This window comes from Kineosporia sp. NBRC 101677, assembly GCF_030269265.1.
Classification (GTDB): Bacteria; Actinomycetota; Actinomycetes; order Actinomycetales; family Kineosporiaceae; genus Kineosporia; species Kineosporia rhizophila.
In genome coordinates this window covers 1-57,671 of the sequence record NZ_BSTA01000005.1, presented here as the reverse complement: position 1 = coordinate 57,671, position 57,671 = coordinate 1, and the positions used below count along the sequence as shown (strand labels likewise).

The 57,671-nt window shown below is 67.8% G+C and carries 43 protein-coding genes, 1 tRNA gene and 3 pseudogenes (1 of these 47 running past the window's edge); 24 read left to right on the top strand and 23 right to left on the bottom strand.

What is annotated here, in order from left to right:
• The 4 genes and pseudogenes from QSK18_RS16575 to QSK18_RS16560 form a co-directional block, all read right to left on the bottom strand.
• Nucleotides 1–5,346, bottom strand: a pseudogene (locus tag QSK18_RS16575) (SDR family NAD(P)-dependent oxidoreductase) (its annotated part extends 13,056 nt beyond the left edge of the window); the annotation flags it as partial.
• A 23-nt stretch (nt 5,347–5,369) separates the two neighbouring features.
• Nucleotides 5,370–6,311, bottom strand: a complete 942-nt coding sequence (locus QSK18_RS16570; RefSeq protein ID WP_285620111.1) for a hypothetical protein — start codon at nt 6,309–6,311, stop codon at nt 5,370–5,372.
• On the bottom strand, nt 6,311–7,438 hold the full coding sequence (locus tag QSK18_RS16565) for a 50S ribosomal protein L11 methyltransferase (protein ID WP_285620109.1): 1,128 nt from the start codon (nt 7,436–7,438) through the stop codon (nt 6,311–6,313). Before QSK18_RS16565 ends, QSK18_RS16570 begins: the two co-directional genes overlap by 1 nt.
• 360 nt (nt 7,439–7,798) lie before the next feature.
• Nucleotides 7,799–8,695, bottom strand: coding sequence for an alpha/beta fold hydrolase (locus QSK18_RS16560; protein WP_285620108.1), 897 nt, complete (start codon nt 8,693–8,695; stop codon nt 7,799–7,801).
• A gap of 96 nt (nt 8,696–8,791) precedes the next feature.
• Between QSK18_RS16560 and QSK18_RS16555 the strand changes: the two genes are divergently transcribed.
• A complete protein-coding gene (locus QSK18_RS16555) occupies nt 8,792–9,724 on the top strand; it encodes a helix-turn-helix transcriptional regulator (protein WP_285620107.1) in 933 nt (310 codons plus the stop codon).
• Between the two features lie 228 nt (nt 9,725–9,952).
• On the opposite strand, the gene QSK18_RS16550 is transcribed toward QSK18_RS16555, so the two are convergent.
• Together QSK18_RS16550 and QSK18_RS16545 are read right to left on the bottom strand one after the other, a co-directional pair.
• Nucleotides 9,953–10,903: an NAD(P)H-quinone oxidoreductase gene (locus QSK18_RS16550; RefSeq protein WP_352396569.1), complete on the bottom strand. Its 951-nt coding sequence runs from the start codon at nt 10,901–10,903 to the stop codon at nt 9,953–9,955.
• 106 nt (nt 10,904–11,009) lie between these two features.
• Nucleotides 11,010–11,420, bottom strand: coding sequence for a hypothetical protein (locus QSK18_RS16545; protein WP_285620105.1), 411 nt, complete (start codon nt 11,418–11,420; stop codon nt 11,010–11,012).
• A 193-nt stretch (nt 11,421–11,613) separates the two neighbouring features.
• On the opposite strand from QSK18_RS16545, the gene QSK18_RS16540 reads away from it, so the two are divergent.
• Together QSK18_RS16540 and QSK18_RS16535 are read left to right on the top strand one after the other, a co-directional pair.
• Complete coding sequence (locus QSK18_RS16540) at nt 11,614–12,555, top strand: glycoside hydrolase family protein (protein WP_285620104.1); 942 nt, start codon at nt 11,614–11,616, stop codon at nt 12,553–12,555.
• 46 nt (nt 12,556–12,601) lie between these two features.
• Nucleotides 12,602–13,333, top strand: coding sequence for a sulfite exporter TauE/SafE family protein (locus QSK18_RS16535; RefSeq protein WP_232814893.1), 732 nt, complete (start codon nt 12,602–12,604; stop codon nt 13,331–13,333).
• A 34-nt stretch (nt 13,334–13,367) separates the two neighbouring features.
• Here the strand turns inward: QSK18_RS16535 and QSK18_RS16530 are convergent, their stop codons facing one another.
• On the bottom strand, nt 13,368–13,883 hold the full coding sequence (locus QSK18_RS16530) for a hypothetical protein (protein ID WP_285620103.1): 516 nt from the start codon (nt 13,881–13,883) through the stop codon (nt 13,368–13,370).
• 114 nt (nt 13,884–13,997) lie between these two features.
• Nucleotides 13,998–14,804, bottom strand: a complete 807-nt coding sequence (locus tag QSK18_RS16525; RefSeq protein WP_232814895.1) for a hypothetical protein — start codon at nt 14,802–14,804, stop codon at nt 13,998–14,000.
• Between the two features lie 280 nt (nt 14,805–15,084).
• Between QSK18_RS16525 and QSK18_RS16520 the strand changes: the two genes are divergently transcribed.
• On the top strand, nt 15,085–16,338 hold the full coding sequence (locus QSK18_RS16520) for an aggregation-promoting factor C-terminal-like domain-containing protein (protein WP_285620101.1): 1,254 nt from the start codon (nt 15,085–15,087) through the stop codon (nt 16,336–16,338).
• A 3-nt stretch (nt 16,339–16,341) separates the two neighbouring features.
• Here the strand turns inward: QSK18_RS16520 and QSK18_RS16515 are convergent, their stop codons facing one another.
• Nucleotides 16,342–17,463 (bottom strand): calcium:cation antiporter, encoded by a 1,122-nt coding sequence (locus QSK18_RS16515; protein ID WP_232814897.1) that lies wholly within the window; start codon nt 17,461–17,463, stop codon nt 16,342–16,344.
• Nucleotides 17,464–17,532: 69 nt separating this feature from the next.
• Complete coding sequence (locus QSK18_RS16510; protein WP_232814898.1) at nt 17,533–18,006, bottom strand: NUDIX hydrolase; 474 nt, start codon at nt 18,004–18,006, stop codon at nt 17,533–17,535.
• Between the two features lie 117 nt (nt 18,007–18,123).
• Between QSK18_RS16510 and QSK18_RS16505 the strand changes: the two genes are divergently transcribed.
• The 11 genes and pseudogenes from QSK18_RS16505 to QSK18_RS16455 all read left to right on the top strand — a co-directional run bounded on the left by QSK18_RS16505 (nt 18,124) and on the right by QSK18_RS16455 (nt 28,582).
• Nucleotides 18,124–18,209, top strand: a tRNA-Leu gene (locus QSK18_RS16505).
• A gap of 791 nt (nt 18,210–19,000) precedes the next feature.
• Entirely contained in the window at nt 19,001–19,375 is a 375-nt protein-coding gene (locus tag QSK18_RS16500; RefSeq protein ID WP_285620100.1) for a hypothetical protein, read from the top strand.
• 569 nt (nt 19,376–19,944) lie between these two features.
• On the top strand, nt 19,945–20,334 hold the full coding sequence (locus tag QSK18_RS16495; protein WP_232814900.1) for a DUF6082 family protein: 390 nt from the start codon (nt 19,945–19,947) through the stop codon (nt 20,332–20,334).
• Between the two features lie 1,010 nt (nt 20,335–21,344).
• Complete coding sequence (locus QSK18_RS16490; protein ID WP_285620098.1) at nt 21,345–22,061, top strand: hypothetical protein; 717 nt, start codon at nt 21,345–21,347, stop codon at nt 22,059–22,061.
• A gap of 74 nt (nt 22,062–22,135) precedes the next feature.
• Nucleotides 22,136–22,551 (top strand): annotated as a pseudogene (locus tag QSK18_RS16485) (integrase core domain-containing protein); the annotation flags it as partial.
• A 340-nt stretch (nt 22,552–22,891) separates the two neighbouring features.
• A complete protein-coding gene (locus tag QSK18_RS16480) occupies nt 22,892–23,632 on the top strand; it encodes a Crp/Fnr family transcriptional regulator (protein WP_352396568.1) in 741 nt (246 codons plus the stop codon).
• A 116-nt stretch (nt 23,633–23,748) separates the two neighbouring features.
• A complete protein-coding gene (locus QSK18_RS16475) occupies nt 23,749–24,603 on the top strand; it encodes a hypothetical protein (protein WP_285620096.1) in 855 nt (284 codons plus the stop codon).
• Nucleotides 24,600–26,582, top strand: coding sequence for a hypothetical protein (locus tag QSK18_RS16470; RefSeq protein ID WP_232814905.1), 1,983 nt, complete (start codon nt 24,600–24,602; stop codon nt 26,580–26,582). Before QSK18_RS16475 ends, QSK18_RS16470 begins: the two co-directional genes overlap by 4 nt.
• Nucleotides 26,579–27,334 (top strand): hypothetical protein, encoded by a 756-nt coding sequence (locus tag QSK18_RS16465; RefSeq protein ID WP_232814906.1) that lies wholly within the window; start codon nt 26,579–26,581, stop codon nt 27,332–27,334. Before QSK18_RS16470 ends, QSK18_RS16465 begins: the two co-directional genes overlap by 4 nt.
• Nucleotides 27,331–27,816 (top strand): Pycsar system effector family protein, encoded by a 486-nt coding sequence (locus tag QSK18_RS16460; RefSeq protein WP_232814907.1) that lies wholly within the window; start codon nt 27,331–27,333, stop codon nt 27,814–27,816. The genes QSK18_RS16465 and QSK18_RS16460 overlap by 4 nt, the downstream gene beginning before the upstream one ends.
• Nucleotides 27,817–27,916: 100 nt before the next feature.
• On the top strand, nt 27,917–28,582 hold the full coding sequence (locus QSK18_RS16455) for an alpha/beta hydrolase (protein ID WP_285620091.1): 666 nt from the start codon (nt 27,917–27,919) through the stop codon (nt 28,580–28,582).
• Nucleotides 28,583–28,596: 14 nt separating this feature from the next.
• Here the strand turns inward: QSK18_RS16455 and QSK18_RS16450 are convergent, their stop codons facing one another.
• The 5 genes from QSK18_RS16450 to QSK18_RS16430 all read right to left on the bottom strand — a co-directional run bounded on the left by QSK18_RS16450 (nt 28,597) and on the right by QSK18_RS16430 (nt 38,179).
• Complete coding sequence (locus QSK18_RS16450; protein ID WP_285620088.1) at nt 28,597–31,182, bottom strand: alpha-L-rhamnosidase; 2,586 nt, start codon at nt 31,180–31,182, stop codon at nt 28,597–28,599.
• Nucleotides 31,179–32,867: a sugar-binding protein gene (locus QSK18_RS16445; protein WP_285620795.1), complete on the bottom strand. Its 1,689-nt coding sequence runs from the start codon at nt 32,865–32,867 to the stop codon at nt 31,179–31,181. The genes QSK18_RS16450 and QSK18_RS16445 overlap by 4 nt, the downstream gene beginning before the upstream one ends.
• Before the next feature lie 1,958 nt (nt 32,868–34,825).
• The gene (locus tag QSK18_RS16440) at nt 34,826–35,761 is read right to left on the bottom strand and encodes a carbohydrate ABC transporter permease (protein WP_232814911.1); all 936 of its coding nucleotides are present in this window, start codon (nt 35,759–35,761) and stop codon (nt 34,826–34,828) included.
• Nucleotides 35,761–36,711, bottom strand: coding sequence for a carbohydrate ABC transporter permease (locus QSK18_RS16435; RefSeq protein ID WP_232814912.1), 951 nt, complete (start codon nt 36,709–36,711; stop codon nt 35,761–35,763). The genes QSK18_RS16440 and QSK18_RS16435 overlap by 1 nt, the downstream gene beginning before the upstream one ends.
• 76 nt (nt 36,712–36,787) lie before the next feature.
• Nucleotides 36,788–38,179, bottom strand: a complete 1,392-nt coding sequence (locus QSK18_RS16430) for an ABC transporter substrate-binding protein (RefSeq protein ID WP_285620085.1) — start codon at nt 38,177–38,179, stop codon at nt 36,788–36,790.
• A gap of 279 nt (nt 38,180–38,458) precedes the next feature.
• On the opposite strand from QSK18_RS16430, the gene QSK18_RS16425 reads away from it, so the two are divergent.
• From QSK18_RS16425 to QSK18_RS16410, 4 genes are all read left to right on the top strand, one after another.
• Nucleotides 38,459–39,556 (top strand): LacI family DNA-binding transcriptional regulator, encoded by a 1,098-nt coding sequence (locus tag QSK18_RS16425; RefSeq protein ID WP_232814914.1) that lies wholly within the window; start codon nt 38,459–38,461, stop codon nt 39,554–39,556.
• 66 nt (nt 39,557–39,622) lie between these two features.
• On the top strand, nt 39,623–41,671 hold the full coding sequence (locus tag QSK18_RS16420; protein WP_232814915.1) for a glycoside hydrolase family 36 protein: 2,049 nt from the start codon (nt 39,623–39,625) through the stop codon (nt 41,669–41,671).
• Between the two features lie 273 nt (nt 41,672–41,944).
• Entirely contained in the window at nt 41,945–42,310 is a 366-nt protein-coding gene (locus QSK18_RS16415) for a hypothetical protein (protein ID WP_232814916.1), read from the top strand.
• Nucleotides 42,268–42,867, top strand: a complete 600-nt coding sequence (locus QSK18_RS16410; RefSeq protein ID WP_232814917.1) for a hypothetical protein — start codon at nt 42,268–42,270, stop codon at nt 42,865–42,867. Before QSK18_RS16415 ends, QSK18_RS16410 begins: the two co-directional genes overlap by 43 nt.
• A 144-nt stretch (nt 42,868–43,011) precedes the next feature.
• Here the strand turns inward: QSK18_RS16410 and QSK18_RS16405 are convergent, their stop codons facing one another.
• From QSK18_RS16405 to QSK18_RS16395, 3 genes are all read right to left on the bottom strand, one after another.
• Complete coding sequence (locus QSK18_RS16405) at nt 43,012–43,620, bottom strand: hypothetical protein (RefSeq protein ID WP_232814918.1); 609 nt, start codon at nt 43,618–43,620, stop codon at nt 43,012–43,014.
• Nucleotides 43,621–44,559: 939 nt separating this feature from the next.
• Entirely contained in the window at nt 44,560–47,133 is a 2,574-nt protein-coding gene (locus QSK18_RS16400; protein ID WP_232814919.1) for a putative bifunctional diguanylate cyclase/phosphodiesterase, read from the bottom strand.
• Nucleotides 47,130–48,731 (bottom strand): S8 family serine peptidase, encoded by a 1,602-nt coding sequence (locus tag QSK18_RS16395; RefSeq protein ID WP_285620080.1) that lies wholly within the window; start codon nt 48,729–48,731, stop codon nt 47,130–47,132. The genes QSK18_RS16400 and QSK18_RS16395 overlap by 4 nt, the downstream gene beginning before the upstream one ends.
• Before the next feature lie 1,176 nt (nt 48,732–49,907).
• Between QSK18_RS16395 and QSK18_RS16390 the strand changes: the two genes are divergently transcribed.
• Both QSK18_RS16390 and QSK18_RS16385 read left to right on the top strand, forming a co-directional pair.
• The gene (locus QSK18_RS16390) at nt 49,908–51,176 is read left to right on the top strand and encodes an alpha/beta hydrolase (RefSeq protein ID WP_232814921.1); all 1,269 of its coding nucleotides are present in this window, start codon (nt 49,908–49,910) and stop codon (nt 51,174–51,176) included.
• 726 nt (nt 51,177–51,902) lie between these two features.
• Nucleotides 51,903–52,442, top strand: a complete 540-nt coding sequence (locus QSK18_RS16385) for a hypothetical protein (protein ID WP_232814922.1) — start codon at nt 51,903–51,905, stop codon at nt 52,440–52,442.
• A gap of 127 nt (nt 52,443–52,569) precedes the next feature.
• On the opposite strand, the gene QSK18_RS16380 is transcribed toward QSK18_RS16385, so the two are convergent.
• The gene (locus QSK18_RS16380; RefSeq protein WP_232814923.1) at nt 52,570–53,124 is read right to left on the bottom strand and encodes a TetR/AcrR family transcriptional regulator; all 555 of its coding nucleotides are present in this window, start codon (nt 53,122–53,124) and stop codon (nt 52,570–52,572) included.
• 91 nt (nt 53,125–53,215) lie between these two features.
• Between QSK18_RS16380 and QSK18_RS16375 the strand changes: the two genes are divergently transcribed.
• Nucleotides 53,216–53,938 (top strand): SDR family oxidoreductase, encoded by a 723-nt coding sequence (locus QSK18_RS16375; protein ID WP_232814924.1) that lies wholly within the window; start codon nt 53,216–53,218, stop codon nt 53,936–53,938.
• Nucleotides 53,939–54,089: 151 nt separating this feature from the next.
• Here QSK18_RS16375 and QSK18_RS16370 read toward each other — a convergent pair whose 3' ends face one another.
• Genes QSK18_RS16370 through cynS form a run of 3 tightly spaced genes read right to left on the bottom strand, consistent with a single transcriptional unit; the run spans nt 54,090 to nt 55,864 of the window.
• A complete protein-coding gene (locus QSK18_RS16370) occupies nt 54,090–54,530 on the bottom strand; it encodes a TIGR03618 family F420-dependent PPOX class oxidoreductase (RefSeq protein ID WP_232814925.1) in 441 nt (146 codons plus the stop codon).
• A 48-nt stretch (nt 54,531–54,578) separates the two neighbouring features.
• A complete protein-coding gene (locus QSK18_RS16365) occupies nt 54,579–55,406 on the bottom strand; it encodes a formate/nitrite transporter family protein (RefSeq protein ID WP_285620071.1) in 828 nt (275 codons plus the stop codon).
• Nucleotides 55,406–55,864, bottom strand: coding sequence for a cyanase (cynS, locus tag QSK18_RS16360; RefSeq protein WP_285620069.1), 459 nt, complete (start codon nt 55,862–55,864; stop codon nt 55,406–55,408). Before cynS ends, QSK18_RS16365 begins: the two co-directional genes overlap by 1 nt.
• Nucleotides 55,865–56,060: 196 nt before the next feature.
• Between cynS and QSK18_RS16355 the strand changes: the two genes are divergently transcribed.
• Nucleotides 56,061–56,831, top strand: a complete 771-nt coding sequence (locus tag QSK18_RS16355; RefSeq protein ID WP_285620067.1) for a helix-turn-helix transcriptional regulator — start codon at nt 56,061–56,063, stop codon at nt 56,829–56,831.
• A gap of 155 nt (nt 56,832–56,986) precedes the next feature.
• Nucleotides 56,987–57,556, top strand: coding sequence for a LysR family transcriptional regulator (locus QSK18_RS16350; protein WP_285620065.1), 570 nt, complete (start codon nt 56,987–56,989; stop codon nt 57,554–57,556).
• A gap of 18 nt (nt 57,557–57,574) precedes the next feature.
• On the opposite strand, the pseudogene QSK18_RS35965 reads toward QSK18_RS16350, so the two are convergent.
• Nucleotides 57,575–57,671 (bottom strand): annotated as a pseudogene (locus QSK18_RS35965) (integrase); the annotation flags it as partial.

Below are 57,671 nucleotides of genomic sequence, written 5' to 3'. Positions count from 1 at the left end.
CTCGGCGAAGGCAGTCCGGGTGTTCACCAGCGACCAGGCCACGTCGGCGGCGGTCGCGTCCGGGGCGGACCCGGCCAGGCGGCGGGCCTGCTCGCGCAGGGCCTGGGGTGTGCGCGCCGACAACACCCACGCAACCGGCGCTTCGAGCGGAACCGGAGCGGGGACGTCCTCAGGTTCGGGTGCTTCGAGGATGACGTGGGCGTTGGTGCCGGAGACCCCGAACGAGGAGACGCCCGCGCGGCGGGGCCGCTGCGACGAAGTCGGCCAGGCGGTGGCCTCGGTGAGCAGCTGCACCGTGCCGTCCGCCCAGTCCATCTGGGTGGAGGGACGCTCGACGTGCAGGGTGCGCGGGAGCACGCCGTGGCGCATCGACAGGATCATCTTGATCACGCCGGCGACCCCGGCGGTGGCCTGGGTGTGGCCGATGTTCGACTTCAGCGAGCCCAGGTACAGCGGTTCGGAACGGTCCTGGCCGTAGGTGGCGATCAGGGCCTGGGCCTCGATCGGGTCGCCGAGCACGGTGCCGGTGCCGTGGGCCTCCACCGCGTCCACGTCGGCGCCGCGGAGCCCGGCGCCGGCCAGCGCCTGCCGGATCACCTGCTGCTGGGCCGGGCCGTTGGGGGCGGTCAGGCCGTTGGAGGCCCCGTCCTGGTTGACGGCGCTGGAGCGCAGAACGGCCAGCACCGGACGGCCGTCCCGGCGGGCCTCGGAAAGGCGCTGCAGCACGATCATTCCCACGCCCTCGGACCAGCTGGTGCCGTCCGCGGCGTCGGAGAAGGCCTTGCACCGCCCGTCCGGGGCCAGCCCGCCCTGCTGGGAGAACCCGGCGAAGGGCTCGGTGGTGGCCATCACGCTGACCCCGCCGACCAGGGCGCTCGTGCACTCCCCCGAACGCAGTGACTGTGCAGCCCAGTGCATCGCGACCAGCGAGGAGGAGCAGGCGGTGTCGACCGTGACGGCCGGCCCCTGCAGCCCGAGGGAGTAGGAGACCCGGCCGGAGAGCACGCTCTGGGCGGCGCCGGTGACCAGTTGGCCGGCGAGGTCGGGGGCCGAGCGGGTGACCACCTCGCCGTAGCCGGAGGCGATGGCCCCGACGAACACGCCGACCGGCATCCCGGCCAGCGAGGTGGGATCGATCCCGGCGTCTTCCAGGGCCTCCCAGGACGTTTCCAGCACCAGGCGCTGCTGGGGGTCCATGGCCAGCGCCTCGCGCGGGGAGATGCCGAAGAAGGCGGCGTCGAAGTCGCCGGCTTCGGGCAGGAAACCGCCCTGGTCGGTGGAGGAGCCCAGGACGCCCTCGGGGTCCCAGCCCCGGTCGGTGGGGAAGGCGGTGATGCCGTCGCCACCGGCCAGGAGCAGGTCCCACAGCTGCTCGGGACGCTGCACACCGCCCGGCAGGCGGCAGGCCATGCCGACGACCACGATCGGGTCGTCGTCCGCGCCTGCGGGGGCGCCGGTCACGGCGCGCACCGACCGGTCCGGGCCCTGGCCCAGCAGCGCGGCCAGGTGCCCGGCCAGGGCCTGGACGGTGGGGTGGTCGAAGATCAGGGTGGTGGGCAGGTCCAGGCCGGTGGCCGCGCCCAGGCGGTTGCGCAGCTGCACTGCGGCCAGGGAGTCGAAGCCCAGGTCGCGGAATGCCTTGGCGGTGTCGATCTCGTCGGCCGAGCGGTGCCCCAGCACGGCGGCGACGTGCTGGCCGACCAGTTCCCGCAGATCAGCGGGCTCGGCCGCGTCGAATGGTTCGGCCGCGAGGACGGGCACCGGGACCGGGGCGGTGCGCGCCGATCCCGCGGGTCGGTCATCGATCCAGAAGTGGCGGTGCTCGAAGGGGTAGGTCGGCAGGTCGACCGGGCGGGCCGGGCTGCCGGCGAACACGCTCTCCCAGTCGACCTGGACTCCGTTGACGAACGCCTCGGCCAGGGCGGCGACGAAGCGGCTGGTGGAGCCGTCGCCGCGCCGCAGGGTGGCCAGAACCAGCCCGGCGTCGATGTTCTCGCTGTCATCGAGGGTTTCCTGGATGGCCTCGGTCAGGACCGGGTGCGGGCCGATCTCCAGGAACAGGGTGTGGCCCTGCGCGGCCAGGTAACGGGTGGCGTCCTCGAAGAGCACGCTCTGGCGCAGATTGCGGAACCAGTACCCGGCGTCGGCCGAGGCGGTGTCGATCGGCGCGCCGGTGACGGACGAGAACACCGGCACGCTCGAGGTCCGCGGTGCCAGCGGTGCCAGCTCTTGCAGCAGTTCCTCGCGCAGAGCGTCCACGGCCGGTGAGTGGGAGGCGTAGTCCACCGGGATGACCCGGGCCCGGGCGCCCCCGTCCTTGAACCGCTGGACGAGCCGGGTGACGGCCACGAGCTCACCGGAGACGACCACCGAGGCGGGCCCGTTCACCGCCGCGATCGACACACCCTCTTCGAGTGCCTCGGCCACCTGCCCGGCGGGCAGCGCCACCGCGCCCATGGCCCCACCGGCGCCCAGTGACCGGGCGATGGCCTGGCTGCGCCGCGCGACGACCCGCGCGCCGTCGTCGAGCGAGAGGCCCCCGGCCACGCACAGGGCTGCGATTTCGCCCTGCGAATGACCCACGACCGCAGCTGGTTCCACGCCGCACGAGCGCCACAGGGCGGCCAGGGAGACCATGACGGCCCAGAGCACCGGCTGGATGACGTCGACGCGTTCCAGGGCCTGCTCGTCGTCCAGGACGTCCCACAGACTCCAGTCCACGAACGGCTCCAGCGAGCGGGCACACTCGGCCATGGACCGGCCGAACACCGGGGAGGTCCGCAGAAGTTCGGTGGCCATGCCCGGCCACTGCCCGCCCTGGCCGGGGAAGACGAACACCGGCCGGGACTGCACCCCGGCAACCGACTCGATCACGTGCGGCGAGGGCTGACCGGCGGCGGCCGCACGCAGGTCAGTCACCTCGTCGCCGAGCACGGCGATCCGGTGTTCGAAAGTGCTGCGGGTACGGGCCAGCGACCAGGCGAGGTCAGCGGCCGACGGCGACTCGGCGCTTCGGGCATCGGCGAGCCGGGCGGCGGCTTCGCGGGCCGCCGTTGCGGTGCGACCGGACAACAGCAGGGGCCAGGCGAACCGGTCCCAGTCCACGGTGAGACCACGAACACCGGCGGCGCCCAGCAGCCGCACGACGTCCCGGGGTTGTCCGTCCAGGCTCAGAGCCAGAGCTTCACCACCCCAGCCGGAGGCCGCCGGCCCGAGGTCCAGGTCGTCCTCGGCCAGGAGGTGCGAGACCCAGAAGTCGGCCGATCCGAGTTCGGCGTCGCTCAGCGCCCGGCCGTACGCCCACACCGGAACCTGGGCGGGCGCGTAGGACAGCACCGATGCCGCCCAGCGCAGCTCGCCCGCGGCCTCGTCGGCCGTGACGAGACGGGCGGCCACGTCGGCCTTCAGCTGCTCGTGCACCGCCACCAGCGCGGCTGCGTCAGCCAGCGACAGCACTCCGGCCGCGTGCGCCGCGGCGACCAGACCCGTCCTTTGGCCCAAAAGCTTTTCAGGACGTCGGTCGTGGGCTTCCAGCAGCCGGAAAAGAGCGATCTGGTCGGCGAACGAGTAAACGACGGCCCCATGCACCCCCAGCTCGGCGGTGGCAGCCCGATGCGTCTCGCCCAGGGCACCGAACCGCTCCAGCAGGGCCGCAGTCAGTGTCCCGGCCGATGATTCGGTGAAGAGCACGGCGAAGTCGTCGCGCTCGGGCGGGACAACGGCGGCAGGCGGCGCTTCCTCGAGGATCAGGTGGGCGTTGGTCCCGCTGAAGCCGAAGGCCGAGACGCCCGCCCGGCGGGGCCTGCTGGGGACGGCGTTCCAGGGGCGGGCCGACTGCAGGAGCGAAACGGCGCCGCAGTCCCAGTCCACCCGGGTGGAGGGCTGGTCGGCGTGCAGCGTGCGCGGCATGACGCCGGCGCGCATCGCCATCACCATCTTGATCACCCCGGCCACCCCGGCCGCGGCCTGGGTGTGCCCGATGTTCGACTTCAGTGAGCCCAGGTGCACCGGCTCGGTGCGGTTCTGGCCGTAGGTGGCCAGCAGGGCCTGCGCCTCGATCAGGTCGCCCAGCGTGGTCCCGGTGCCGTGCGCCTCGACCACGTCCACCCCGGCGGCCGGCACCCCGGCCCCGGCCAGGGCCTGCCGGATCACCTGCTGCTGGGCGCGGCCACTGGGCGCGGTGAGGCCGTTGGTGGCACCGTCCGAGTTGACCGCCGACCCCTTGAGAACTGCCAGCACCGTGCGGCCGTGGCGACGAGCGTCCGAAAGCCTCTCGAGAACAACGATTCCGGCACCTTCGCCCCAGCCGGTACCGTCCGCGTCCTCCCCGAACGCCTTGCACCGACCATCGGCGGCCAGACCGCGCTGACGGCTGAACGCCAGGAACCCGCCGGTGGTCGCCATCACCGCGGCCCCGCCGGCCAGGGCCAGATCACACTCGCCCCGCGCCAGCGACTGGGCGGCCAGGTGCAGCGCGACCAGCGACCCCGAGCAGGCCGTGTCCACCGTCAGCGCGGGCCCGTTCAGGCCCAGGACGTAGGCGATCCGGCCCGATCCGACACTCGCGGCGTTGCCGGTGATCAGGTGGCTCTCGGCGCCGTCCCGGGCGTCCACCAGGCGCGGACCGTACTCGTGGTCCTCCAGGCCGACGAAGACGCCGGTGCGGGTGCCGGCCAGCGACCGGGGATCGATGCGCGCCCGCTCGACCGCCTCCCAGGAGACCTCCAGCAGCAGACGCTGCTGCGGGTCCATCGCCTCGGCCTCACGGGGTGAGACACCGAAGAATGCGGCGTCGAAACCGCCCGCATCCCGCAGGAAACCGCCACTGCGGACGTAGCTGGTGCCCGGCTCGTCGGGGTCCTCGGAGAACGACGGGGCCCAGCCGCGGTCGGAGGGGAACTCGCCGATGGCGTCGGTCTCGGCCAGGACGAGGCGCCACAGGTCTTCCGGCGAGCGCACGTCGCCGGGGAATCGGCAGCCCATGCCGACCAGCACGACCGGGTCGTCGCTCAGGGCCGGGGCGGCGAAGGTCGCCTCCGGCTCGTCCGGCTCGTTCGGGCTGCCGAGCAGCCGTTCGGCCAGGAAGCCGGCCAGGGCCTGCGGGGTGGGATGGTCGAACGCCATGGCCAACGGCAGGTCCAGGCCGGTGGTGGCGCTGAGCGTGCGGTGCAGTTCGACCGCGCCCAGCGACCCCAGGCCGAGGTCGGCGAACCTCTGTTCCGCCCGCAGGGGAGCCTCGGTCATCGGCCGGGCGGTGCGCAGCACCAGCTCCAGCAACTCCTGCCGGACCTGCTGCGGCGCGAGCGCTCCGAGCCGGTCGAGGAGGTTCTCGGTGCTCATTGGCAAGGCTCCCAGCTGCATGGCATCGATCAGGTCCGGCCGGCCAGGGCGGGGGTGGGCCGCAGGGCGGAGCGCGGGTCCACCCGGACCACCCGGAAGTGGCGCTTGGTGCTGTCCAGCCGGTGAAAGAGCGGGTCGGCCCCGGCCAGGTGCACGGTCCGCACCCCGTGGGCGGTCAGCGAGGCGACCACCGCGGGCCAGGAGAAGGGCCGGTCGAAGGTGTTCAGCAGCATCTCCCGTACCCCCTGCGCGGTGTCCGCCACCGTGCCGTCCTGGTCGGTGACCACGGGCAGGACGGGCTCGCGGAACGTCAGCGCGGGCAGCACTTCGGCGGCGACGGCCTCGCGCAGACCCCCGAAGAGCACCGAGTGCGCCGGCGGGCGCATCGTGTGCATGTTGTAGCCGCCGAGGGCACCGATCTCCCGGCGGAACTGCGCCAGCCGGGTCTCGCTGAGGGTGATCATGGCAAAGCCCTGGTCCAGGTCGCCCGACAGCTCCAGGCGTTCCCCACGGGCGTTCCACTCCCCCAGAAGCGTCGTCAGTTTCTCGTCCGGCACCCGCACCACGGTCTGGGTGACCAGATCGGTGTGTTCGTTCTCGAAGTAGGCGCGCTCCTGACGGGCCATCCCCACGGTGGCGCGCACCCCGTCCTCAAAAGACAGGCAACCACTGAGAACGGCCGTGGCCCGGACCCCGAAACTGGGCCCGGCGCAGTAGGCCGGGCTCGCGGTGAGCAGGGCCCGCTCGGCCAGCGCCAGGGAACTGATCAGCGAGGCGACCTGGGCGGCCTCGGAGTAGTCGTCCTCGCCCGAGTCGTGCAGACGCTGCAGAACCGGGTAACCGAGCACGGTCCGGGCCCGGCGCAGCAGCGGGCGCGCGAACTGGTCCAGCGCCAGGAACCGGCCCAGGTCGGCGAACGTGGCACCGGCCAGGCCGGGGAAGACGACAGCGTCGTGATCCGTACCGCTCATCACTCGACCGGAAAGAGGGCTTGGTAGAAGGGCGTTTTGCGAAACTGCGACGAGTGGTGACCCGAACTCCAGCGCAGGGGCACCGGCGGGCCGAGCCGGCGGTGCAGGGTGCCGGTCAGGGCGTAGTCCGGGTGGACGCCGTCGTCGCTGAGCTCGGTGCTCCAGGTGAACTCGAACCGGTCACCCTCACGCACCGGCAGCCCGGCCTGAGACAGCGGCGCGTACACCGGTGTCCAGCTGCTGGGCTGGATCAGGGAGTCGAGGGGGTCACCGGTGCCGTCGGGGTCGACCCACAGCCGCATGCCCAGAGCCAGGCCGTGCAGCCGGCCGGCCTTGCCGAAGTGGATCTGGGCGGCGTCGGTGCTCTCCGGCTGCAGGTCGCCGTTGAAGTGCAGCGTCTCGACCTCGGCGGCCCCACTCAGGTAGGCCAGGTCCTGCCGGGCCGGGTTGTCCTGCAGGCCGACCAGGCACAGCCGTAAGTCAAAGGGACGAGAGAGACAGTTGAACACCTGGCCCACGTAGTCCAGAACGAACAGCGGGAACGCCGGCGGCTCGGCGGTGACTGCACCCAGGTCGAGGCCGACCACGGTGGTCACGCTCACGTGCGGGATGAACAGGCCGTCCGGCTTGACCAGGCGCTCACGGGCGTCGCGCAGCACCGAACCGGCGCCCTCCGAGCCACCCAGAGTGCCGATGATCTCCGAGACGCACAGGTCGACGCGCTCGGGCAGGCTGATCTCGGTGGACAGGCCCTCCACCACGGTGACCCGGTCGCTGTAGCCGGCCTCCTCGATGACCTGCCGGGCGATCTGCGCGGACTTGGGGATGACCTCCATCGCCCACACGTGTTGCGCTCCGGCGCGTGCGGCCGCGAGGGCCCAGACCGCGTCCTGGCCCGTACCGATGTCCAGGACCGTGCGCCCAGGAGCGTGCTTGGCCACGGCTGCGGCGTACTGCTGCATCCGCAGTTCGTCGTTCAGCATCTGCCCGTAGGCGAAGTTGTCGTACAGCGGGTACTCGCCGATGGAAGGGAACAGCCAGACCGGCGGGTCGTCCTCGTACGCGCAGGCCCGGACCGGCAGCCTCCGGCCGGCCGCCTCGACCTCGGCAACGAATGCGCGAGTCATCAAAGCCTTCCGGTAGTGCGATCACCAAGATCGAAAACCCTCGTTCCGGAAAGGTTTCTGGCTGCAGCGGCCGCGTCCCACGACGTGGCCACCGACTCCCCGGGGGCTCGCGGCTGCCGACTATGCCATCGCTCAGGGGGCCAAAGTGGGGCATTCAACCGATACGGCAGCAGTTGAACACCTTCCGGACGGCTGACCAGTGATGGCGCCTCACGTGAGGATGATTACGTTGTCCTACGCCTGGGGCAGCAGTTGAACAGCCACCCAAAGTGATCGATTCGTCACCCAGAGCCCAGTGCAGCTCGGTGCTCTGCCCCTTCTCCACCGGCGCCGCCTTCCCCCGCAGTTGCCGCCCTTGGACTATCCGAGCCGGGAGCTCGCCAACTGGATCACGGAGGTCGCAGCCGCAGCGAACGCATCAGGCTGCTCGACATGCGCGAAGTGCCCGCTGTCCGGCAACAGGTGCAGCTGCGCATCCGGGAGGCCCTGGACCAGAAGAGAGCCCCACCGCGGGCCACAGAGGAAGTCCTGCCCGCCGACGAGCACCACCGTGGGCACCACGATCTCGCCCAACCGCTCGGTGACGTCGAACACCACCGGGTCGGCTGCGCTCGCCGCTTCCCTGCTCATCCGGATGGATTCTCGGAAGGAAGCGAATTCGAGCTTCCGAGAATGGAAGTCGGCGAAGTAGACGGGGATCGCGGTGGCGAACGCCTGGCTCATGCTGTCGTCGTCGGGCGCGTTCACCGCCTGCTGGAAGGCCTGCGGAACGATGGCGGCCTCCGGAACATCCGGGTGACGCTGCGGGTAGGAGGCCAGGGACCTCATACCCTCGGACCAGAAGCCGGGGCCGGCCTGCGGTGAGGTGGAGTACAGGATCAGCCCGGCCAGGAGCTGGGGCTGCGTCAGCGCGTAGGCCTGGGCGACGAATCCCCCGTGCGAATGCCCCAGCAGGTACACCGCCTGATCGAGGCGCTCGATCAGCACGCTCAGGAAGTGGACGTAGGTGCTCAGGCCGTAGCGGGACGGGCGGCCCGAGCGGCCCGTCCCGACCGGCTCGACGTAGACCACCGTGAAGTGTTCCTCGAGCTCCGCTGAGCGCAGATAGGACCAGTTCAGGCCTGGGCCACCCGGGTGGGCCACGCAGACCGGGCCGCGGCCGGCGACGTGGTAGCTCTGCCGAACTCCGTCGATGTCGATCTCGTGGGCGCCCGGTGCAAGAAGCCCCGCGGTGGAGTCGGTGGTGTTGTCTGGCATGCCCTCATTGCATCTCGGCGCCAGGCCCGCCCACCATGCCCGGATGCGTCAGTGTGCATACGACTTCTTCCACCCCGCCCACTAGAATCCTCCGCGATGGACTTGATCAACGAGGTGGTGGCCAGCGCCCGCGCGGGGCGTGCCGTGGCCCGGCGCAGCCGGTACGCCGGTGCCTGGGCCACCCGCTTCCCGGCCGTCAACGGCTCCGGTCTGCACGTGTTCCGGCAGGGCTCCCTGTGGCTCGTTCCGCAGGACGGCGCCCCGGTGTTCCTGCAGGCAGGCGACGCCGTTTTCGTGCCCCACGGTCCGCCGCACGGCTTCAGCCACGAACCCGCCCCGTTCTCGTCACTGGCCGAGACCGGGACGTGGGTGCCGGGCGCCGATCCCTTCGACGTCGAATTCGTATCCTGCTGCTACCACCTCGATCGAGGTCAGGTCCACGAGTCGCTGACCGGCCTGCCCGAGGTCATCACCCTGACGATCGACGGCCGGCAGAACCCACAACTTCCGGTCCTGGCCGAACTGCTCGGCCAGCACGCCGATGAGGCCGGCCCCGGCAACGACATCGGCCTGGCGGCCGTGGTGGACCTGCTGCTGGTGCACCTGCTGAGGGCCTGGCGCGGCCTGCAGGAGGAACAGACCTGGCGCCGGACGACAGACCCGCAGATCGCACACGTCCTCAAAGTCGTCGGCGACGAACCGTACCGGGCCTGGAGCGTTCAGGAACTGAGCGACCTGACCCGGATGTCACGCGCAGCCTTCACCCGCAGATTCACCGCCGCAGTACACGAGACACCCAGCGCCTACCTGACCCGGCGACGTCTGGAACAGGCTGCGTACCTACTGCGCCACACCAACCTGCCGCTGGCCTCGGTGGCCGAGAACATCGGCTACGCAACCGAATTCAGCTTCTCGGCCGCCTTCCGGCGGCACTACGGCATCGCCCCCGGACGCTTTCGCCACCAGGGCCGGGCCGATGGTGACGCCCCCAATTCCTCGGAGAAGACCTCTCAGAGCGGCCAACTTTGAAATTCAGGACGAATGTCCGCCTCGGTAGCGCTGACAGCGTCACGTTCACGTGTGGTGCACCAACTGTGCCTCGAGCACGTCGGCCGGCTCAAGCCGATGGCCCAGCGGTACGAGGAGGAATCCGGCGACTCCGTCACCGAACCCGAACGCCTCCACGTCGCCGGCCTGCCCGAGCTACGCACCGGCCCGGTCGGCCTCGCAGCCGGGTACGCTCAGGTGAGCTGTTCCTCAGGATTTTTCCGGCAGCACCAGAACAATCTTTCCGTGCTTGCCCCCGGCCGAGAACCGGTCGTAGGCGGCCTGGGCCTGCTCCAGCGGGAAGGTCGCGGCGACCGGGACGGTGACCGAGCCGTCGGCGATGAAGGGCAGGACCGAGCGTTCGACCGCGCGGGCGGTGGCCGCCTTCTGCTCCAGAGGACGGGCCCGCAGGGTGGAGCCGAAGATACGCGCCCGCTTCTGCATGACCTGCTGCAGGTCCAGTTCGCTGGTGCGCCCGGCCCCGACACCGATCACCACGATCCGCCCGTCCAGGTCCAGGGCTTCCAGGTTGCCGGGCAGGTTGGGGCCGCCGACCAGCTCCAGGATGACGTCGAATGGGCCATGGTCCTCAAAGCCGTCGGGAGCAATGACCTTCGCACCGAGCGCCGCGACCTGATCGCGGGAGTCCGGATTGCGGACACTCGCAGTCACCCTCGCACCGGCCGCCCGGCCCAGCTGGACGGCGGCGCTGCCCACTCCCCCGGCCGCGCCGTGCACCAGGAGCCGTTCACCGGCCCGGAGGCCGCCCTGGGTGAAGAGTGCATCGTGAGCGGTGGTGAAGACCTCGGCCAGGCCACCGGCCTCGGCCCAGGACAGCCCTTCCGGAACAGGCATCAGGACCCGCTCGTGGGCGACGCACAGTTCGGCCTGACCACCCCCGCCGAGGATGCCCATGACACGGTCCCCGACCGCGAAGCGGGTCGCCCCAGGCCCCAGGCCGACGACCTCCCCGGCCATCTCCAGGCCCGGGATGTCGGCCGGGGCACCGGGCGGAGCGGCGTACCGCCCTTTCAGCTGCAGCAGATCTGCACCGTTGAGCCCGCAGGCCCGGACACGGACCAGCACCTCTGCGCTGCCAGGTTCTGGGGCCGGCAGGTCGGTGATGCTGAGGGCCCGGTCATTGATGGTCACTGCGCGCATGGTGCTGAATCATCTTCCGGTAGGCGGGGTGGCTCCTGCCTGCGACCCTAACGGCCACTCCAGGACTCGCCTCCGGGAGCGGGCAACCCCCCTGCACGCAAACCGGTCACCTCAGATCCTCGAAGGAGTCCTCTCCCGGCCGCCAGCACATCCAGCCGCCGTCCTCGAACCCTGAGAGCAAGGCAATCTCGACAAAGACTTCGTCCAGAGTGGGATTGAGGACGATGACCCCTGATTCCAGCTCAACTCTGAGACCGCGCCCTCTCGCCTCCTGGGCCGAGACAACCCAAGCCGGCGTCATCCGGCGCAGTACGTCCGCATAACCAAGATCCGGCTCCCGCCAAACGGTGCCCGCCCGCTCCAGCACGGGCCAGACATAGCAGTTGAGGCACGGCGAATCAGAACTGTCCCCGCCATCGAAACGCAGTTGCACATAGTCGTTCAATACGAACTCGACCGAGTACAGCCGATAACCCACGAGCCGCGACAGCAACTCGTCAGGGATGTAACTGCTCAAACCCGCGCTCCCCCCTCTTCACGCGATGGCGTTCACCCGCCACCAGTCAAGTCAGATCTAAGTCCATGTGAAGATCCAGACCGCCGGAACCCGCCCGGACATTCGTCGTCGCAGCTCAGGCCGTATGCCACAGCAAACACTGGGACTTTCGCACTAGCCACCGCGCTCCGACCAGGCTCTACGCTCAGCCACCATGCCGTCCCTGACAAAACGCACCACCGCTCTCCTGGCCGCCGCGGCCGTGACCCTGACCGCTTCCGCGACGGCGGCCACCGCAGTGAACCGCTCCTCCGCCGACACCCCCGCGAAGGCGAGCGCCGCCGCCGAAGGCTCACAAACGTCCTCAGGTGTTTCGGTTGCCTCCCAGGCCGCCAAGAAGAAGGACCTGATCGACGGGCCCAAGAAGGGCGCGGCGCTGTGGAAGCAGGACGGCATCACCAAGAGCCTGAAGAACTCGAAGGTGTCCTGGTACTACAACTGGTCGCCGGTGCCGGCCGGGGTGAAGGCGCCCAAGGGCGTGGACTTCGTGCCGATGATCTGGGGCGCGGACTCGGTGACCAAGTCGAACCTGGCCAAGGCCAAGAAGAACGGCAACACGCTGCTCGGGTTCAACGAGCCGGACCTGGGCGAGCAGTCGAACATGAGCGTGGAGCAGGCCCTGGACCTGTGGCCGCAACTGCAGAAGACCGGGATGCGGCTGGGCAGCCCGGCCGTGGCCTGGGGCGCCGACCAGGACGGGCAGTGGCTGGACCGGTTCATGAAGGGCGCCAAGCAGCGCGGTCTGCGGGTCGACTTCATCACGCTGCACTGGTACGGCTCGGACTTCCGCAGCGCCCAGGCGACCAAGCAGCTGAAGCAGTACGTGACGGCGGTGCACAAGAAGTACCCGAAGAAGCCGATCTGGATCACCGAGTACGCGCTGATGAAGTTCGGCACCGGCGACCGTTTCCCGGCGCCGGCCAACCAGGCCAGCTTCGTCAAGAAGTCCACGGCCATGCTGAACAAGCTCAAGTACGTGGAGCAGTACGCCTGGTTCGCGTTCCCGACCTCCACGAACGGGCAGGACGAGACCGGCCTGTACCGCCCGGGTGGGGCGATCACGGCGCCCGGTAAGGCGTACCGCGCCGCTCGCTGAGCTTTACTTCAGGGGCAACTGCTCCCGCTGAAGAACGGCTCCACTCGTGATCCTTGAGACCGCGCCGGCCGCGGTGACCTGGCTCGTCCTGGTCACCGCGGCCTTCTGCGCAGGCTTCGCCAAGACCGCCGTGGGCGGGATCGGCCTGTTCACCGTTGTGCTGGCCGCGCTGGTGATGCCGGCGGCCGAGTCGACTGCGGCGGTGCTCCTGCTGCTGATCATTGCTGACGCCTGCGCGGTGTTCCGTTACGGACGGCACGCCGACTGGGCTTTGATCCGTCAGGTCGTGCCCGCGGTGATTCCGGGGTTGCTGATCGGCGCGGTGCTCCTGGCGGCTCTGCCCGACTCCCTGCTGCGGCGTCTCATCGGGGGCATCCTTCTGCTGATGGCCGCGCTGCAGCTTCTCCCCCGCACGCCGCAGCCTCCCCGGGGTGCGGCGACGGTGACGGGGCTGGGGGCGGGCGCCTGCACGATGATGGCCAACGCCGCCGGCCCCGTGATGACGCTGTATCTGCTGGCCCGGGGGCTGGACAAGCAACGGTTCCTCGGCACGTCGGCCTGGTTCTTCGCCGGGGTGAACCTGTGCAAGGTGCCCTTCACCGCTGGGCTGGGTCTGTTCGACGGGCCAATGCTTTTACGGACGCTGGTGCTGGCCCCCGCTGTTCTGCTCGGTGCGTTGGTGGGCGTCAAAGTGGTGAACCGGCTGCGTCAGAGCGTGTTCGAGAGGGTGGTGCTGGGCGCCACCGCGGTGAGCGCTCTCACCCTGATCCTGCTCTGAGCCCGGCCTTTCCTGGAGGCCGGGCTCAGACGATTCAGGCCCCTGGGTACTGGAACGGGATGTTCCCGCCGACGGCGATGTAGGCCAGTGGCAGGCTGAGCGCCGTCAGCGTGCCGGTGAGCACTTTCTCCACCTTGCCACCGGTCTTGAACCCGGCCCCGATGCGTCGGCTGTTGCCGGTCAGCGTGGCCAGGGCGAACGGGATGCCGCCGAACAGGAAGTCGGCGGCCAGGTGTGAGCCCCAGGCTGCCGCCGCGGCCATGAGGAACCAGTCGAGGTCGGGGGTCAGCACCAGACTCAGCCCGTACAGGACGGCGAAGACTAGCTCGGGCATGTGCGTGGGCCCGCGGTGACCGCCGGGGATGATCTTGGCCATCACCCCGCCCTGGTCGGCGTCGGGCGACCAGTCGTCGGCGCACATGCTCGAGGCGACGACCGCGCCGGCCACCACGTGCTGCCAGCCCAGATGCCAGTCGCCGTAGAGTTGTTCATAGGAGCAGATGCTGAGCCAGGTCGCCTGCGCGGCGGCCTGGTGGCCGAGCCTGTTCATGTGGTGCGGGGTCTCCGTTTCCTGGTGAATCTCCACTTCTTGATCACGTGGAGACCGTCAGTGCACCAGATGGGCGTTCTGCCCCGGTCATCGGGGTCGGGTCCGGACCGGCGGTCACCGGAACGGGGGTTCAGCGACCTTGCTGTTCTCCCCGCAGGCGATCGACTGAGCGCGACGTACCTCGTCCGCCCGCTCCGCAAGGTCCTTGCCGATCAGCACGTCCGGGCCATTCGTGGCCCGCTTGCCGTCCTTGTCGAGCTCGACCGCCCGGCGGGACACCTTGTACGTCTGCTGGTCCGGGTCGTACTCGGCCCGGTACCCGACCAGGATCCGTTCGGAGCCGTCGCCGAGGCAGCCCACCCCGTCACCGGTCATGTCGTAGCCCAGATCGAACAGGTACGGATGCCCCTCGGCATTCGTCGTGGCCACGATGTAGCAGTTGACCACGCTGTACAGGGCCGCCGACCGGCCCAGATCGAGCAGGATCACGGCCGATCCGTCTCCCAGGCGCCCGGCCAGGGCGTTCACCCGGTCACCGACCCGCTGCTCCAGCGCGCCTGCGTCCCACTGATTCAGGACCATGGAGAAACTGGCCCCGCTGGCCGTACTCACCCCCAGCAGCCGCAGGCCCTGATCATGGGCCAGCCACAGCTCGTCGGCCTCCCCGTCATCGTCCAGGTCGTCCGTGGCGACGCGGTTGGAGTCCTTCGGTACGGCTGCACCACCGGCCGGGCAGCCAGGCCCGGCACCGGCTGACGTTCCGAGGCCGGCCGGGCCGGCCGTGCCCTCGACGGCAACCGCGTCGGCCGCGTAGGTCTCGTTCGCGCATCCCGCCAGGGCAATGACCCCCGCGACCGCCATGGCCGCCCCCCGGGCCAACGGGCCGAACCAGGAGCGTCCTCCGCCGGTTTTCATGACCATGAACCGTTGCTCATCCACTTCTGTCCGCATCCCGTCTTGCACCAGTTCGTCATCATGCTCGAAGGCCCACATGCCTCAGTCAGTAGTCCCTCATCTGGCTGTCAGGCGCTGTCCCCCAGTGAGATGCCACGACAGACGAGTTTGTTCGATACTCGTGCAGCCTTCTGGTCCGTCCTGAGCACGGTCGACCGACGCTCCGGACGTGTAGGCAATATCAAACCTCCCTCAACTCTTTCCAACCCCGTTGTGCTTCTTGTCCCAATTCGTCACGGTGGAAGTCGTGACGACAACGGTGGGATCAGAGACCGAAGCGGATCTTGTGAACCACTGGCTCGACACCGGGGGCATACCGGTGATCGGTCACGACGGGTCGAAGGTCTACCCCCGGCGGGCAGATCTGCGCAGGGCCGAGGCCCGGGCCAGCGCGCGCCGCCGTTCGCACAGTCTCCCCGCCGACAGCCGCCGCTCCCCTGCGATCGCCGCCCACGAGCGTCCTCAAATTCCGCTGGCCGCCCCTCGCGGGGGTGCCTTCCGCTCTACGCCCGCCCTCGCCGACCCGACGCCGGAATGGGGACTCGACCTCACCCGTCCTCAAACGGCTCCTGCTGAGTGCGTCGACGCGCAGCGGGCCGGGCGCTTCTCGGGAACGGCCACCCGCCTGCTGGTCATGGCTCTCGTGGTGGGTGCGGAAGGGGCTGCGGTGGCTCAGTTCGCCGGTCCCACCGACACCGACAACGGGCCCACCACCGCCACGTTCTCGCTGGAGGACCTGCGGGATACGGCTGAGGCCGAGCGTCGCGCCGCCGCGTTGCGCCAGGTTCAGACGGCGGAAGCCGAACGCCGCAAGACCACGGCGGTCGCTCTGGAGAGCGTGAAAGAGGCCTCACCGGCCAAGGCCGAAGCTGCCCTGGACCAGGCTCACAAGGCCAAGGCCGCGCAGATCCGGCACCTGAAGGCGCAGGCCAAGGCCAAGGCGGCCGCCCGGGCCGAAGCCGCTGAGGCTGCCGAGGCCCGCAAGAAGGCTCAGGCCGCGGAACGCCCGGCTGAGACCACCGCGCCGACGAGGGCCGCCGCGAAACCTGCGCCGAAGAAGGCCAAACCCGCCGCCAAGCCCCCCGCCAAGCCCACCGTCAGGTCCTCGCCGAAGGCTGAGAAGCCCAAGGCCGAGAAACCGAAAGCTGAGAAGAAGAAGGCCAGCACCTCCAGCCGGAAGAAGGCACTGGCCAACGCTCGCAAGAACCCGCGGGCCGCAGCCAAGGTGCTGCTGGGCGATCGCGGCTGGTCGTCGAGGCAGTACACCTGCCTGGACTCGCTGTGGAACCGGGAGAGCAACTGGAACTACCGGGCCAAGAACCCCTCGTCCGGGGCCTACGGCATCCCGCAGGCCCTGCCCGCCACCAAGATGAGCTCGGCCGGCTCGGACTGGAAGACGAACCCGGTCACCCAGATCCGCTGGGGGCTCGACTACATCGCCGACCGCTACGGAAGCCCCTGCGGCGCCTGGAGCCACAGCGAGTCACACGGCTGGTACTGAGGCCTAAGGCTGCACGGTGAGGAACAGCCAGGCGCCCAGCAGTACCAGGTGCACGAAGCCCTGCAGCGTGTAGGCCCGGCCCTGCACCACCGTGAACGCCGTGACCACGATGGTCAGGGCGAACAGGATCATCTGGGTCGGTTCCAGGCCGAGCTCGAGCGGGCCGCTGATCCAGATCATGGCCAGCGCGACGGCCGGGATGGTCAGGCCGATCGAGGCCATGGCTGAGCCGTAGGCCAGGTTCAGGCTCAGCTGAACCCGGTCGCGGGCAGCATTGCGGGTGGCCGCGATCGACTCGGGCGCCAGCACGAACAGCGCGATCACCACACCGACCACGGCGTAGGGCAGACCCAGGTCGGCCACCACGTCCTCGATCGTGGGCGAGAGCAGCTTGGCCAGCCCGACCACGGCGACCAGGGAGATCACCAGCAGGCCCAGGCTGGTCCAGGCCACCGAGGCCGGCGGCGGGTCGGCGTGCCCGTCCTCGTCCAGGTCGAGCAACCCTGTGACCTGCCCCATCTCGTCACTGGAGACCGGCAGGAAGAAGTCCCGGTGGCGGATGGTCTGGGTGAACACGAACGCCCCGTACAGGGCCAGCGAAGCGACCGCCGCAAAAGCCAGCTGAGACGTGGAGTACTCCCGGCCCGCGGCCGAGGTGGTGAAACTGGGCAGCACCAGCGCCACACCGGCCAGCGTGATCACCGTGGTCACGGCCGAACTGGTGCCCGAGGCGTTGAAACTGACGATGTGATGCTTGCGCGCCCCCACCAGCAGCGACAGCCCCACGATGCCGTTGAACGTGATCATCACCGCCGCGAACACCGTGTCGCGGGCGTACGTGCTCGCGCCCTTCCCGCCGTCGCTCATCAGCAGCACGATCAGCGCGACCTCGATGATCGTGACGGCCACCGCAAGGATCAGTGACCCGAACGGCTCCCCCACCTTGTGGGCCACCACCTCCGCATGGTGCACAGCGGCCACGATCGACCCGATCAGAGCCAGGGTCACGATGACCAGGGCTAACCAGTTGTCATGCCAGAACCAGGTGATGGCCAGGATCACGGCGGCCACCACGGGAGTCAGCAGCGGCCACTGCAAGCGTTCACGGATAGTAAGGGAACCCATGGCTCTAACTTACCCAGAGCGACCACTTCCCGCGTGCTGGGACTTATGTGCCGGCTGTGGCCGGCGGGCTCAGCCCAGGTGGGGCATGTCGGCGCCCTGGAGCCAGAGGTCGACCCGCATCCGCATCGACCGGTCCATCCTGAGGTCGGCGAGCTGATCCGGGTCTACCCACCTGACCTGGCTGGACTCGCTGGAGGGCGTGGGCCGGCCACTGATGTACGCGGCAGTGAAGACGACGGAGAACTCCTGCCTGACCTCACCGTTGCTCGTGTACTCGATCAGGTGCTTCGGGTCGGTGAAGATCCCCAGCAGGCCCGTGACCTGGCACGTGACGCCCGTCTCTTCCAGCGTTTCCCGCACGCCGCAGGCGACGATGCTCTCGCCCAGATCCATGCCGCCGCCGGGCAGCGCCCAGTTGCCGTTGTCGGACCGGCGGATCAGCAGAACCTGGCCTTGATCGTTTGTGACCAGCACGTTTGCCGACGGGACGAGGCTGTTGGGCCTGGGCGCGGCCGGGTCGTCGTAGTGATCGATGCGGCCCACTCATCCCCCAATGACCGCTTCGCCCCGGCTCGGCGGGGCCGTGTCAGGGCGTGCAACAGCCACCTCTCGTTCATGCTAATCTTCTACACGTTCGAAGGGAACACCCCAGAGAACAAAGTCCGGGTGGCGGAATAGGCAGACGCGCTAGCTTGAGGTGCTAGTGCCCTTTATCGGGCATGGGGGTTCAAGTCCCCCCTCGGACACGTAAGTGGGACATGAGTCAGGGAGTATCGAGGCCCTGACCAGGCGGTTCTCCTGCTCGTAGCAGAGATGAAGGCCGAGCTGCAGATAGAGATCAGCACGATCTCGCGGCTCGGCCTTTTTCAATGCCCGCGACAGCGAACCCAACTCCTCAACGACCTGCAGCAACTCTTTCTTACTCAGTTCGTTGGCCGGTTGAAGCTCCTGCAGTGCGACGGCCATCCGGGCACGCTCAGCAACAACCTCACTTGTCCATGTCGCCATCAGCGCAGGGTCGGCCCCGGCCTCTAAGGCCTCGCGGTACCGGGCAATCTTGGTCTCACACGCCTGCAGCTTCTTCCGGAGGGTCTCGCGACGCCTTTCGCAAGGGCCCTCGACCACGACGCATGCGAATGTGCTGCGCCTCGTCTGCACCGAGAAGGGATGCGCAGTAGCACCCTGAGGGTGAGTTCGGGAGGCTATGCGCGTAACACGACCTCGGCGTCGTCGCCTGAACGGTGCCTTCCCGCCCGCAAACGCGCCTGCAGGTGATCGTTGCGCTGGCTTCCATCCGCTACTGCCGCCTCCCGTGCCACAGGGCAGCCTCGTGGGGATCCCGAGCATCAGAGCGTTGTGGACGATGATCGCATCGTGCTGCCCTCCCTGTCGGAGCTGGCAGTGTGGCCGTGCGGGCAGATGGTGCAGGTGATTCGCATTGGTTGGCAATGGGTCACAACTCGACCGGCTAGCCGATGGTTTCCGTGGTGCTGCACCTGGATGCTGCAGGAACGTGATCTTGACTCGAAGGAGCGCTATGGCCTTGCCGCCCCGTCCTGCTTCAGCGCCACCTTGGCATGTCCCGGCCGTGGCTGCGTTGTACATGGCTGCGCAGGGACGGGCTCAACCTCGTCATCTGGTTGAGCAGCTCGTTCGGGACTTCAACCCACAGATTATGGACATGGTAGTGCTGACCTGGATCGATCTTTGTGCGGATGAAAGCAAACCCGATGAGTTCGCCATGGCGGATGACACCCCCGAGCCGATGAAATGGGCTGCGCGGGTGGTGTTTGCGCGCCTGGTCGGTGACGAACTGAACTGGAATGCGCTATGGGGATTGAGTTGTGATCCGGATGAGTGGATCGAGCGCTGGACTGCGTTGCTCCGGTTCTGCACCCATCGACAAGAGTAAGACGACCTTGGTCAGTTGGCTGACGGAGGTATTCCTGGGGCCCAACTGCTGACCGGAGAGTTCCCAGCCGACAGCCTTGCCGTCTTTGAGCGCCAATGGATAGCTGGCGGAGACGCCCTGAAACTTCTTGTGCTTCTGCTGGGTGTGGTTAGCGAAGCCTTCGGGTCGTTCTTGGCCCAGGCGGTCTTGATCTCGTGCGTGCGGTCCGCGATTCCGGAGCGGTGGCCGTGCAGGCCGGGATGGTCAATGCCCTCTTGCTGAACCGGGCCAAATTCTTTCGTTCGGCGGGGCTAGCTTCAACGCATGGCTGACGATGAGGGAGCGCCCAAGGGCGACGACAACGAAGACACCGTGGTTGGAAGGAAGGGGCACAAGCGCCCGCTCGACACGGCTTCCGGAGAACTGCATGCGTGCCCCATTTGTGGGTTCGAGCATTCAGGGGGCTAACCCGCAGCTGGGGGCCGCGATAGCGATCGGTCCTGCTGGACCATCAGTGCGCTATGGCCGGTTGAGTTCTGCGGCAGGATGCTTCGGAGGCGGCGGGCGTCTTGACCACGGGGGTGGCACGGATGAAGCGTCGTGTGCGGCCGCAGCGGTCTGGGATGGTGCGGCTGATCGGGCTGCTGCTCGTGGCCGCTGTGGCCTCGCCGGCCCTACTGCTCGCTTTCGCCCAGTGGGATACGAACTGGAATCAACTGAGCGCAATTGGGCAGGCGTACGGTTTTGCAACGGTGCTGCTGAACGGAGTTGCACTACTTGGCCCGGTGCGGACGCTGCGGCATCAGGCCCGGCAGCCTGAAATTTCGGTGTATCTTGCTCAGCGGCAGATTCTTTGGGAGATCGCGAAGGCGGAAATGGACGACGTCCGTTTGCTCCGCACCGGACGAGCTGCCTTTGAGAATGTGGACTTGGCGCGGTGCACGATTCACATCAACCAGTACTTTAGCTTCTGCTTATGAACTGGCGGTTCGAACTAATTGGGGAGCGAGAACTGGAGGACGTGGCCGCATACAACTTCCGGTCTCCGGTCGCGGCCTATTGGTGGCAGACGCGCAGGGCCTTTGGGAGAAGCATACTGAGGCTGAGTTCGTGGGAGCACTCGATCGAGGCATGCTTGCGGTAGCGGAGGATCCCGAAAAGTACAGGCATAGCACGAATGTGCCTGACGGGTCACACAAGCTGCCATCCGGCTCTTGGCGACATCAACCCAGGATGGTTCAAACCTTGCCCGGCAACGTGCGCCGAGGTCGCGGAAGCCGCGACCGAAGCCGCGCGCGCTGCGGCGGTGAGTGGCCTTGCTACTGACTGGTCACGGAGTTATTGGCCGGGTGTCTGGAATGGGGAAAACGGGCGCTACGACCTGACAGTCAACGCAGCAGCGAACGTGGTTGTTGCCGTAGGTGCTTGTGGGATTGGGTGCTGGGCGGGTGTAGCGCCGAAGCTGGGAACTCTGAACGTGGCAGTGACTGTCATCGGATCATTTCTGGCTAAGGGTGAAGTCGTCACCCAGCAGCAAGCTCGAAGCCCAGGTAGAAGAACACCGGGATGGAACAGCCGGGGGCGGGACCGTTCCCGGCGGGGCATCCACATCACGATCATCAGTTGCACAATACCCCGCGCGCGAACAGCGTCAGCATCGCGGCCGCCCGTGCCCGGCGCAGCCCAGCGTGCGGCCCTCGCCGATTCTTGAACCGGAACTCTCTCTGCTCCGACTCGACTGGCTGTTGGGTCATTCACTCATCCAGCTGCTCGACCCGGCTGTTGATCGTGGGCTCATACGGCAGCAGTCGACTGAGCTGAGTTGGCCACTCGGGCATTGCCCTGTCGGCTCAGAAGTCTCTGGCCTGGCTCAAGAGGGACTCAGGGCATGCCGTACATAGCCGCTCGAGCCTCAAGCCTCCTTTTGCTCTGCCATATCTGTGGAGTTGGGTGTAGTTCAGTGCAACGCCGTGGGCGCCAGCGGCGTTCTATGCGCACCCAACCCTCGGACGCGAAGGACGATCACCCCATGCCCTCCCCAGATGCCGTCTCTGCGGTCGCCGACGCGAGCACAGCGGTCGTGGCACTGGCCGCACTCATCGTGGCTGGCTGGGCAGCGAAGGCGACGGTGCAAACCAACCGAGCCCAACAGCAGACTCTGACGCTCCAACAGCAGCAGCTCGCCCACCAGCAGGAACTAGAGCGGGAGGCGCGAGAACAGCGGCGACGGTCCCAGGCCGAAATGATCGGCGTCTGGGCGGACCACGACTTCACGGATGTAGACCCTGCATCGGAGTACGGGGAAATCTTCGCCGCCGTCCGAGTTCATATATCCAACGCCTCGCCCGCTCCTATATACGGAGTGATCGTTGAAGAACGACACGGGACCGGCGCCCGCAATGCCCTGGCTCGCATCGGTGGCGTAGCACCATCAACCACCGAGTCTGGAGCTTGGTCGTTTCGCCAGCGCGTTCTCTTTACGGAACTAGACCGAATGCCGCTGCTGTATATTACTTTCATGGATGGTCAGGGAAATACCTGGTGTCGCTCCAGCCGAGGCGAATTGTTGACCAGTAGGGAATACGAAGAGCGCGAGGATGCCCTCTTCGTAGCTTACGAAGCTCAGCAGCATGACGAGCCCTATGACCGGACGGTAGACCGCGAAATGTTCGTGGCTGACTGGATGCCCGAGATCAAGAAGCCTTGATCTCGGGCATCCAGACCCTCAAGCCCTCTCGCCTGGTCCGCTGATCCGCGCGGACGAGCGGACCACAATTTGCAGGGTTCTCCCGCCTGGCCTACACCGAGCACCTGCCCGATGAGAAAGCCACCACGGCGATCGCTTTCATGGCGCGAGCCCGTGCCTTCTTCGCTGCGCACGGCATCCAGCGGATCACCCGAGTCGTCACCGGCAACGGCTCCTGCCACCGATCCGGCGCATTCCTAAGAGCCATGAACAACCTCGGCGTGAGCACCCATCAGCGAATCCGGCCGTTCACGCCCCGCCACAACGGCGGGGTCGAGCGCTACCACCGAATCCTTGCCGGGGAATTCCTTAACGCCTGTGTCTGGACCTCAGAAACCCATCGGGCGCAGGCGGTTGGCATCTGGCTGACCCACTACAACTACCATCGAGCCCTCATCGCTGCCGGAACCAACCCCCAGCCAGTCGCTTCCACACCGGCGTCACCAACGTCATGACCGGAACACCGACCGCTGTCGTTGGGCTTCCGCTTCCAAGCCCCTCGGCAGCACGCCCGGAGCGAGGCCTGGATCGTCGGCTCGGGCCGAATCAGCCGGTGACGCCTGGACTGTGCGCCTCTTTCCTATCTCCGGACGGGCTGCCCCTTGCTTAGGACTCTTGTCGTCCTTCCGACGGTAGATCCCGCTGCGATCAAGAATCTTGGGTGCCTGGTCGAACTGCTGCGGTTCGCCACCGTGACCAGAGCCTCAGGCCCAAGGTGACCTCCGATTCGGAGGGGGACTCCGACGTCCCTAATCTCGATAACCCGTCCAGTCTCTGGGCCCGCGTGCAGCGTGAGTGCAGTTCGCAAACGACTTACCCATCCGTATCGACGATTCCCTTGCAGGGAGGTCAATCAAGGGAGGCGTCGTTTGGGAATCGTGAATCTTCTACCGACTGGTGTTTGGCAGAGCCTGCTCAGGAAGGGACGGGCCTCCAGATACTCGCAAGGCCAGGTGCTGATGAGACAGGGGGAACGGGGCACGCACGTACTTCTCCTCACCTCCGGGCTCGTCAAGGTGAGCCGCGTCGAGCCGGACGGCCGGCAACTGCTGCTGGCCGTACGGGGCCCTGGAGAGGCCCTCGGCGAGATGTCCGCCTGGGACGACTCCCACCGGTCCGCCACCGTCGAGGCCATTGCCCCGTGCATCGCCTACGTCCTGTCCGCCGCCCAGTTCCGCCGAGCGGTCCATGAGCTCGACGCTTCTGATGTGCTGTTCCGTCACGTTCTGCAGCGCCTGAGGGAGGGCGAGGACATCCGGGCCGAGCTCGTCGGCCCCTCTGCGATGCAACGCGTCGTCAATGTCTTGCTACGGCTTGCCCACTCTGTGGCTCCGGAGCTGTCTTCGACCGTGACACTGGGCCTTGGTCAGGAAGACATGGCCCGGGCCGCCGGCCTTTCGCGATCGGCTTTCACCGCTGAGCTGGCTGCCTTGCGTCGCTGCGGCCTCGTGAGTACAAGCCGACAGCGCGTCGTTCTTCACGACCTGGCGAAGCTCAGGGCCCTGGCCGAAGAGACTCGCCCCGCGACGTAAGGATGTGACGCCGCACACGCACGGGGCCATGTGTCCACTTCTGGACAGATGGCCCCGCAATATTCCTCCATCGTCGTGAGCGGAAGTTCTCGCCCGACCTCATGGAGCCCCAGACGATGGAAATGCCACAAAGCCGTTCAAAAGCGGTTTCCCTCCCGCCATATCGAGCCCTATTCGCCGTAGATGCCGAGCGTTACAGCGGCAATCCGAGCGTGCGGCTCCCTTTTCTGAAATCGGCACTGGGACGCGTGGTGGAGCAGACGCTCTCCCACCCCTCGGTCGGGAACATTTGGAACCGGTTGCGATTTCGCGAGTCCACTGGGGACGGAATGGTTTTCATGGCCGACCTGGAGGTCCTCCCGTTCCTCATCGATCCGTGGCTCAACCTGCTGCACTTGGCCCTGACCGACATGGACGAAGAAGTTCGTCGCCACAGCCGGGACATGCGGCTCCGACTGAGAGTCAGCATGCATCTGGGGCCCGTGCCCGGAGTCGGCCCCGATGTGCCCGATCCGGCATCAACGCCAATGAACGAGGTCTTCCGATACCTCAACGCGTCACCGACGCGGGACGCCCTTCGCGACAGCAACCCGAACGTCACATTCCTGGCTGCTCTGCTTTCGCAGAGGGTCTTTGACGACGTCGTCGTGGGCGGGTACTCCGGCGTGCACGAGGATCAGTTCACTCCGGTCGTGGCGGCATTGCCGGAGAAGGACTTTGCGCATCCGGCGTGGCTGTATGTGCCGGGTGTTTCGTCGATTGGGCGAGGTACAACATCCAACCCGGAGGACGAAGCGAATCCGCCTTCAACTGCGGGCCATCGATTCGGGGCACCTACCACGAACGTGGCAGGCAACGTGGGACAGAACATCGTGGGGCAGAACTTCAACGCTCCCATCAATCAGGCCCTCAACGCCAATGATTTTTGGACCAACGATCACTCCCGAAACAATGGTGAGGGAAAGCGATGAATCTCGACGACGGCAACTTCGCGGCTGAAACCTCTGAGCCGGCCACTGCCATCTATGGCGACGTTCGTCTGGCCGTCACGGCGAATCAAGTGCACCAGATCGGTGACCGGTACTACGGTTCTCTGACCCGGATGTCCTCCTTGAACAAGGACGCCCTGAAGCGCTTGCAGGACATGTTCGTCCAGCCCCCAGGCTGGGACGAAGCCTGGGCGCGACTGCGTGACCGCCAGGTTGTCGCACTTACCGCCGATTCCGGCAGTGGACGGCGCACCACTGCTATCAATCTTCTTGCCAGTCAGGGCCTGCCGGTCAAGGAGTTGCTGGTCGCAGAGGACAACGATCTGGACCGCCATTTCTCGGCGGATGCCGGCTGCGGGTACATCCTGACGCTCCCTGCGGTGCGCGAGATCCGCATGCCCGGCTTGGTGAACAAGTATCTTCAGCAGGTCGTCGAAGCCGGATCCTCCCTCGTCATCATCGCAACGCCTGCGAACCTGCGGGATCTCGATCGGGAGCTCCAGGACCTCTCCGTGCTGATCCAGCCGGCCAATGCCCGGGACGTATTCGGGAAGATCATCGAGAAATCCTACGATATCGATACAGCCAATCACTGGTTGCGATTCTCTGAGATTCAGGACCGGCTTCGAGGGGCGACACTCGAGGACGCCTGTCGGCTCGCCTCCTTGGTGGTTGCCGTTCTCGCTTCCCAGCATGAAGACCCACTGTCCGAAGTGCTGGGAGCGCACGCGAACTGGCTCGACGAGCTCAAGGCCTGGGAACAGGAAATCGAGGATAGGGAGAACGAAGCCCGCGACCGGGCAACCGTGCTTGCGATCGCAGCCTTGGAGGGCTCATCCCCCGCAGCTGTTTTCGAGGCCGCCTCTCAGCTCATGGACGTCGCGGGGCTGGAATCCCCGCGGGGAGCCGCCCTGGCCGGGCCCGGAATCGACCAACGCCTCCAGCGGGTCCATGCGCGCGTGGACGACCAGAGGGTCACGTTCAATCGCGTCGGCTACGGGCGTTCGCTTCTTGATCGCACCTGGACCGACCGGCCGGACCTGCAGAAGGTCATCGCTCGTTGGCTGAAAGGCATCCAGGCCAAGACCTTCACCGGCGAAGACATCGAACGAGCTGGGCAGACACTTCTGAACCTGGCTGACCGGCAGTGCGATGCCAGCCCCGTCCTGGATCTCGCCCAGGAGTGGGTCCGGACCGACCGGATGGCGTCGGCCGCTCGCCTCGTTTCCGAGGCGGCGACCAGTTCCTCGATTGGGCGGGCCACCCGGAAACGGCTCTACGACTGGTCCAAACTGTCGAACATCGACAACCGGATTCACTTCCTGGTCGCCGAGGTCTGCTCCGGGGACATGGCATTGAGCTACCCGGAAGTAGCCCTGACCCGGCTGCGGCACCTGGCCAACCGCGACGACGACCTCGTCCGGCAGGAAGTCGTCACCAAGGTCCACCACATGGCCTCACACGGAGTCATGAAGTTCGCGCTGGAACGCGAGGTCATCGAGTGGACCGGAGCGGCTGAGTCCTTGCGCGCCCGTTGCGGACGTAAGGCCTTTCTCGCTCTGGCACGTGAGTGGGAGCCGAACAGCATGACGCCCCTCATGGTGGCCCGGGTCTCACCGTCGATCGACGCGACCGAGGTCTTGGGCAATGGATGGCGTGCTGTCCTGCTCGACGCCACGACCCGGGCCAAAGCCCGGGAGACGGCTTGGGGATGGCTGGACGCGGCCAACGAAGGCCGCGCTCCACAGGAGTTGATCGTGAACACGTTCGCCCGGGCCAGCCGAACGACCGGCGATGCGGCCGTCGTCAGCAAGATGGTGCTGGACTGGCCCGGCAACACCAGGAACGTGGTCCCGGGCTACGAAGAGCTCCAGCTGCAGATCATCAAGCTGATCCATCGCAACGATGGGCTCGCGTTCGTGCCCGGGATCACAGGCGGCTCCGGCGGAGAGCACTCATGACCTGGCTCGAGTGGTGGGCGCGCCTGACCCAAAGCCAGCCCTGGGTCCCGGCGCAGCAGACGACGGCCTCGTTCCTGCTGCCCAGCGACGTACCGGATCTTCCCTTCCGGGCTCAGGTCACCATCGACTGGCCAGCGCTTCGTTCCGATGCGCCAGCTGTCGACAGGAGTGAGGTCATCAGACATCTCCGCGTCGCCGCCGGCGCACTGACGGAAAAGTATTCCGTCGTCTTCCGGGAGGAAGCGGAGTACGACCTGCATGTGAACATCGCCAGCCGCTGCGGAAGCTCAGCACCGTGCGCAGTCACCGTTCAGCTTCAGGTGGACGAGGAAGTGCGGCAGGCCGCCCTTCGGCACCAGGAGCTGCGTCGCGCGCAGGTCTTCGAGGAGGAGAAGCAGCAGATCCAGGTCAGACAGTGGGAAAATCTGCAGAAGAATGTTTTTCACGATCCTCTCCGGATCCGCATGTGGTGGCTCAAGGGCGATCCAGAGCGTCTCGAGCAGCTCATCGATGGCGACACGATCTTCGAAAGGGCAGCCCAAGCCCTGTCGCCGCCCGCGAGCCGGCCGTCGGAGGCGCTCAATCTGGTCCGCATGATTGAGTCCTTCTGGTCGAAACTCTCGGATGAGCAGCGCACCTACCTGGTCGTGGATCGGCTGGACGCGGTCTTCCGCAACTTCGAGCAGCCTGAACTGGCTGACGAGCTGCAACACGGGTTCCCCCCAGCCCCCGAGCAAGGAGGCCGACCATGACCGAACCACAGGACGAGTCACTGGAACTGCCTGCCGCCTTGGCCGCTCTTGCCTCATTTCAAGGGCTGACGCAGCAGGCAGATGCAAAGGCCAACATGCTCGTGGCCGTGCAGCTCGGCATAGCCGCGCTCACATTGGCTCAAGCAGAATTGCTCACGGCGGATTTCACTACCCTTCGGACAGCAGTCGCCATCGCATACCTCGTGGCCTTCATCGCCGGAGGGATCGCTATCGTACGGGCCATGTGGCCACGCGTCGGTCTGTATCCGGCGGCGAACCCCTTTTCAGTACCCATACACCATGACCTGCCAACGATGGTAGTGCCCAGCAACAGTCACAGCAGGCAGGCGTGGGAGGTGGCACAGGCCGTGGCGGTGATCGCCCGGCGCAAGAATCGGTTCGTCATGGAAGCGATCCTTTGGGTGGCTCTTTCGGTGGGCTCATGCGCTGTCTGGTTCCTGCTGGCCCTTCTGGGGTTCTGACTCCCTGTGACCTGGTGGAAAGTGCGAGGTCTATCGACCAGGTCGCAGGGTCTATCTCCTTGCCAAGAAGTTGATTCGTCAAGTGAGTAGGGTGGACGGTGTGACCGGACCTCAGTCTGATGTCGTGCTCGTGCTGCCGGGCGGGGGATACCGCGTCCATGCCCCGCATGAGGCGGAACCGATCGTCGAGTGGCTCGGCGCACAGGGCTGGTTCGCGAGGATCATGAACTACCCGCTGAACACGGCACACCCCGCTCCCTTGCGCTTCGTCTCGCGCGCGGTTGCGGAAGAACGTGCGGACGGTGCCAGCCGGGTCGGCGTAATCGGGTTCTCGGCCGGAGGACACCTTGCCGGATTGTCCGCTCTCGCTCCCGGCCTCGAGCCGCACGAGCGTCCGGACTTCGCGATCCTCGGCTACCCGGTCGTGAGCCTGGTCGACGGTCCGCACACCGGCTCGCGCGCCGTGCTGCTCGGCGACGACGCGGACTCCCCCGATGACGCTGTGGCACGCTCGCTTTCGCTGGAGACGCTGGTGCGTCCGGACTCCTCTCCGATGTTCGTGTGGCACACAGCGGAGGACGACGTCGTGCCCGTGCGGCACTCGTACCTCCTGGGTGAGGCACTCGCTGCAGCGCGCGTCCCGCACGAGTTGCACGTCTTCCCCGGCGACGTCCACGGGGTGGCGCTCGCCGCCGACACCGACGCCTCCGCGTGGACGAGCCTGTGCGCTGACTGGCTGACACGCCTGCCCGTCACGCCTCGATAGGCCCGGCAGTCCCGTCACACCTCGGTGGCGAGCGCGCGCAGTACGGTCGTTCCCGCGCAGAGCTCGGCGTCGCGCGCTCCGAGGCGGGCGATCCCCGTCGTCCCTGGCGGAAGCGTGACCGTGAGCACGATCTCATCGCCCTCGCGCACCCAGCGCGTCGTGATCTCCCCGTGCGGGGCCTGCAGTCGGCCGTTCACCCACTCCAACCGCGGGTCGATCGACGGCGCGATGATGACGCGTCGGAAGCCCACCGAATCGTCGGCCTGTGCGATGCCCGCGACATCCGAGTAGATCCACTGGCCCACTGACCCGAGCGAGTAGTGGTTGAAGGAGTTCATCTCCGGCGTCTGGAAGCCGCCGTCCGGGGTCCAGCCGTCCCAGCGCTCCCAGATCGTCGTGGCGCCGTTGTCGATCGAGAACCCCCACGACGGGAACTCCCGCTGGAACAGCAGGTCGTAGGCCAGGTCAGGGCGGCCGAATCGCGCGAGCGTCGGGCACAGCAGGGCCACGCCGTGAAAACCGGTCGTGAGGCGTGCTCCGCGCTGCTCGATCTTGTCGACGAGGCGGGCGAAGAGCGCCGGGCGGCGATCTTCCGGGGCGAGGTCCCACGCCAGGGTCATCAGGTACGCGGTCTGCGAGTCGCCGTGCACGCGGCCGTCCTCGCCGAGGAACGCCTCGACGAACGCGGCCCGGATCAGCGCGGCGCGGGTGTCGAGCTCCCGGGCCGCCTCGTGTTCTTCGAGGACCTGGGCGATGCGGGCCGCCGTCGCGGTGGCGTGCGCGTGGTACGCCGTGGCGACCACTTCCTTGGGCGTGTGCTCGTCGACGGACAGCCAGTCGCCGTAGTCGTTGCCGCGTCGCGAGCGCCAGAGACCGTCGGGGTTGCGCTCCGCCACGTAGTCGAGCCAGCGCCGCATCGGCCCGAACATCGCCCGCAGCACGTCGATGTCCCCGTAGGCGCGGTACAGGGTCCAGGGGACGAGCACGATCGCATCGCCCCAGCCGGGGGCGCCGTAGTCGAACAGGGTCGTGCCGGGGGAACGGGGGATGACGTCGGGCACCGACCCGTTGGGTAGCTGCGCCGACACGAGGTCGTCGAGCCAGCGCCGCAGCAGGGCCTGCAGGTCGGCGTTCAGCGTGGCCGTCGGGGCGAACACCTGCACGTCGGCGGTCCAGCCGAGCCGTTCGTCGCGTTGCGGGCAGTCCGTCGGCACCGAGACGAAGTTGCCCAGCTGGCCCCAGCGGATGTTCTCGATCAGCCGGTTGAGGAAGGGCGAGGAGGTGGTGACCTCGCCCGTCCACTCGACGTCGCTCGAGAGCACGGCGGCGCGCACCTGCATCGGGTCGACGTCGGCGCCGCTCAGCTCGGCGTACCGGAAGCCGTGGAACGTGAACACCGGCTCCGTCGGGGTGCTGGAGCGCAGGTGGTCCGTGGCCTCGGCGGAGCGCAGGTTGTCGGTGTAGAGCTCTCCGTGCGTGTCGAGCACCTCGCCGTGGCGCACGGTGAGCGGATGGTTCGGGCTCGCCGGCAGACGCAGGCGGCCTACCAGGTTCTGCCCGAAGTCGATGATCGTGCGGTTCGCGGTGCGGTCGATGGCGACGGGGGCGAGCTCGTCGACCACGCGTACGGGCTCGTCGCGCTGCCCGATCAGCGGACCGGGGTCGGGGTCGAGCACGCGCGCCGCGCGCCATTTCGAGTCGTCGAATCCGCGACCGGTCCAGCCCGGTGTGCCGTGTGTGCTGTCGATGTACTCGCCCATCAGCAGATCGGCCCAGCGCCGTCTGCCGTCGTGCTCGCGCCACGACTCGTCGGTGCCGAGGACGGTGCGTTCGCCGTCGGGATCGTCGATCACGAGGCGCGCGAGCAGTTGGGGTGCCGTGCCGTAGTGGTGGGCGTGGTGGCGGTGGTCGAAGCCCACGAAGCCCGACCACCATCCTTCGCCGACCTCCGCCGCGAGCACGTTCTCCCCGGCGTGCACGAGGTCGGTGACGTCGAAGGTGCGGTACTGGATGCGGGTGCGGTAATCGGTCCAGCCGGGCAGGAGTTCATCGTCGCCGACCCTGGCCCCGTTGATGTACGGCACCACGAGACCGCGCGCGGTCACGGTGAGCCGGGCGCGCGCCGGCGCGGCCGAGATCGTGAACGCGCGGCGCAGTTGCAGCGGCGGACTCAGGTCGTTCGTGCGCAGCGTCGGACGTACGGGGGTGTCGCTGTCGCGATCGGTCGCGTCGATCGCGCCATTCGGCTCGGGGTCGCGGCCGATCCACACGACCCCCGACCAGTCGCAGACGCCGGTCTCGAAGGTCGACTCCGCTGAGCAGCGTGCGCCCTGTCGGTCCTCGACCTCGACGCTCCAGACGTACGACGTCTCGGGGGTGAGCTTCGGGCCGTCATAGCGCAGCCCGGTGGAGTCGCCCTCGCGCACCCCGCTGTCCCACAGGGCGTGCGCGTCGGCGGCGGGGCGCACGGTCACCCGGTGGGAGGCCGGGATCGCGCCCTGTTCGTCGCTGCGCAGCGCCCAGGACAGTTCGGGGTTGGGGGCGTCGACCTCTCGTGGTTCGGCGCGGGCATCGACGCGCAGACGGTACGGCTCGATCACTCGCAGGTCACTTTCTTTCCGTTGTTCGCGAACGCCCGCGTGCCAGCGTCGCCGGCCACGACCGTGAGTGATTCCCAGGCCGGGACCGAGGCGCCATCTGGACGGAAGGCGTGGTAACCGCCCTTCTTTGCGGCGAGATCGTGCACGACGTGGTCGCCGAGCGAGGTTGAGAAGCGCACGTCGACCGGGGTCGCGGAGTCGTTCCAGGCGTGGGTCGCCAGCGCCGGCCCGTCGCCCCAGCACTGAGCGCGCACGTTCGCGGAGCTTGCGACGGCGTTGTTGGCATCGGCCGCGAAGATCACCGGTTCGAACAGTTCGCTGTCCTTCGCCGTGGTGATCCCGCCGCCCCACTGGACCCATCCGCGGGTGCCGTCGCCGTCGGTGTCGTTCGCGACGATCGACAGGGAGGCGGCGGAGGCCGGCGTCATGCCGATCGGCTCGAGCAGGGACCACGGGACCGCGGCCTCGTAGACGGTCGTCTTGGTCGTCGCGTCACGCACGGCTGCGACATCCGCCGAGGTGAGGTGGCCAGCGACCGACCCTGAGGCGTAGCGGTACAGCTGGGGGCCTTCCGGAGTCAGGGCGAAGCCGAACTCGATGCGCTCCTGGATCTCGGGGCGCAGGTCGCTCTCGCCGGGCCAGTTCGGGGCGACGGCGAACTGCAGTCCGTCGGCCTGCCAGGTCGCGTTCCCCGTGAAGGGCTGGATGTGGATGTCGTCGGCGACCTCGGCCGTCAGGTAGAGGTTGTCGTCGTCCCACGTGAACCAGGTCTTGGCGGTGAGACTCGCGTCCCTGACGCCGGGTGCCCTGAGCGTGGTTGACGGCAGTGCGTCGAGGTCGTCGCGCACGCCGTCGATCTCGATGGTGCGCTTCGGCACCCGGGGGACGTCGAGCCAGGGCAGGGCCGAGAGCGTGCCCGACGCCGACACGTCTGCTGCGGCGCCGTCGATCGTGAGAGCTGCTGTGTAGGTCACCTCGCCGACGCCCGCGGGCGCCGGGCCCGACAGGAGCGAGACCGTGGCCCCGGGTGCGACGTCCAGGTCGACCTCGAGCGTCTCGGTGTCTTCGCCGAAGGTCCAGGATGCCTCGGAGATGTGCTGGGCGGCATCCGTCGTGTTCGTGTACTCGGCCTTCACCACGTCGTCGGCACCGTCGATCGCGTGCTCGAGCGCCAGCGACGACGCCCGCGGGCGCAGCTCGGCGACCGCCGGAGACGAGGTCTTCCCGTCGACGCTCGCCTCGATCGTGAGATCGGCGATCGTCTGCTGGAGGTCGTTGCCTGCGGTGATCTCGAACGGTACGTCGGTCTTGCCGCCGGCGGGGATCGTGACCTGCTGCGCTGCGCCTGCGACCTGCCAGCCGCCCTGGGCGGTGGCGGCGACCTCGGCGCTCACGTCGGTGTCGTTGAAGTTGTAGACCTCGGCCGTGACCGTGGTGGTGGCCGTGCTGTCGAGTCCGTATCCGTACAGCTGGGAGTCTTTCGAGGTCTCAGCGTCGAACACGGGCTGGATCACGACGCGTTCGGCCGCGGTGAAGTCCTCGGCGTCGATCGGGTCGGCGGGGACAGCGGGCGCCGGGGCGGCAGTGAGATCGGGAAACTCGGCCGCGGACAGGTAGACAGGATCGGGGCCGACGGTGAACGCCGCGGTGGCGCCGGAGACCTTGAGGTCGGCGTCGCGCCCCATGAGGTCGACGAGCGCGGCTTCGCCTTCGACGGGGACCGTGACCTCGGTGTCGGTGGGCGCCCAGAGCACGGCGGCCGGACCCGAGCCGGTGTCGAAGACGTAGGCCGAGACGCCCTTCGGGAGGCCGGTCAGCCGTCCCGCATATCGGCCCTTGCCGAGTTCGCGGGTCATGACCGACTGCGCCGCGAGCGCCGCCATCGGCTCGTCGGGGCTGCGGTACATGCTCCAGTACGAGGCACCTTCGCGGTACGGCGCGGCGATGAAGAAGAACTGCTTGGTCGAGCCCTGGGCGAGCGACTCGGCCGCTGAGCTCACGATGTAGCGCGCCTGCAGGCTCTCCTGCGCGGCGGTCGGCAGCTTGTTCACGTCGACGTTGTTGAGCGCGATGCCGCTCTCGGTGACCCATCGGCCCTTGCCGTCGCCTCCGTACGGCTGTGCGGCGTCGAGCTGCGACGAGAAGTCCGGGTGCGCGTTGATCGACGCCGAGGAGTTCACGGTCGTGTGCGTGTGGTAGGCGTAGGCGTCGAGGTAGTCGAGGATGCCGTTGCGGAACTGCCACTGCGCGTAGTGCGGGTCGACGCCGGCGAGACCGCCGTTCACGAGGAGCGCGTCCGTCCCCGAGTCGAGGAAGCCGAGGGCCGCGGCCTTCATGACGGCGGCGTAGCGGTCGGCGCCCTCCGATTCGTGCGCGAACTTGCGGTTCTGCTCATTCCACAGCTGCCACGCGTCCACAATTCCGTCGTAGTGCTCCCCGGCTGCGAAGGCGAAGTCGTACATGTCGCGCAGGTCCTGCGGGAGCTCCCGCTTCTCGGTTCGCGTCCAGGACGGCCCGTCGTGGAACGAGGAGAGGGTTTTCAGCCCGGCGTCATCCGCTGCCTGCAGCCAGTTCCACGGCTGCTGCTCACCCGAGAAATCGAAGCTGCCCCGCTCAGGATTGATGACGTCGTTCCAGCGCTGCCGATCGCGGATCCAGTCGACGCCGGTCAGCGACAGGACATGCGCGAAGGCCTCGGCGTCGTCGGTCGCGATGAGCTTCGAACCGTAGACGTCGACCGCGAAAGGGCTGTCGTCGAGCGCGGGTCGGGACGATGCCGCGGGCAGAACGGCGAACGCGCCCTCGACGCCGGTCTGCGACCCCGTGATCCGCGCAGACACCCGGTACGCCCCGGTGTCGAGCGCGGCGCCGAGGTCGATGGATGCGGCGGACTCGCCGGTCTCCGTCGTGGCCTCGCCCTCGGCCACGACGGCCCCTTCATAGTCCGTGACGCTCCAGGTGACCGGCACGGGGCCCGGCGCCTCGCCGTTGAGCGCGGCTGCGAGCGTGACGCTCTGGCCCTGTTCGAAGACGCCGAAGCGATCGGGGGCCGTCACTGAGTCGAGGGTCATCTCGACCGGCGTGAGGGTGAACGTGTCGAGGAACAGCGTGTAGTTCGTGTTCGGAGACACCCGGCGCTCGTTGACCTGGAACTCGATCGTGTTGACGCCGGCGTCGAGGGCGAGGGTGCCCAGCTCGTAGCGACGCAGCTCGTTCGTGACCACCGAAAGCTGCCGGGCGTCACGGCTCTCGCGCCAGGCTCCGTCGTTCGCCCGCACCCGGAAGGGTGACGCCCATTCCACCCCGGTCGGGATCGTCGTCGCGTCGAGCCGGTACAGGGAGGCGTCGTCGACCTCGACCTCGTAGGTGGCGGTGTATCCGCCTTCGGGGGCCTCCGCCGCGGTGTAGAGCCGCAGTGACGAACCTCCGCTGGCCCCGGTCTGCGCAGCGGCGCCGGGCACCATGGTTGTGGCCGTGGGGTTCTCACCCTCGATCGTGAGGGGCTCGGCGGCTTGAGCCGGGCTTGCGACGAGCAGACCCGTGGCGAGCATGACGGCGGCCGCGACGGCTATGCCGGCGACGCGATGGCGGCGGAAGCGCACAGAGATCTCCTTTGATCCGAGGTGGGACGGGCAGGAAACGCTCAGCCCTTCAGAGCGCCGGCGGATCCGGCGCCCGTCAGGAATTGCTTCTGGAAGATCGCGAACACCGCGATCGGGATGAGGACGGCGATGAACATGCCGGCCATGAGCATGGCGAGATCGGCCTGAGGCGCGACCGTCGCGAGTCCCACCGACAGCGGCTGCTTGTCGGGCGAGGGCAGGGCCAGGAGCGGCCACAGGAAGTCCTTCCACGACGCGATGAACGCCAGGAGGGCGACCACGCCGATGATCGGACGCGCCAACGGCAGCACGATCGACCACAGGATGCGCAGCGGACCTGCGCCGTCGACCGTCGCCGCCTCGAACAGCTCGGACGGGATGGTCTGGAAGTACTGCTTCATGATCAGCACGTTGAAAGCACTGACGCCGTTGGTGAGCCACAGCGCCGCGTAGCTGTCGAGGAGCCCGAGGTCGATCACGGTGAGGTACAGCGGGACCAGCGAGATCACCCCGGGAATGAACAGGGTCGCCATGATCGCGGCGTTGAGGACCGGCCCGTACCTCGGGCGCAGGATGGCCAGCACGTAGCCGAGCGTCACGGCCGAGAACACGGCCACGATCACCTCGCCGCCCGTGATCAGGAGCGAGTTGGTGGTGAACCGGCCGATCTGGATCTGGTTCCACGCGTCAGCGAGGTTGTGCCACTGGATGCCCGCGGGCCACAGGGCGAACGGGGTGCGGAGAATGTCCTGCGTGGTCGAGACCGCGGACTTCGCGAGCCACAGCAGCGGCCCGGCCGCGACGAGGACGAGCAGGGCCAGGACCACCCCGACCACGACGCGGAAGGTGAAGCGGGTGCTCGCGCGGGAGAGGTCGGAGTCGGAGATGTTCGAGCGCTCGAGCGAGCGGCCGCCCGAGCGCCGCCGGGCAGAGCCGGCGACGGAGGTCGGGGTGCGGGTCCATCCGCTGAGGGCCATCACTTGCTCCATTTCCGGGACAGCCACAGGTAGATCGCGGCAAAGACGCTGAGGGCGGCGGCGAGCATGAGGCTCAGGGCCGCGGCCTGGCCGAAGTTGCCGAAGACGAACGCGTAGCGGTAGATGAGCATGAGCAGCGTCACGGTGCTGTTGTTCGGCCCGCCGCCGGTGAGCAGGAACGGCTCGGTGAACACCTGGAACGTGCCGATCAGCTGCAGGAGAAGGAGCAGGAGAATCGTGCCGCGCAGCTGCGGCAGGGTGATGTGCCAGATGCGGCGGAGGATGCCGGCGCCGTCGATCTCGGCCGCCTCGTACAGCTGCGAGTCGATCGACAGGATCGTCGCGAGGTAGATGATCGTGGTCGATCCGGCCGCGCCCCAGGTGGCGACAAGCACGATCGACAGCATCGCGCTCGAGGGGGACTGCAGCCACGGGAGCGGTCCGATGCCCACGGTCGCAAGGATCGAGTTGAAGAGGCCGCTGGCGCCGGGGTCGTAGAACACCTGCCACAGCAGGATCGACACAACCGGCGGGATCACGGTGGGCAGGAACACCAGGAAGCTCGCGATGCGACGTGAGCGGCGCATCTCGGCGAGCAGGACGGCGAGGAAGATCGGGACGGGGAAGCCGACCACGAGGGCGAGACCCGCGTAGAGGGCCGTGTTCTCGAGGGCCTGACCGAGCAGCGGGTCGGCCAGCACGCGCTCGAAGTTCTCGATGCCGACCCAGCTGGTCGTGATGAAGTTCGTCTTCTGGAAGGCGATGACGAGCCCGCGCAGGATCGGCCACCACGAGAAGAGCGCGAACAGCACCACGGCGGGCAGCAGGATGAGCATCGTGCTGAGCCCGCCCCGTCGCAGGAGCGGACGCCGACGCCGGGTCGGCGGCGGGACGGACTCCTCGCCGGCCGCCCCGGGTGGGACGAGAGGCGGGGACGTAACGGAGGCCATGCGGGCTCCTTCGTCGGAAACGGCGTGAGGACGATGAGGACGGCCAGAGCGGGGGCGTCCTGACGCCCCCGCTCGGTCAGGACTGCGGCTGCGCGTCGGCGACGATGGTCTCGGCCTGGCTCTGGGCCTCGGCGAGAAGCGCGTCGATGTCGGCGTTCTCGTCGGTGAACACGGCCTGGAGCGCGGTGTCGAGCAGACCGTAGATCTGCTGCGCCTCCGTGCGCGGCTCCGTCACGACCGCGAAGTCGGGCGACTCGGTGGCCGAGTAGTACGTCTCGAGGTTCTCGAGCGGGACGTTGATGCTCGGCTTGATGGCCTCGAGGTAGGCCGTGTACGTCTCCGGAGCGACCAGCGGGAGTCCGACGCGCGGCACCGTGCCGCCGTCCTTCGCCATGCCCGCGGCCTCTTCGGCTGCGAAGTCGAGGTCGGAGAACCGGTCGAGGTAGTAGAAGTTGGTCCAGGCCACGCCGGCCGCCGTCTCGGCATCGCTGGCGTCGGCGCGGATGACCGACACCGAACCGCCGCCCAGCGAACCGAGACCGCCGTCCTTCTGCGGGAGCGGGAACAGGCCGTACGACTCGGGAGCCATCCCGAAGTTGCGTACCAGCGGGTTGTACCACTCGGAGGCGCCCACGAGCATGCCGTACTCCCCCGTGGCGAACGCGGGGCCGGCGGAGTCGAAGTCGAGCAGGAAGTTGCTGCCCAGCACGTCCTTGTTCCAGCGCAGGTCCGACAGGTACTCGAGCGCGGCCTTCGTCGCGTCGTTGTCCAGGTTCGCGGTCGTCTCCTCGCCGCTCGCCTCCTCGACCAGGCCGCCGAATGCGGCACTGATCGCGGTCAGGGTCCATCCACCCTGGTTCGTCGTCGTCAGCTGGCCGAGGCCGGCGGCATCCGTCTTCTCGGTGATCGTGGACGCGGCGGCGGCGATGTCCTCCCAGCTCTCGAGGGTCTGGTCGGGGTCTAGTCCGGCCTGCTCGAACACCTCGCGGTTGACGAGGACCGCCAGCGTGAACGCCGAGACGGGGATGCCGTAGTACGCGCCGTCCGGGCCCTGCAGGTTCGCGGTCACCGACTCGTTGAGCTCCTTCAGTACGTCCTCGGAGTCGTAGTACGAGCTGACGTCCTTGAGCTGCTCACGGTTGATGAGCGACTGGATCTCGGTCACGGGCACGCCCATGACGACCGGCAGCGTGCCACCGGCGAGCTGCGCGGCGAAGGTCTGCGGGTCGTACACGACCTCGCTGCCCTCGATCGTGACGTCGGGATTCTCCTTCTCGAACTGCTCGACCTTCTGGTCCCAGAGCGCAAGGGCGGCCTGGTCGGTGGCCTGCGGCTTACCGCCGACGGTGAGCGTGACCTCGCCGCCGGCGGCGTCCCCGCTCGAGCCGCTGCAGCCGGTGAGCAGGAGTGCGGATGTGGTCATCGCGGCGATCAGCCCGACGGCTGCGCGGCGCGGGTGTCGTGACATGTTCGTACCCCTTTGTAGAAACGTCATTCCGCGTCGTCGGGGGTCACGGATCTTCGGGCGCAGACCTCCGGCAGAGTGCGGTTCGGTGGCGAACGTACTTCAATTGGATCGGTTCAACAAGGATCAATCTGGACAAGAGCCCGCCATTGCGTCAAGGTCCCCTTACCTGCATAGTTAGTGTCATCCTGACGAAGAGGGACCGGGGCTGATGGGATTGGACCACTCCAATTTCGATGGCCGCCCGCCCGCTCGCAGGTGAGGACGAAAGAGACTGGAGCGATGAAGCGCGTAGCCATCACCGATGTCGCCGAGGCGGCGCAGGTCTCCCGGTCGACCGTGTCGAACTACCTGAACCGACCGGAGATCCTGTCCCCGGCGACGCGGGAGCGGATCGCCCGCGCGATCGACGAACTCGGGTTCGTGCCCAGCGACGCGGCGCGCAAGATCAGCTCCGGGGACACCCGCACGATCGGGTACGTGGCGTTCGAGTTCACCAACCCGTTCTCCGGCGTGATCGCCGACGCGATCGAGCGCCGTGCGGCCGAGACCGGGCGCACCGTCATGATCGGCAACTCCGCGGGGTCGGCCTCGCGCCAGCTGGAGTACCTCGAGCTGTTCGAGCGCAAGCGCGTCTCGGGCCTGATCATCGCGACGCTGGACGAGATCGAGCCGCGTCTGGCCGAGATGCGCCGACGGGGCACGCCGAGCGTCATCACCGGCCGTCGCGCGACCGTGGCGGATCAGGCATCGGTGTCAGCGGCGGACTCGGCGGGCGGCTACCTCGCCGCCTGGCACCTCCTGGACATCGGCCGTCGCCGTCTGGCGTTCGTCGGCGGTCCGTTCAGCGTCAAACAGGTCAGCGAGCGCTTCGACGGGGCGAGCCGCGCGGTGCAGGAGGTCTCGGGCGCGAGCCTCACGGTGCTACGCGCCGACAACCGCAACATGAACGCGGGCTTCGCGGCCGGCGTCGAGATGGCCTCGCAGCGCGACCGGCTCCCCGACGCGGTCTTCGCGGTCAACGACATGGTCGGCCTGGGCGTCGTACGGGGGCTCACCTCGTTCGGCATCGACGTTCCCCGCGACGTGGCCGTGATCGGCTTCGACGGCGACGAGATCGCCGCCGTCTCCGCGATCCCGCTCTCCACGATCAGCACCCCGGGCGAGGCGATCGGCGAGACCGCGTACGACCTGCTCCTCTCGGAGCTCGGCGAACCCGTGCGCACCTTCGACTCGCGCCAGCAGATCGTCGACCCCGAGCTGATCGTCCGCGCCTCGACCGTCGGAGACGCCGCCGACGCCGCCGACGCCGCAGGCACCCCCACGCTCGAGCGGCCCCGCTCGCTCGGAACCCTCGACGCCGAGCGCCCGCACCCCTGAAGGAGACTGCGCCATGGATGCCTCGACACTCCCGCTCCGCGGGTCCGAAACGAAGATGGTGCACCAGTGAGCGTCCCCGTCGAGGTGGTCCTGAGCCGCGGCGCGCTGCAGGCCGTGCTCGGCACATCCGGTGACGCGCCCGCCGAGCTGCGCTCGCTCACGCTCCACGGCGCCGAGGCGGTACGCCCGCATCCGCTCGTCGAGGTGCTCACGGCGGCCGAACGCCATGAGCGCATGACGCTCGGGTACCGGGGTACCACGGTCGGCGCGCGACTGCGCCCGACCGCGGTGGAGAAGAGCAGCGCGGCGGCCGTCGTGACCCAGACCGACCAGGTCACCGGCCTCTCGGTGCGCACGCGCCTGACCCTCGACGACGGCGGCCTGCGCGTGAGCCACGAGCTACGCAACGACGGGTCCGAGGATGTCGTCGTCTTCGCCGCCCCCACGCTCTCCGTCACCACAGCCGCCGAGCCGGCGCAGCTGACTCTCACCTCCGGGCGCAGCGAATGGCTCGGCGAGGGACGGTGGCGTGAGGACGCGGTCGCGGATCTCCTGCCGGAGCTCGGCTTCGCTGCCGTCGCCCAGCCCGATCGCACGGGGTTCGGGCAGAGCAGCGCGGGCGGCTGGCCGACCGGCAGCGTGCTCCCCGTCGCGGTCCTCTCGACGGCGGACGCCGTGAGCGTCGGCTGGCAGATCGAGAGCTCGGCGGGCTGGCAGTGGTCGCTCTCGCGCGGTGACGGAGGGGTGGTCCTGAGCGCCGGTGGGCCCACGGAGCGCGAGCACCAGGCCGCGGTGCGGCTGCGGCCGGGAGACTCTTTCGAGACGGTCGCGGCGGGGCTCGTGGTCTCGGACGGCGGCCGTGACGGCGCGTTCGCGGCGCTCACGCGGCACCGGCGCGGCCTGCGCGAGGTGCGCGACATCGAGCGGTCGCTGCCCGTCGTTTACAACGACTACATGAACACGCTCATGGGACAGCCGAGCACGGAACGTCTGCTCCCGCTGATCGCCGCGGCTGGCGAGGCCGGTGCGGAGTACTTCTGCATCGACGCGGGCTGGTTCACTGACAGCAGCGACTACTGGAGCGAGGTGGGGGAATGGCGTGAGGCGCCGACCCGCTTCGGCGGAGGACTCGGACGTGTGATCGCGGCGATCCGGGACGCCGGGATGCGGCCAGGCCTGTGGATCGAGCCCGAATCGGTCGGCCTCGACTCCCCCGTCGCCGGCGCCCTGCCCGCCGAGGCCTTCTTCCAGAGGTACGGCGCGGCGGTGGTGGAGCAGCGACGGCGGCACCTTGACCTGCGGCATCCAGCCGCGGTGGCCCACCTCGACGCCGCCGTCGACCACCTCGTCGCCACGTTCGGCATTGAGTACCTCAAGCTTGACTACAACATCGAGCCGGGCTCGGGCACCGACGTCGGCGGCCTCGCGCCGGGGCACGGGCTGCTCGCGCACACGAGAGCACTGCGGGACTGGCTCGTCGCGCTCCAGCGACGGCATCCGCAGCTGCTGATCGAGAACTGCGCCTCGGGTGCGATGCGCAGCGACTACCACCTGCTCGCCGTGACCCACCTGCAGTCCACGAGCGACCAGCAGGATGCTCTGCGGTACGCCGCGATCGCCGCAGCGGCGCCGGCCACGATCCTTCCCGAGCAGGCAGGGAACTGGGCCTACCCCGCCGCGGCCATGAGTGAGGGCGAGCTCGACGTCACGCTCGTCTCGGGGCTGGCCGGCCGGTTCTACCTCGCCGGCTTCCTGAACGAGCTGAGTGCCGACGCCTTGGCCCGGGTACACGAGGCCGTCGCGACGGCGAAGACCCTGCGCGGCGACCTCGCGACCGCCACTCCGTTTTGGCCGATCGGCATGCCGGGGTGGGGCGACGACATCCTGTGCCTGGGTCTGCGGCAGAAGGACGGTTCAGCGGTGTTCTGCGTGTGGTCGAGGGGAACCGAGGGCGCCCATCTCGCGCTGCCGCACGTCGGTGCACTCACGCAGATCTTCCCCTCCGGTGCCGCATGGCACACCACCGCGGCCGAGGATCATGCGGTGGTCACGGTGCCGGCGGGACCGGCCGCGGCGGTCTTCCGCACCGAGCGAGCCGGGTACTCCACTCCGTGACCGAAGCCCGCGAAGGAGCCAGCATCAGATGCCTTCACGGGCCGGCCCCACAGACTCGGGGAACCGAACGTCCCCGGTCGAGGGTGGGGCGTTCAGGCCAACGCCCCGGAGACACCGTGACGAACCGACGAGTAGGACTGTCGTCGCCCTAGCGTTCCCGGCATGACGAGCTACAGCGGCCAGCAGGATCGGGATTCGGTAGCTGACGGACTCCCCGTTCCGCAGGTGACCTGCTGTCTGTGCCGGCGGCCGGTCCCGCCTGCCCATGAAGTCGTGGCGTTGGATGCCGAGTGGCAGCGCCGTTTCACGTCGATGGTCGGGGTGCTGGCCTGCGAGGAATGTGTGCTCGAAGCCGAGTGGAAGTGTCACGACGAGACCGGGAACTACGTGTCCGGCCACATCCCGGCCGCCGGCCTGCCCCCGCAGACCCAGGACGTGGACTCGTGGAGTCATCTGCTGGCCCAGGGCAGCCAGGTCGCCATGATCAAGCAGTTCGCCGACCCCGCCCCGCGGCCGGTCGCCCCGAGCATTCCGAACCGGGTGGCCCGGGTCGACCTGAGCGAACAGCGCACGGAGTTGATGGGACTCATCGACGCGTGGCAGACCACCCGACCCTCACGTTCGAGGGCGGCGAAGTGAACCGGATGGGCGGCTCCTGGAAGGGTGCTGTCGTCGTGCTGGCCTGCGGGCTGGTCCTGGGGGCAGGAGGCGCGGCGTGGGGGGTGAACCGAACGTCCACCACCACACTCGCGCCCGTGCAGCAGATGACCCTCACCTCCGCCTACGGCCCGGAGGCTTTCCAGGAGAACGGACCTATGGACGGGGTGGGTGGGGGCGGGAGCATCGACCGTCTGCCGGTCACGGTGCCGGGGGACGCCTCGGCGTACGACGCTCTGGTCACGGTCACCTTCCGCTACCGGACAACGGGCAAAGGGCGTTACACACTCGGCCTGATCGCGAGTACCGACGTCCGCAGAAATGAACTGACCAGGCGTCCAGCGACGCCGTGGCCCTTGGCGGCCTCGGCCGTTACAACCTCCTCCACGGTGCAGTTCGTCGTGCCCGCTCTGGAAGCCGCGCAGACGTACTACTTCGCGCCGACCGCGAGCACGTCCCCGCTGACCCCGTCACACAGCAGCCGTATCGCCACGAACAACATCGTCATGACAATCCAGCTCACCCCGCGCCCCGACTGACTCACAGACTGAGCCGCAGTCACAACAACGGAGACTGATCGGTCTGGTCGCAGCCTCGTGGGCGCGATCAGATCGCTTCTTCGGACCAGACCGCTCCATGTGTACCTGATCGAACGGGCCGCATCGGTGTTTGATGGCGCAAGGTCAGCGTCCACGTGTCAGCATCACGGCCAGCCCACCGCCGAAGAACACGAGCGCGGCCCCGCCCGACACGGCGGTCGAGGTGTCCCCCGTCGTAATGCCATTGACCAAGAGCACTGCGCCCACCACGGCCAAGATGGCTGCAGCGATCAGCGGGCCCTTGCCGAGTGGCGGCTCGCCCCGCTGGGCGGCGGTCGGGCGTGTGAGCCTGGCTGAAGCCGTTGACTGCGGGAGTTCTGATGGTGACGTGGGGCCGGGCCGGTGATGATCCTCATTCTGAGCGGCGGGAAGTAGGGGATCGACCGCCCTGGACGCCGCCCGCACCAGATCGTCACCGTCCGGTGTTCCCCAGGCGAGCCAGACCTCGGTATCTTCGCGCTCGACCCTCGTCACGCCACGAACCGCGGTCAGCGCGTCGTAGAGGGCCTCCGACATGCGCGTCTGGAGCGGCTCTTCCCGCGCAAACTCAGCCAGGGCCACCACGATCTGCCACGGGTGTTCCGGAGGCAACAAAGCCTCGACGTGACCCCAGTCCCCACCGTCGGTTCGGGTCCACTGTTCAAGCAGCTCTTCATCGTCCGGCGGATCGACACGGCGCACCTCGATCGACATCGAAGCAGCATACGTTGAGCGCCGGGATGTCACGTCACCCGCGCTGAACCCATCCGACTGGCATCACGAGTGAAAGGCCAAGATTCGAAAGGGTGTTCACCAGTAGCGTGGCGGACCGGTCTGGAACAGGCCTCACGCAGGAGGTGACAGATCTGGCTGAGCCCGGCGCCCGCGCGGTGCACCACAGAGTGCAACTTGTGGTCCGGTGTTTCGCTCAGTACTCGGCCGGTGGCGAGCGACACCCTGGCCATCGGGACGAGGGCACTCCGCAGGAGTCCTTACCGAACTGGTGGTTGGACGTTGCAAGCCGCTGAACGTCCTTGGAACGGTCCCGACCTGGGTGATCACCAGTTTCAGCACCCATTCTTCGGTCCACCTGGCCGGGAAGATCACCGCCCCTGTGCCGGACATATCCCCCTAGAGACAACGCAATCGTCCGGGCCCATGTCGTACTCGCGGCGGAAGGCGCCGGCGAGGGCGAACAACGTTCCCGGTGTAGCGGGTAGCAGCCCGGTGCAGATGGCCCCGGACAGTCAGGCCGCCATGGTCGGCATCATTCCTGAGACCGGTCCCCGTGATGCGGCCACGAACGCCCTGGTCGCCGATCTACGCGTCACCCTGGAACCGATCGGCACCGACACGGGCGACTACGTGGCCGTGACCGCCGGTGGCCGCAACGCCGGCCGGGTCGTGGTGGCCGCCGCCGCAATCATGATCGCGGTGTTCGTCAGCTTCCTGTTCTCCCACGACCCGAACATCATGCCGATCGCGTTCAGGTACATGATCAGCAGACCAAGACGTAGCTTGGCCCCGGTCGTTCGTCTGGTCTCAGGAGATGCACCCGAATCAAGTAGTCAGTCCCGTTGCCTTCGCGACGCCCCTCGAGAACGGTTCGCCCGGAGAACAGCGCCGAACCCATCCGACCCGACCAGCTCCAGCTCAGAGCCTCAGAGCGGAGTTCAAAGCAGTCCTCCTGAGCCGACCGGCAGCGAGGTCGTCGACGGCCTCGGCCGGCAGGGCCTGCGCGATGAAGTATCCCTGGGCCAGGTCACAGCCGAGCCCGCGCAGGAATTCCAGCACGTCGGCGTCCTCAACTCCTTCGGCCACGACCCGTAGACCCAGGTTGGCGCCGAGGGTGAGGATGCTGCGGATCAGCACAGCACTGGCCAGGGCCTCGCCCGTGCCGCTCAGACCCGCGATGAAGGACCTGTCGATCTTCACTTCGCGGACCGGCAACTTCTGCAGGTAGGCCAGGCTGGAGTATCCGGTTCCGAAGTCGTCCAGAGAGAGGGTGACGCCGATGTCGGCGAGGCGCTGCAGGATCGGCACGGTCCGGGTGGGGTCGCCCATCACACTGCTCTCGGTGATCTCCATGACCAGGCGGTCGGCGGAAAGCCCTTCGGCGGCCAGAGCTGCTGCCACGTTCTCGGGCAGGTTCGCATCGTTCACGCTGTGAGCGGAGAGATTGACGGCCACCGCCAGGTCCAGGCCGGCATCGCGCCAGCGCCGGCACTGTCGCATTGCCTGGCGCAGTACCTGCCGCGTGAGTTCCTCGATCAAGCCACCGGATTCGGCCAGCGGAATGAACAGGCCCGGTCCCAGCAACCCGTGCCGGGGGTGTCGCCACCGGACCAGGGCCTCGACGCTGGTCACCTCGTTCGTCCTGAGGTCCAGTTGCGGCTGATAGCACACTTCCAGCTGGCCGTGCTCGAGAGCGAGGGCAAGATCTGCGAGCAGGGTCAGGCGTTCGGCCCGACCGCGGTCCAGTTCCTGGCTGTAGACGACGATGGGGCCTTTACCAGCCTTGGCCGAGTACATTGCGGTGTCCGCGTGCCGGAGCAGGTCCGCGCCGTTCATGCCGGCGCCGGCGAGGGCGATGCCGATGCTTGCCCGGGTACTGACGACTGCGTCGGGCAGGGTGATCGGCGAGGTCAGTTCGTCCACAATGTTCTTGGCGGTCCGCTCGGCCGCACGCAGCATCCCGGCCGGACCGGCACTGGATTTCGGCAACAGGATGGCAAATTCGTCTCCGCCGAGCCGGGCCACCGTGCCGACCTCGGGAACGCAGGCGCGGATGCGGGCCCCCACCACTCGAAGGAGTGCGTCTCCCACGTGGTGACCCAGAGCGTCATTGACTTCCTTGAACCGGTCCAGGTCCAGGAGCAGGACCGCAGACCGCTGGGACGGAGGGGCGCTCGCCGTAGGTTGCGATGTGCCCGGGGCCAGATCCTGCTCGATCCGCTCGGCCAGCAGTACCCGGTTCGGTAACCCGGTCAAGGCGTCGTGGGTGGCATCGAAACGTAACTGCTCGACCAGCCGGATCCCGCGCAGGGCAGTGGCCAGGTGCCCGGCCAGGGTTCCCAGCAGGGTGAGATCATCGGCGGTGAACGTCGAGGCCTCCCCCATCCGGTCCTGGGCGATCAGAACACCTTGCACACCTTCGGAGGAGAGCGGCACGATCATCGCGTCCCTGGCCGCATGGGCGGTCAGCCAGTCGCGCATCCCCTGATCGCGCGTGGTTCGAGGAATTACGATGAATTCCCTGCTTGCGCAGGCCCGGGCGATCAGAGCGTCCCCGGGCCCGCTCGGGGGTGAGTGCAGAGTACTCAGGGCTTCGTCCTCGGCGATGCGCAGCTGCACATCGCCTTCCTCCCGGTAGACGATCAGTTGGACGCTGCTGGCGTTCAGCAGCTGTCGGGTGGGGGCCAAGAGCAACGCGGCCAACTGCTCGAGCGTGGTCGCACTCAGGCTCTGCTCGACGAAATCATGCATCAGCGCCAGAGACTGGTGCCGGTTACGAAGGCTCAGATAGCTCCGGTAGAAGACAGCGGTCACCGCGGTGAAGCCGAGAACCAGGACCAGGCCGAGCCGGCCGTGGGCCAGCAGCACGGTGGCCGCGAGGGCGCACACGGTGCTGAACGGGCTCAGCACGGCGGCGGGCCCCAGCACCGCCTTCGCCTGGGAGTACGTGACCCGGTCCTGGTGGACCGAGATGACCAGCAGGACCAGGGAACTCATCACCAGGTCGATCACGACCAGCGTCAGACAGCAGATCATGGCTGCGGCGAGGCCCAGATCGGCTCCCGGCCCCAGCACCTGATGCAGGACGAGACCGACGGCCCCAGCTTCGAAAAGATAGGCGCCCATGTTGTACCCGCGTTTCAGCCACGGCAGCTGCTGACGGCTGAATGCCACACCGGCGCCGATCAGCCGGGCCAGGATCACCAGGCGCAGATCGAAGGAGAGCACACCGAGCAGGAGCGCCACCCCCGACAGTGAGAACGAGTGGGCCTGGTGCCGGAACTCGACGTGCAGCAGGGCCAGTTCGGCGGCCCAGAACGCCAGCACCAGCAGCACAAACGCTACCGCCGGAGGCATCGGCGGATTCTGCGCCAGGACCGCACCGCCATCGGTGAGCAGCAGGGCGATCGCTCCTGCAGCGACCAGACCGAGCGCCAGGGTCACGGTGATCGCCGTGGCCCGACGGACGGCGGTACGGGGCGAGGCGGTCACTGCCAGTCCTGATGGGTCCAGCCTTTGCCGGTCCAGCGGGCACCCGTCCACCGCGCTCCGGTCCAGGACACGTCCTGCCAGGAAGAGCCGGTCCAGCGGGCACCGTCCCAGCCGGAGCTGATCCAGTTCGACCCGGACCAGGTACTGCCGCTCCACTGGGCGCCGTTCCAGCGCCCGCCGGACCAGGCCGTCGCTGTCATTGAAACGGCTCGCCAGGCGGCCGGATTCCAGGGTGATCCCTGCACGTCGATCTCACCGGACAGCAGGGCTCCGGTCTCGGCGTCACTCAGATGGTTGCCACCGCGTGCGGCCTCCAGCGACCCGAGCCCGCCGGCCTCGGGGAAGCTCTGAACCGTGTCGTCGCCCTTGTTCTTGCCTGCCCGCTGGAGAATCTTCTTGGCCTCGTTGAGCGCCGCGTCGATGTCGATCTGGCCGTTGCCGCGCTCGAGCACTGTGCCGCTGGTCGAATGGGCCGTGCGGGTCAGAGCTGCCTTCACCTGGTCGGGGGAAAGCTGCGGGTGAGCCTGCAGCAGGAGGGCGACAGCGCCTGAGGTGACCGCCGCGGCCTGGGAAGTGCCGCTGCCGCGAAAGAGCCGGCCTGTCGTGTCGCCTGAGACCAGACCTTCGGGATGGTGAGCGTCGATGTACGAACCGGGAACGCGCAGCCCGGCAATGGAGGTACCCGGGGCCATCAGGTCGACGTGCCGGGCTGCGTTGCCCCGGCTGCTGAACGGGGCCACCGCCGGGGTACTCCAGCCCTTGACCTCGGTGAGCGGGTCGCTCGCTCCGACGGCAAGGACGTAAGGATCGATCGCCGGGTTGTTCAGCCGGCCGTGAGCGGACCCCTCGTTACCCCCGGAGACAACGACCACGATGCCGTGCTTCCAGGCGTTCTCGACGGCGGAGGACAATGGGTCCTGCTGATACGACTGCGTTGAGAGCGTGCCGTAGGAGAGGTTGACCACGCGAACCGCCATGCCGTTGTCGTTGCGGTGCTGAACGACCCAGTCCAGGCCGGCGATCACCTGGCTGACGTCGGTGCTGCCGTCGGTGGTGGCGAGTTTGAGCGCCAGCAACCGGGCGTCGGGAGCTACACCGAGCTGCACCTTGGTGTCAGGCGCGATCGGTACGCCCTTGTTGCTGACCGGAACCGAGTCGCGCCCGGCGATGATGCTGGCCAGGTGGGTGCCGTGGCCGTAGGTGTCTCGACCGCGCAGGTCCGTCGAGTTCGTCTCAAGAGAAAGGTCAGGCCCGTGGATCACTTTGCCGGGATCGTCGAGGCCGGCCACATCGTCGTTGACCCCGCTGTCGAGCAAGGCGATCGTGACCCCTTGCCCGGTGATCGCCCGGCCCGCCGAATCCTTCTTCTTCCACACCGCTCGGGCGCCGACGGCGGTGGTGACGGTGGCCATCGAACCGGCGTCCTGGCTCGGCTTGTTCTTGCCGCCGACGTCTTTCGCCTTGGCATCGGTCTTGGGGTCGCCCCACTTTGCAGTGGTCCACGTCTGGTGCGGCGAGAAGGCCACCTGCCGCTCATGAGCGACAAGGCCGCCGCTGACCAGGCAGAAGGCCAGAACGAGGACGAGGCCTAGGAGCATGAAAGCTGCGGATCTGTAAAGGGAACCCCGGAATACTCGCAAGTCTGTCACGGCCGCTCACTCTACGTCGCAGAGGGGTGGCATTTCAGCGATTTTGCGGAACGGGTCGAAACTGTGCGCAACGAACCCAGTTCGGCTTGAGGTGACGGCACGCCGCCCCGAAAGGCTCCCGCACCCTCGGCGGCCAGCCAGGCGTGGCCAAATATTTCAGCGGCCGATGCAACAAGATCATGACCGACCCCAGCCTCCGCCACCCTGGCCCAAGTACGGACCCAGCCTCGTCGCGAGCCACGGAGATTGCTGCTTCACCGTCCTGGAATCCCCTGACGGCCACGAGAACACTTGTGCCGAAGACCAGCCCACGGCGGATGCCGCGGACACGTGTCCTGGGCCGCGAACGCTCGGCGATCCCACTCGACGCCCACGCCCCGCCGGTCGCTACCTCACTTGCAGGGGCCCTCCGGCGAGATCGTGCACATGGTGCCGAGGAGCAGCCCGCCCGTATCACCTCTGTGAACCTGCCTCCCAAGGGAGCTAGGAAAGGGCGAATGGTCGACATCCAGCCTCGGACAGAGATTTCGTTACGCGCTCCTCGTGTCGCCCCGGCGGACCGCCAGACGTTCAGCGACCTGGACAGTCCGTAGCTCCTGCGCCACCAGCACGCCCAGCCGGCTCATTGCATCCCTGACGGTGGCCCCAAAGTCAATGCTGTCCAGGAGTTCTCGCATGGCCCCGCTGATGGGCACCTCTCGCAGACCCGACTCCGTGCCCACCGCCAGCAGTGGAGGACCGGATTCGGGAAGAGAGATGGCAAAAGGAGGGCACCCGCGAGTCAGTTCCGGGAAGCCCCGTGCGTCACTCATGACTGAACGGTAGGGCTCACGGCGCGCGCAGGGTGAAAACGCCTACAAGAAAGACCGAACGCACTAGCTACCGCCTCAGCCGAAGGATGGACGGGCGGGAGGCAGCAGGCCCGGTCGATCGGGGCACACTCGTGCCGCCCCGCCCCGATGGTGAGTCGGCGCGGCGCAGACCCAGGCAAGCCACGTCGTTCAGCAGAACTGCCCGCACCATCGGGCCGGTCAGCATGGCCCTCCGTTCTGGACACAACCTCGCCCGGGCCCCGGACGTCGTTTGTCCGTCACAGGACAGACAAGCATCCTCACGATCGGAACCATGGTGATCAGACGCATCGGACCGTGCCTCGCGGCAGTTGCTGGCGCAGTACTTCTCCTGGTGCCGCTCGCGCCCACGGCCCAGGCCTCCGCGCGAATCGACCCGGCGGCTCCCGGCAAGCACGCGGTCGAGGTCGCCGACTACAACCTGGGCGATTCGGCCTTCACGATCCCCGATTTCCACGTGTTCGGCAGCAACAAGCCTGCCCCACTGGAACTGGCGGGCCGGGTCCACTACCCCCGGGACCTGAAGAACGGCCCCTACCCCTTGGTTCTGCTGGCCCACGGGCTATGGCCCACCTGCGCCGACCGGGCCGCCTCCAAGGAGTTCGACGCTGCTACCGCTCTTCTCTACGGTCCGAATGCGCCGGAGGACCCGGACGAACTGGCCAGGCTGGAAGCGGTCGTCGAGCGCACCGGTGAACTGCTGAACCGCTGGCCCTGTGCCACTGGCACGCCCGGCCTGCCGAGTCTTCGTGGCTACGACTACCTGGGCAAACAGTTGGCGAGCCACGGATTCGTCGTCGTCTCCATCGGCGTCAACGGGATCAACGTCGGAGAGATGGGCGAGGCCCAGGACCAGGCTCGCGCCACCCTGGCCAACAAGCACCTGCAGATGTGGCGGGACCTCGCGATCAGGGGCAAGGGCCCGCTGGCCGGTCACTTCACCGGAAGTCGTCCTTCGTTCCGTGGGCACGTGGACCTGCAGCGCGTCGGGCTGATGGGGCACTCACGGGGCGGTCGTGGGGTGATGAGCCAGGCCGCCGACGTGAACGCCGCGAAAGTACCCTCGGGGGTGCGGATCGGCGCGGTGCTGGGTCTGGAAGCAGTGAGCTTCTACCGCGCAGACGACGACCCCAAGTGGGAGCTGCCCTACCGCGTCACCCGCATTCCCTCGGCCACCCTTCTGGGCGACTGTGGCTACGGCTCGAGGGGTTACTTCGACGCCGCCAGGAAACACTCCAAGGTGCCGACCTACCTGTGGAACATCCACGGCGCCAACCACAATTTCTTCAACACCCAGTGGTCGCCCGACAGCGGCCAGGTACAGGCTCAGGACGACGCGTTCGTACCTGAGCCGGGTAGGTGCGGTCCCGGGGGAGCCCTGGACCGAAAGCTGGACGAACCGCAGCAACGTCACGTTGGTATGGCCTATATGTCGGCCTTCTTCCGCCGGCATCTGGCCGGGGACAAGAAGTTCGATCCAATGCTCAGTGGCCGCACCCATCCCCTGGCCGAGATCGCCCAGGTTGAGGCTCAGAGGGACTGAGCCTGCCGCGAGCGCCCCTCAGCGACATGGCGTTGCTGCGGGGTCACTCACCGGCCCATTGACGGCGGCCACTGTCTGATCGGTGTACTCCTCGGAGCGCAACTCCGATGCTCGCGGCCCATCATTCGCCGATAAGCACTGGCGCCACGTCATGTACACGGTTCCGTCCCGAAGCAGGCCTGCCTTCGGGCCGATCCCTTCTGTGCCGGGCGAGTCTCGGATCCAACCGCCACCTACGCATGGACCTCCACGCCAGCCCTCAGGTGGCGAACTCGCGCGTGATCTCCCCAACACCCATACGGACCGGAGCGTCTCGGTGCGGTTGCGAGTTGGCCCGCAATCCCCTGGCTCGCACAGTGCCAGAACGAGGTAGCTGCTTTGCACTCGCCGCTCCATCCACGCGCCTTCCAAAGTCATTCGACTTGCCAGTCAACATGTTTCAGGAGAACCTCTTCGTCGCCGCCCTGCTCCGACGGTGCGCCGGCCAGGGCGCCCGCGCGTCACTTCGTCATCAAGCGCACATGTTTTCGTCAAGCAACTACTGGACTGTCGCGCCTGAACCTCAGCTGTACGCCAGGTTGCCGATTCCTGAATTGCCTCTTGAGTACAGGGCAGGGCGGTGATCGTGCCGCCGTCGGTGCGGCGAGGACCAGACTCACGGACGATGCAGCCTGCGTCTGGTTCTCCCCATGACGTCTCTAGGAGGACGACTACGTGATGTTCCGGGTGAGGGCGAAGCGTTCGGTGTTCAAGGCGGCAGTGGCGGTGCCGGTCGCGGCCCTGCTCCTGGCCGGGTGCGGCGGTGGCGACGACGATGACGACAACGACGACGACATGGCACAGAGCCAGACGACCGAGATGACCACACCGGCCCCTGACCCGTCCCAGTCGGATGCGGCGGCCGCGCCGGGCACCGGGACCAGCCCCGCAGTCCAGGACATGGACGACGCCTGGGATCAGATTTCCGACCAACTCGAGGCGGCCGGGCGCCAGGCCGGGCCGGACGGTTTTGCGAAGCTGGCCTGCGACTCTGTCGAGGGCACCCTGCTGGGCGGCCAGATGCCCGGCGTCACCAAGGACGACACGGTCGTGGTCAGTGACGCCCTCGGCGAGGTGCTCGAAAGCATTCTCGACGGCGTTGAGGACGCCAACACCGGCGTCACGACCATCAACGTCGACAACACGCTGAAGAAGGAGTGCCCCGACGTGCACGCTGACGCCGTCAAGGCGTCCGGGGTCAACGACCTGAACGTCCTCCTCGACTGATCGGCTCGCGCCACCCCAAACTCTACGTAAGACAACCGGGCCGGTCGCTTCCACAGACAAGACTGGAAGCGTCCGGCCCGGTTCCTGTCTGTACTCAGGCGGCCGATTTTCGGCCTACCCGTGGCCGCTAGAGGGGACGAAGGCCGTCCATGACGAGGTCGAGCAGGTGGGCCGTGCGGGCCTCCCAGTCCTCATTGGGCACCCGCCACAAGAACCCGACCAGCAACAGAACGTCTTGCGCGTCGACGTCCGCACGCAGCAGCCCCTGTTCCTGGCCGGCGTGCAGCAAGGTTCCGATCGTTGTGAGCGTTTCGGCGTAGTACTCAGCCGAGAGATCAGCGCGGGTGGCGGCGCGAACCGCCGCCGCAGCGCCGTGCTTGATCCGCCCGTACGCCGCTAAGCGGTCCAGCCAGTGACGCAGCGCCTGGTCGGGCGGATACTTCTCGAGCAGACCAGGCCCGGAGTCGAGAAGCTCCCGCAGATCCACCCGGTAGACGGCGACCAGGAGAGCCTCCCGTGTGGGGAAGTGCCGGTAAAGGGTGCCCTGACCCACCCCGGCCTCCTGGGCAATCGACTTCAGCGTGGCATCGCTACTGCGGGTGAACTGCTGACGAGCGATCGCCAGAATGCGCTCACGGTTGTGTTCGGCGTCCGCTCGCCTGCCGGTCTGTTGCCCTGCCATGGCTCCATTCTGCCGCTTGCCATCCGGACAAGTGTCCGCTTAGCCTGATCAAGCCAAACGGACACTTGTCCACTTAATGGGGAGGGTCGCCATGGACAAGGTTGTAGCCATCACCGGGGCCGGCAGCGGGATCGGGGCCGCCACCGCCGAACTGCTGTCGGCCGCCAGAGCACGGGTCGTCCTGGCCGGGCGACGGGCCGATCGGCTCGCATCCCTGGCCGAGCGACTGCCAGGAGAAGCCGCCTGGCTGCCCACCGACGTCCGCCATCGCCCCGATCTGCAGGCCCTCGTCGATCTGGCCGTTGAGCGCTTCGGACGCCTGGACGTACTGGTCAGCAACGCCGGGGTGGCCACCGTGGCCCCGCTGCACGAGCTCACCCCGGAACAGATCGACGACATGGTCAACGTCAACCTCATGGGCGTCCTGCACGGAATCACCGCCGCACTGCCAGTTTTCCGAACCCAGGGCAGCGGGCACTTCATCCAGACGGTCTCCACCTCGGGTCTGCGGATTGTGCCCGGGCAGACCATTTACGCAGGCGTGAAGAACGCAGTGAGGACCATCAGCGAGGGCTTGCGCCAAGAGGTGGGCGAGTCGATCCGGGTCACCGCAGTGTCACCCGGCATGACGCGTACCGAATTCGTCGGTGCCGAGCCTTCCCCGGACAATCCGGCCGCCCAGGCCATCTACGAGCAGGTGCAGCGCGTGGCCATCGGAGCCGACGCTGTCGCCCGCGCCATCGTTTTCGCGATCGAACAGCCCTCCGACGTGGACGTGAACGAGATCGTCGTACGGCCCACCGCCCAGAGCTGAGTCGCCCCTGGTCCCCTGATCAGGACACATGAGCACAACCGCTTGATGTTGGGACCACTCTCCTGATCTTCGCGGCAATCAGCCTGGGCACCCCTCTGGTGCTCGGCCTCTCCCCCATCCGCCGGCTCCACGACCTCAGCGACCTCGAGGCTCAGAGAGTCGGGTAAATGCGTTGTGGCTGAATCAGAACGGCAGTACGCCGCTCGTCGACCATGGTTCGGTCGTAAGCGTCCCAGTCGTCGTGCGTTCCCCCGGCCGCGCTGAAGATGTCACGCAGGAGAACGCGCAGCCTTTCGGGGTCCAGCCAGTCCTGAGCATCGTCCGGCCCGGCCAACTCGGCCGTGCCCTCGACCGTGGCGTAACGCCAGCCGTTGCGGAAGGCGACCGCCAGGCGCGGACGCGCCCGTAGATTGCCCAGCTTGATCTTGCCGTAGGTGACGAAGGCGAGCACCGGCACCCCGCTCGCCGGATGAGCCAGGAGGCCGGTGTTCACCAGCGTCGACTGGACCGAGCCGTCCGCGCGGGCGGTGGACACGATGGCCAGGCCGTGATCCTCGCGCGAGAGCGCCCAGGCTTGCTCCAGGGTCGTCATCCCGAAAGCGTACCCATGCGGATGTACCAGAGCCCGACCTGCGTGTGATCAGACTTCGGAAGGCACCTTGCGCGGCCGGGTGGGGGCCGTCCGGGCGTGCGTGGCGTAGATGATCAGCCCGACGAAGGTCAGACCGCCCACCAGATTACCCAGCAGCGTCGGGATCTCGTTCCAGACCAAGTAGTCGGACAGGGTGAAGTCGCCGCCCAGCAGCAGTCCGGAGGGGAACAGGAACATGTTCACCACGGAGTGCTCGAAGCCCAGGTAGAAGAACACCAGGATGGGCATCCACATCACGATCACCTTGCCGGGCACGCTGTCCGACATCATCGCCCCGACCACCGCGGTCGAGACCATCCAGTTGCACAGCACCCCGCGCACGAACAGCGTCAGCATCCCGGCCGCCCCGTGCTCGGCGTAGCCCAGCGTGCGGCCCTCGCCGATCGTGGCGATCTGCTGGGCCACCGCGTCCGGCTCGACGCTGAAGCCGTAGGTGAAGTAGATCGCCATCAGCAGCGCGGTGGTCAGCGCCCCGGCGAAGTTGCCGACGAAGACCAGGCCCCAGTTGCGCAGCATCCCGGGCACGGTCACCCCCGGCCGGCGGTCCAGCAGGGCCAGCGGCACCAGGGTGAAAACTCCGGTCAGCAGGTCGAAACCGAGCAGGTAGAGCATGCAGAACCCGACCGGGAAGAGCAGTGCGCCGAGCAGCGGCTCCCCGGTGCGCACGGTGACGCTGACCGCGAACGCTGCGGCCAGGCCGAGCAGGGCACCGGCCATGAAGGCCCGGATCAGGGTGTCCCGGGTCGACATGAACACCTTGGACTCACCGGCGTCGAGGATACGGGCGGCCAGTTCCTTGGGCGGCACGTACGACATCAGGCACCCCACTGGTAGGGCAGGAACTTGCCGTCGATGCTGACCACGACCCGGGCTCCGTCCGGGTGCTCACGCCGCGACACGTCCACGCTGCAGTTGATCGCGCTCATGATCCCGTCACCGAACTGCTCGTGGATCAGCGCCTTGAACGCCGGGCCGTAAACCGCCAGCAGCTCGTGGAAGCGGTAGATCGTCGGGTCGCTGGCCATCACCGGGTCGGCGGTGCGGTACGGCTGACGCTGCAGCGCCCGCACGGTCTCGTCGCTGAGCTCCAGCAACTCGCCGACCTTCTCGGCATCGTCCCGGGTCATCGGATGCGATCCCAGGAGGGCGGCGGTGGCCCAGACGGGCGGCTTCCCGAGGCGCTCGGCCAGGGCCCGCCAGGTCAGGCCCTTGGCGATCCGCTGCTCGTCGACCTCGTTCGCCGCGTGCTCCCGGAGGGCGGGGTTGTATGCCATGCGTAGTCCTTTTCAGCTCGTCGTGGCTCTCCTCCCAGCCCACCGCACCACCACCCGGCCGGCCCAGGCTCTGAACGCAGGCCTGGCGGCAAAACGCGCAGCCGGCGCGCCCCGTCACACAGCCGCGACACACCGGCAATCGCCAGGACACGGCCGCGTGTGAGCCTCGACGCCGACCCGAGGAGAGGTGAGCTGCATGACCGCGATGCCCACACTCGTCCCCGCACCGGACAGCGCACTGCTGGAAGCGGTGATCGAGCAGGCCCCGACCCCGCTGTGGGTGATCGCCCCGCAGGGACACGTGCAGCTGGTCAACCGGGCCGCGGTAACGCTGCTGGGCTACCACCACCGCGGTGAGTTGCTGGGCCGGCCCAGTCACGGCACGCTGCACGACACCCGTCCCGACGGTTCGCGCTACCCCCAGGAACACTGCCCAATCGTGGGACGTCCAGGGTCCGGGCCGCGCAACGGCACCGAATGGTTCACCACCCGTTCGGGGCGGCCGGTCCCGGTGGTCTGGATGGCCCGGTCGCTCGGCCCCACCGGCGCCACGCTGCTGTCGTTCGAGGATGCCGGCCATCGCGGCACGGGTGGGCCCGGGAATGAACGTCAGGCTGCCCGTAGGGCGGACACCCACGAAATCCGCACCCGGGCCCGAGTACGCGACGAGCTGTTCCAACAGGTGCACCAGCACTTTCGCGACCCGCAGTTCGGCGTGGCGCAGCTGGCCCGGGCCAACCATCTGTCGGTGCGCTCGGTCCAGGTGCTCTTCGCCGAGGTGGGCCGTACCCCGGGTGACGAGATCCGCTCGGCCCGGCTGGATTTCGCCCGCCAGCTGCTCGAACGCGGTGCCAGCGTTCGTTCTGCTTGCCACGACAGTGGTTTTAACGACCAAGGGACGTTTGCGCGCGCCTTCCGCCGTCGGTTCGGCGAATCACCGAGCGGGTTCGCCGGAAAGCGCTCCTGAGGCTCGAGGCACCGACGCGCGTTATTCGTGCGAGCGCCTCTGATCCCGGCGAGCGATAGGGCCCGACATTACCATCCGTATTCCAGCCTCCAGCAGATCCTGGGCGCTTCACGGCAAACAGTAGGGCCCTGTACTGCAGTATTAGGCTGCCTGACGTGAGCGATCTGGACCTACGTCGGCTGCGGTACTTCCTGATACTCGCCGAAGAGCTGAACTACGGCCGCGCCGCTGAGGTTCTTCACATGGCCCAGCCCGCGCTGAGCCGCGCCATCACAGCGCTTGAGCGGGATCTGGGCGTGACTCTTTTCAACCGCTCGAAATCAGGAACACGGCTGACCCCCGCCGGTGAACTCCTGCGCGGGGAGGCACGCCAGCTCCTGCTGGCGGCGGAGGTTGTTCTTCAGCGGCGCATGCGCCGGGCCGCTCGTGAGGGGCAAGAGCTCACCATCGCCTTCATGCCGGGCCTGATCGTGACGCCGGTCGCGCGTCAGCTGGAGGAGAAATGGCCCGGACTGCGGGTCCAGCTCACCCGCACCTCCTGGACCGGGCAGACTGCCGGCGTGCGGGACGGGCGTTTCGACGCCTGCTTCGCCCGTCGTCCCATCGATGACGAAAGGGGCCTGAACATTGTCCCCTTGTACGGAGAAACGTTCGTGGCGGCGATCTCGGGTGATCATCTGCTGGCCGGCCGGGACCAGGTACTGCTGAGCGACCTAGTGCGATGACCACGAACGTTGGCCGGGTCAGGCCGCGGTAGCGGCTTGACCTCGTGGTCGGCCCCAGCGCAGGCCTTTCTCGGCACGGATGCGTGCTCGTTCGCGGCGTTGAGCGGCCAGGATG

What these genes read in the sequence shown, in the direction of transcription:
- QSK18_RS16390 (WP_232814921.1), top strand. Translation starts at nt 49,908, where the DNA reads ATGGTGATCAGACGCATCGGACCGTGCCTCGCGGCAGTTGCTGGCGCA.
- QSK18_RS16530 (WP_285620103.1), bottom strand. Translation starts at nt 13,883, where the DNA reads ATGAACAGGCTCGGCCACCAGGCCGCCGCGCAGGCGACCTGGCTCAGC.
- QSK18_RS16560 (WP_285620108.1), bottom strand. Translation starts at nt 8,695, where the DNA reads ATGCCAGACAACACCACCGACTCCACCGCGGGGCTTCTTGCACCGGGC.
- QSK18_RS16495 (WP_232814900.1), top strand. Translation starts at nt 19,945, where the DNA reads ATGAAGCGTCGTGTGCGGCCGCAGCGGTCTGGGATGGTGCGGCTGATC.
- QSK18_RS16515 (WP_232814897.1), bottom strand. Translation starts at nt 17,463, where the DNA reads ATGGGTTCCCTTACTATCCGTGAACGCTTGCAGTGGCCGCTGCTGACT.
- QSK18_RS16375 (WP_232814924.1), top strand. Translation starts at nt 53,216, where the DNA reads ATGGACAAGGTTGTAGCCATCACCGGGGCCGGCAGCGGGATCGGGGCC.
- QSK18_RS16355 (WP_285620067.1), top strand. Translation starts at nt 56,061, where the DNA reads ATGACCGCGATGCCCACACTCGTCCCCGCACCGGACAGCGCACTGCTG.
- QSK18_RS16475 (WP_285620096.1), top strand. Translation starts at nt 23,749, where the DNA reads ATGGAAATGCCACAAAGCCGTTCAAAAGCGGTTTCCCTCCCGCCATAT.
- QSK18_RS16380 (WP_232814923.1), bottom strand. Translation starts at nt 53,124, where the DNA reads ATGGCAGGGCAACAGACCGGCAGGCGAGCGGACGCCGAACACAACCGT.
- QSK18_RS16440 (WP_232814911.1), bottom strand. Translation starts at nt 35,761, where the DNA reads ATGGCCCTCAGCGGATGGACCCGCACCCCGACCTCCGTCGCCGGCTCT.
- QSK18_RS16540 (WP_285620104.1), top strand. Translation starts at nt 11,614, where the DNA reads ATGCCGTCCCTGACAAAACGCACCACCGCTCTCCTGGCCGCCGCGGCC.
- QSK18_RS16525 (WP_232814895.1), bottom strand. Translation starts at nt 14,804, where the DNA reads ATGGTCATGAAAACCGGCGGAGGACGCTCCTGGTTCGGCCCGTTGGCC.
- QSK18_RS16460 (WP_232814907.1), top strand. Translation starts at nt 27,331, where the DNA reads ATGACCGAACCACAGGACGAGTCACTGGAACTGCCTGCCGCCTTGGCC.
- QSK18_RS16395 (WP_285620080.1), bottom strand. Translation starts at nt 48,731, where the DNA reads ATGCTCCTAGGCCTCGTCCTCGTTCTGGCCTTCTGCCTGGTCAGCGGC.
- QSK18_RS16430 (WP_285620085.1), bottom strand. Translation starts at nt 38,179, where the DNA reads ATGTCACGACACCCGCGCCGCGCAGCCGTCGGGCTGATCGCCGCGATG.
- QSK18_RS16500 (WP_285620100.1), top strand. Translation starts at nt 19,001, where the DNA reads ATGGCCTTGCCGCCCCGTCCTGCTTCAGCGCCACCTTGGCATGTCCCG.
- QSK18_RS16565 (WP_285620109.1), bottom strand. Translation starts at nt 7,438, where the DNA reads ATGACTCGCGCATTCGTTGCCGAGGTCGAGGCGGCCGGCCGGAGGCTG.
- QSK18_RS16445 (WP_285620795.1), bottom strand. Translation starts at nt 32,867, where the DNA reads ATGGGGCGCGACGCCGACCTCAAGGTCTCCGGCGCCACCGCGGCGTTC.
- QSK18_RS16550 (WP_352396569.1), bottom strand. Translation starts at nt 10,903, where the DNA reads ATGCGCGCAGTGACCATCAATGACCGGGCCCTCAGCATCACCGACCTG.
- QSK18_RS16470 (WP_232814905.1), top strand. Translation starts at nt 24,600, where the DNA reads ATGAATCTCGACGACGGCAACTTCGCGGCTGAAACCTCTGAGCCGGCC.
- QSK18_RS16435 (WP_232814912.1), bottom strand. Translation starts at nt 36,711, where the DNA reads ATGGCCTCCGTTACGTCCCCGCCTCTCGTCCCACCCGGGGCGGCCGGC.
- QSK18_RS16555 (WP_285620107.1), top strand. Translation starts at nt 8,792, where the DNA reads ATGGACTTGATCAACGAGGTGGTGGCCAGCGCCCGCGCGGGGCGTGCC.
- QSK18_RS16490 (WP_285620098.1), top strand. Translation starts at nt 21,345, where the DNA reads ATGCGCACCCAACCCTCGGACGCGAAGGACGATCACCCCATGCCCTCC.
- QSK18_RS16405 (WP_232814918.1), bottom strand. Translation starts at nt 43,620, where the DNA reads ATGTCGATCGAGGTGCGCCGTGTCGATCCGCCGGACGATGAAGAGCTG.
- QSK18_RS16370 (WP_232814925.1), bottom strand. Translation starts at nt 54,530, where the DNA reads ATGACGACCCTGGAGCAAGCCTGGGCGCTCTCGCGCGAGGATCACGGC.
- QSK18_RS16365 (WP_285620071.1), bottom strand. Translation starts at nt 55,406, where the DNA reads ATGTCGTACGTGCCGCCCAAGGAACTGGCCGCCCGTATCCTCGACGCC.
- cynS (WP_285620069.1), bottom strand. Translation starts at nt 55,864, where the DNA reads ATGGCATACAACCCCGCCCTCCGGGAGCACGCGGCGAACGAGGTCGAC.
- QSK18_RS16570 (WP_285620111.1), bottom strand. Translation starts at nt 6,311, where the DNA reads ATGAGCGGTACGGATCACGACGCTGTCGTCTTCCCCGGCCTGGCCGGT.
- QSK18_RS16425 (WP_232814914.1), top strand. Translation starts at nt 38,459, where the DNA reads ATGAAGCGCGTAGCCATCACCGATGTCGCCGAGGCGGCGCAGGTCTCC.
- QSK18_RS16465 (WP_232814906.1), top strand. Translation starts at nt 26,579, where the DNA reads ATGACCTGGCTCGAGTGGTGGGCGCGCCTGACCCAAAGCCAGCCCTGG.